The organism is Pseudomonas frederiksbergensis (assembly GCF_003732665.1).
Taxonomy (GTDB): Bacteria; Pseudomonadota; Gammaproteobacteria; order Pseudomonadales; family Pseudomonadaceae; genus Aquipseudomonas; species Aquipseudomonas frederiksbergensis_G.
Map to the genome: position 1 here is coordinate 562154 of NZ_MOBP01000001.1, position 42965 is coordinate 605118.

The 42965-nt window shown below is 60.3% G+C and carries 38 protein-coding genes (1 of these 38 cut by a window edge); 11 read left to right on the plus strand and 27 right to left on the minus strand.

Going from position 1 to position 42965, the window contains the following annotated elements; translation table 11 throughout:
- The 4 genes from BK665_RS02630 to BK665_RS02650 form a co-directional block, all read right to left on the minus strand.
- Nucleotides 1-38, minus strand: partial view of a glycoside hydrolase gene (locus BK665_RS02630; protein WP_123402715.1) — the beginning only. The gene continues 2209 nt to the left of window position 1, outside the view; the window shows 38 of its 2247 coding nt (coding positions 1-38); its start codon is at nt 36-38; its stop codon lies beyond the left edge, outside the window.
- Between the two features lie 231 nt (nt 39-269).
- A complete protein-coding gene (locus BK665_RS02640; protein ID WP_123402716.1) occupies nt 270-3323 on the minus strand; it encodes an efflux RND transporter permease subunit in 3054 nt (1017 codons plus the stop codon).
- Nucleotides 3320-4387, minus strand: a complete 1068-nt coding sequence (locus BK665_RS02645; protein ID WP_123402717.1) for an efflux RND transporter periplasmic adaptor subunit — start codon at nt 4385-4387, stop codon at nt 3320-3322. Before BK665_RS02645 ends, BK665_RS02640 begins: the two co-directional genes overlap by 4 nt.
- Complete coding sequence (locus BK665_RS02650) at nt 4384-5487, minus strand: efflux RND transporter periplasmic adaptor subunit (RefSeq protein ID WP_123402718.1); 1104 nt, start codon at nt 5485-5487, stop codon at nt 4384-4386. The genes BK665_RS02645 and BK665_RS02650 overlap by 4 nt, the downstream gene beginning before the upstream one ends.
- Nucleotides 5488-5730: 243 nt before the next feature.
- On the opposite strand from BK665_RS02650, the gene BK665_RS02655 reads away from it, so the two are divergent.
- Nucleotides 5731-6891, plus strand: coding sequence for an AAA family ATPase (locus BK665_RS02655; protein ID WP_123402719.1), 1161 nt, complete (start codon nt 5731-5733; stop codon nt 6889-6891).
- A gap of 118 nt (nt 6892-7009) precedes the next feature.
- Here BK665_RS02655 and BK665_RS02660 read toward each other — a convergent pair whose 3' ends face one another.
- The 12 genes from BK665_RS02660 to BK665_RS02720 form a co-directional block, all read right to left on the minus strand.
- A complete protein-coding gene (locus BK665_RS02660; RefSeq protein WP_123402720.1) occupies nt 7010-7891 on the minus strand; it encodes a transporter substrate-binding domain-containing protein in 882 nt (293 codons plus the stop codon).
- Complete coding sequence (locus BK665_RS02665) at nt 7888-8670, minus strand: amino acid ABC transporter ATP-binding protein (protein WP_123402721.1); 783 nt, start codon at nt 8668-8670, stop codon at nt 7888-7890. The genes BK665_RS02660 and BK665_RS02665 overlap by 4 nt, the downstream gene beginning before the upstream one ends.
- A complete protein-coding gene (locus tag BK665_RS02670) occupies nt 8667-9326 on the minus strand; it encodes an amino acid ABC transporter permease (RefSeq protein WP_123402722.1) in 660 nt (219 codons plus the stop codon). The genes BK665_RS02665 and BK665_RS02670 overlap by 4 nt, the downstream gene beginning before the upstream one ends.
- Entirely contained in the window at nt 9307-9972 is a 666-nt protein-coding gene (locus BK665_RS02675; RefSeq protein WP_123402723.1) for an amino acid ABC transporter permease, read from the minus strand. The genes BK665_RS02670 and BK665_RS02675 overlap by 20 nt, the downstream gene beginning before the upstream one ends.
- A 609-nt stretch (nt 9973-10581) precedes the next feature.
- The gene (locus BK665_RS02680) at nt 10582-11379 is read right to left on the minus strand and encodes a MetQ/NlpA family ABC transporter substrate-binding protein (protein ID WP_123402724.1); all 798 of its coding nucleotides are present in this window, start codon (nt 11377-11379) and stop codon (nt 10582-10584) included.
- A 192-nt stretch (nt 11380-11571) separates the two neighbouring features.
- Nucleotides 11572-12504, minus strand: a complete 933-nt coding sequence (locus BK665_RS02685) for a sigma 54-interacting transcriptional regulator (protein WP_123402725.1) — start codon at nt 12502-12504, stop codon at nt 11572-11574.
- A gap of 53 nt (nt 12505-12557) precedes the next feature.
- Nucleotides 12558-13139 carry an alpha/beta hydrolase gene (locus tag BK665_RS02690; protein ID WP_123402726.1) on the minus strand — a complete coding sequence of 194 codons (582 nt, stop codon included), beginning with the start codon at nt 13137-13139 and terminating at the stop codon, nt 12558-12560.
- 290 nt (nt 13140-13429) lie between these two features.
- Nucleotides 13430-13831: an ExbD/TolR family protein gene (locus tag BK665_RS02700; protein WP_003220570.1), complete on the minus strand. Its 402-nt coding sequence runs from the start codon at nt 13829-13831 to the stop codon at nt 13430-13432.
- Nucleotide 13832: 1 nt separating this feature from the next.
- On the minus strand, nt 13833-14558 hold the full coding sequence (locus BK665_RS02705) for a MotA/TolQ/ExbB proton channel family protein (protein ID WP_123402727.1): 726 nt from the start codon (nt 14556-14558) through the stop codon (nt 13833-13835).
- Between the two features lie 45 nt (nt 14559-14603).
- Entirely contained in the window at nt 14604-15419 is an 816-nt protein-coding gene (locus tag BK665_RS02710) for an energy transducer TonB (RefSeq protein WP_123402728.1), read from the minus strand.
- Nucleotides 15420-15790: 371 nt separating this feature from the next.
- A complete protein-coding gene (locus BK665_RS02715; protein ID WP_123402729.1) occupies nt 15791-16117 on the minus strand; it encodes a hypothetical protein in 327 nt (108 codons plus the stop codon).
- A gap of 211 nt (nt 16118-16328) precedes the next feature.
- Entirely contained in the window at nt 16329-18680 is a 2352-nt protein-coding gene (locus tag BK665_RS02720; RefSeq protein WP_123402730.1) for a TonB-dependent receptor, read from the minus strand.
- 165 nt (nt 18681-18845) lie between these two features.
- Here BK665_RS02720 and BK665_RS02725 point away from each other — a divergent pair, with 165 nt between their 5' ends.
- Nucleotides 18846-19790: a LysR family transcriptional regulator gene (locus tag BK665_RS02725; protein ID WP_123402731.1), complete on the plus strand. Its 945-nt coding sequence runs from the start codon at nt 18846-18848 to the stop codon at nt 19788-19790.
- Nucleotides 19791-19978: 188 nt separating this feature from the next.
- Complete coding sequence (locus BK665_RS02730) at nt 19979-21595, plus strand: alkaline phosphatase family protein (protein ID WP_123402732.1); 1617 nt, start codon at nt 19979-19981, stop codon at nt 21593-21595.
- 113 nt (nt 21596-21708) lie between these two features.
- On the opposite strand, the gene BK665_RS02740 is transcribed toward BK665_RS02730, so the two are convergent.
- The gene (locus tag BK665_RS02740) at nt 21709-22614 is read right to left on the minus strand and encodes a TauD/TfdA dioxygenase family protein (protein WP_123402734.1); all 906 of its coding nucleotides are present in this window, start codon (nt 22612-22614) and stop codon (nt 21709-21711) included.
- 183 nt (nt 22615-22797) lie between these two features.
- Here BK665_RS02740 and BK665_RS02745 point away from each other — a divergent pair, with 183 nt between their 5' ends.
- Complete coding sequence (locus BK665_RS02745) at nt 22798-23718, plus strand: LysR family transcriptional regulator (protein WP_123402735.1); 921 nt, start codon at nt 22798-22800, stop codon at nt 23716-23718.
- Nucleotides 23719-23823: 105 nt separating this feature from the next.
- Here BK665_RS02745 and BK665_RS02750 read toward each other — a convergent pair whose 3' ends face one another.
- On the minus strand, nt 23824-24837 hold the full coding sequence (locus BK665_RS02750; protein ID WP_123402736.1) for an ABC transporter substrate-binding protein: 1014 nt from the start codon (nt 24835-24837) through the stop codon (nt 23824-23826).
- Nucleotides 24838-25235: 398 nt separating this feature from the next.
- Between BK665_RS02750 and BK665_RS02755 the strand changes: the two genes are divergently transcribed.
- From BK665_RS02755 to BK665_RS02765, 3 genes are read left to right on the plus strand one after another with little or no spacing between them, the layout of a single operon-like run.
- A complete protein-coding gene (locus tag BK665_RS02755; protein ID WP_123402737.1) occupies nt 25236-26834 on the plus strand; it encodes an ABC transporter permease in 1599 nt (532 codons plus the stop codon).
- A complete protein-coding gene (locus BK665_RS02760; protein ID WP_123402738.1) occupies nt 26831-27646 on the plus strand; it encodes an ABC transporter ATP-binding protein in 816 nt (271 codons plus the stop codon). Before BK665_RS02755 ends, BK665_RS02760 begins: the two co-directional genes overlap by 4 nt.
- 14 nt (nt 27647-27660) lie before the next feature.
- On the plus strand, nt 27661-29271 hold the full coding sequence (locus tag BK665_RS02765) for an arylsulfatase (RefSeq protein ID WP_123402739.1): 1611 nt from the start codon (nt 27661-27663) through the stop codon (nt 29269-29271).
- Nucleotides 29272-29404: 133 nt separating this feature from the next.
- Here BK665_RS02765 and BK665_RS02770 read toward each other — a convergent pair whose 3' ends face one another.
- Complete coding sequence (locus BK665_RS02770; RefSeq protein ID WP_123402740.1) at nt 29405-30478, minus strand: fatty acid desaturase; 1074 nt, start codon at nt 30476-30478, stop codon at nt 29405-29407.
- Between the two features lie 100 nt (nt 30479-30578).
- Here BK665_RS02770 and BK665_RS02775 point away from each other — a divergent pair, with 100 nt between their 5' ends.
- On the plus strand, nt 30579-31583 hold the full coding sequence (locus BK665_RS02775; RefSeq protein WP_123402741.1) for an AraC family transcriptional regulator: 1005 nt from the start codon (nt 30579-30581) through the stop codon (nt 31581-31583).
- Between the two features lie 144 nt (nt 31584-31727).
- Here BK665_RS02775 and BK665_RS02780 read toward each other — a convergent pair whose 3' ends face one another.
- Together BK665_RS02780 and BK665_RS02785 are read right to left on the minus strand one after the other, a co-directional pair.
- Nucleotides 31728-32093, minus strand: coding sequence for a response regulator (locus BK665_RS02780; RefSeq protein WP_123402742.1), 366 nt, complete (start codon nt 32091-32093; stop codon nt 31728-31730).
- A gap of 192 nt (nt 32094-32285) precedes the next feature.
- Entirely contained in the window at nt 32286-32972 is a 687-nt protein-coding gene (locus tag BK665_RS02785; RefSeq protein ID WP_123402743.1) for a Crp/Fnr family transcriptional regulator, read from the minus strand.
- 84 nt (nt 32973-33056) lie between these two features.
- Between BK665_RS02785 and BK665_RS02790 the strand changes: the two genes are divergently transcribed.
- The gene (locus BK665_RS02790) at nt 33057-33575 is read left to right on the plus strand and encodes an Mpo1 family 2-hydroxy fatty acid dioxygenase (protein ID WP_123402744.1); all 519 of its coding nucleotides are present in this window, start codon (nt 33057-33059) and stop codon (nt 33573-33575) included.
- A gap of 108 nt (nt 33576-33683) precedes the next feature.
- Here the strand turns inward: BK665_RS02790 and BK665_RS02795 are convergent, their stop codons facing one another.
- The 6 genes from BK665_RS02795 to dibA form a co-directional block, all read right to left on the minus strand.
- Nucleotides 33684-34673, minus strand: a complete 990-nt coding sequence (locus tag BK665_RS02795) for a sulfate/molybdate ABC transporter ATP-binding protein (protein WP_123402745.1) — start codon at nt 34671-34673, stop codon at nt 33684-33686.
- A 3-nt stretch (nt 34674-34676) separates the two neighbouring features.
- The gene (gene cysW, locus BK665_RS02800) at nt 34677-35549 is read right to left on the minus strand and encodes a sulfate ABC transporter permease subunit CysW (RefSeq protein WP_054050211.1); all 873 of its coding nucleotides are present in this window, start codon (nt 35547-35549) and stop codon (nt 34677-34679) included.
- Between the two features lie 13 nt (nt 35550-35562).
- Entirely contained in the window at nt 35563-36381 is an 819-nt protein-coding gene (gene cysT, locus BK665_RS02805) for a sulfate ABC transporter permease subunit CysT (protein ID WP_123402746.1), read from the minus strand.
- Nucleotides 36382-36557: 176 nt separating this feature from the next.
- Entirely contained in the window at nt 36558-37571 is a 1014-nt protein-coding gene (locus BK665_RS02815; protein ID WP_123402747.1) for a sulfate ABC transporter substrate-binding protein, read from the minus strand.
- A 149-nt stretch (nt 37572-37720) separates the two neighbouring features.
- On the minus strand, nt 37721-37903 hold the full coding sequence (oscA, locus tag BK665_RS02820) for a sulfur starvation response protein OscA (protein WP_123402748.1): 183 nt from the start codon (nt 37901-37903) through the stop codon (nt 37721-37723).
- A 308-nt stretch (nt 37904-38211) separates the two neighbouring features.
- A complete protein-coding gene (dibA, locus tag BK665_RS02830) occupies nt 38212-40131 on the minus strand; it encodes a phosphodiesterase DibA (protein WP_123402749.1) in 1920 nt (639 codons plus the stop codon).
- 147 nt (nt 40132-40278) lie between these two features.
- Here dibA and desA point away from each other — a divergent pair, with 147 nt between their 5' ends.
- Nucleotides 40279-41463: a delta-9 fatty acid desaturase DesA gene (gene desA, locus BK665_RS02835; RefSeq protein WP_123402750.1), complete on the plus strand. Its 1185-nt coding sequence runs from the start codon at nt 40279-40281 to the stop codon at nt 41461-41463.
- Between the two features lie 333 nt (nt 41464-41796).
- On the plus strand, nt 41797-42786 hold the full coding sequence (locus BK665_RS02840; protein WP_123402751.1) for a GGDEF domain-containing protein: 990 nt from the start codon (nt 41797-41799) through the stop codon (nt 42784-42786).
- Nucleotides 42787-42965: the final 179 nt, after the last annotated feature.

The window sequence follows — 42965 nt, forward strand, 5'->3', positions numbered from 1 at the left end:
GTGCAGATCAGCAACAGATTGCGAAGATGAGGCGGCATTGGGGTGTCCCTTCTGCGTCAAGAGCAGGGAGGGTAAGCAACCGGGACACAAATGTCGGTCAGTAAAATGTTGGGAAATTGTAGAACGCCTTCGCGGGCAAGCCTCGCTCCTACAGTTAGCCGCATTTCCCTGTGGGAGCGGGCTTGCTCGCGAAGGCGTCGGGTCAGACAACAGCGATGCTGAATGTTGAACCGCTTTCGCGAGCTAGCCCGCTCCCCCAGGGTTTGTGCTTACTGCGCTTCTTTCTTCGGCTCGCGGATTTTGTACCAGGCGACGTACAGCGCCGGTAGAAACAGCAGCGTCAGCAAGGTCGCAATGATGATCCCGCCAATCATTGCGTAGGCCATCGGCCCCCAGAACACTTCCCGGGCAATCGGGATCATCCCCAGGCTCGCCGCCGCCGCCGTCAGCAGAATCGGCCGGCGACGATGTTCCGTCGCCTGCGCCACTGCATCCCACGGTTCAACGCCTTCCTTCTCCAACGACTCAATTTGCGTCACCAGAATCACCGAGTTGCGGATGATGATGCCGATCAGCGCCAGGATGCCGAGAATCGCCACGAAGCCCATCGGTGTGCCCGTCGGGATCAGCGCCAGCACCACACCAATCAGCCCGAGCGGCGCGACGCTGGCCACCAGGAACAGCTTCTGCACGCTGTGCAACTGGATCATCAGGAAGGTCGCCATCAAAAACAGCATCAGCGGCACAACCTTGGCAATCGGCCCTTGGGCCTTGCCGCTTTCCTCGACGGTGCCACCGGTGGCGACCTTGTAACCCACCGGCAAACCGGCGGCGAATTTGTCGATGGTCGGTTGCAGTTGTTTCACCAAATCGGTCGGTTGGATCTCGTCGCGCACCGCAGCCTTGATGGTGATCGTCGGTTTGCGGTCGCGGCGCCACACCAGCGGTTGCTCCAGTTCATAGCGAACGGTGGCGAAGGCCAGCAGCGGAATCGAGGTGCCGCCCGGCGTGACGATTTGCAGGTTCTGCAGGGTTTCCGGCGTACCACGCTCGGCGTCTTCGGCGCGGCCGACGACATTGATCAGGTAGATATCGTCGTCCACCTGGGTGATCGGCGAACCGACGACGATGCTGTTCATCAGGTTGGCCACGTCTTCCGACGACAGCCCCAATTGCCGCGCCTTGTCCTGGGCGATGTCGATGCGCAGGACTTTGCCCGGCTCGTTCCAGTCGTAAATGATCTCGCCGATGTGGGAGTTTTTATCCAGTTCAGTGGCCAGTTCGATCGCGTGTTTGCGCACCTGATCGATGTCTTTGCCGCTGACCCGGTACTGGATCGGCCGCCCCACCGGAGGCCCCATTTCCAGGGCCTGGACGTAGCTGCCGATGCCAACAAAATCTTTGCGCAGCCGTTCACGTAAACGCTGGCTCAGGGCCGTGCGCGATTCCAGGCCTTTGCTGACGATCACCAGTTGCGCGTAGTACGGGTTCTGCAATTGCTGGTCGAGAGGCAGGTAGAAACGGATCGCACCTTCGCCGATGTAAGTGCTCCAGCGCACGATGTCCGGGTCGTCCTTGAACGTCGCTTCGAGCTTGTCCACGGCTTTGCGCGTCTCGTCCATCGAGGCGTTTTGCGGCAGGTTGAGGTCGACGAGGATTTCCGGGCGGTCCGAGGACGGGAAGAACTGGTTCTGCACGAACTGCATGGAAAACACCGACGCCACGAACAAGCCGATGGTGATGCCAATCGCCCACCAACGGTTGCGCATGGCCCAGAACATGCCGCCATTGAACGCCCGACCGATGCGGCCCGGCTCAGCGGAGTGCGGCTTCACATTGGTGCTGAGGATGTGCACCGCGATCACCGGGGCGAACAGCACCGCGACCACCCATGACACCAGCATCGCCACGGCGATTACCGCGAACAGGGTGAAGGTGTACTCACCGGCGGAACTGGCGTTCAAGCCAATCGGCACAAACCCGGCTACTGTCACCAGCGTCCCCGTGAGCATCGGGAAAGCAGTCGAGGTGTAGGCGAACGTCGCGGCTTGTTCCTTGGTCTCGCCCATTTCCAGGCGCGTGACCATCATCTCCACGGTGATCATCGCGTCGTCCACCAACAGGCCGAGGGCGATGATCAGCGCGCCGAGGGAAATCCGCTGCATGGTGATGCCGCTGTATTCCATGAAGACGAAGACCATCGCCAGCACCAGGGGAATCGAGCACGCCACCACCAACCCGGCGCGCACGCCGAGGCTGATGAAGCTGACGATCAGCACGATCACCACCGCTTCGAACAACGCACTGGTGAAGCCGCCCACGGCTTTTTCCACCACGTCGGCTTGGTCAGAGACGTTGTGCACGCCCACGCCCACTGGCAGGTCGGCGGTCAGGTCGGTCATGCGCTGGTGCAGGGCCTTACCGAATTCCTGGATGTTGCCACCCTTCTTCATCGCAATCGCCAGGCCAATGGCCGGGTGACCGTTGAAACGGAATTGCGGGGTCGCCGGGTCGACGTAGCCACGGCTGATGTCGGCAATGTCGGCGAGACGATAGAAGCGGTCGTTGAGCCGCAAGTTGACGTCGGCCAGGTCTTTCTCGGAGGCAAACTGCCCGGAGGTGCGCACGGAAATCCGCTCCGGCCCGGCCTCGATCACACCCGCCGGGGTCACGGCGTTTTGCGATTGCAGGCTCTGCACCACTTGGCGCTGATCGATGCCCAACGCCGCGAGTTTGCGCGTGGAGAAGTTCAGGTACAGGACTTCATCCTGCTCGCCGACCATCTCGACCTTGCCCAACCCCGGTACATCGCGGATCGCCGCCCGAACCTGTTCCACGTAATCGCGCAACTGGCGCATCGACAAACCGTCGGCGGTGAAGGCGTACACCGAACCGAACACATCACCGAACTCGTCGTTGAACCCCGGCCCTTGCAGCCCCTTGGGGAAGTCGCCGCGAATGTCGTTGATCTTCTTGCGCACCTGATACCAGATTTCCGGGATGTCCTTGGCGCTGGTGGTGTCGCGCAGGTACACGAAGACCGTGGACTCACCGGGTCGGGTATAGCTTTTCACGTAGTCGAGGGAATCGAGTTCCTCGAGTTTTTTCTCGATGCGATCCGTGACCTGCTTGAGGGTTTCCTCTTGGGTCGCGCCGGGCCAGCGGGTCTGGATGACCATCGTCTTGATGGTGAACGAGGGATCTTCCTCGCGGCCCAGGTTCATGTACGAGAACACGCCCATCAGCAGCGCGACGAACATCAAATACCAGACGAACGACTGATGTTTGAGGGCCCATTCGGATAGGTTGAAACTCCCTTTCATTGTGGGCTGCCCTCGTCGACTTTGACTTTTTGCCCAGGCTTCAGGCTGTTCACACCGGCACTGACCACCCGCTCGCCGGACTTCACGCCATCGGCCAGCACCACCGTTGAATCGGTGCGGCTGATCAGGCTGACGTCCCGTGGGGAAACGGTTTGGTTTTGCGGGTCGATCACCCAGATTCGGGTTTTGCCATCGACTTCTTGCAACGCACTGACCGGTAATTCGAGGCGCGGTTTGATCGCCGAGCTGAGGGTGACGCTGATCGCCGTGCCGAGACGAAAGCCTGGCGGCGTATCCGCCAGGGTCAGGCGGGCGCGACGGGTACGGGTCGCGCTTTGGGCCTGGGGTTCGATTTCGCGGATGGTCGCGGTGCTGGTGATGCTCGGGTCCAGTTGCGCGGCGACTTGGAACACCACGTCCGTTGGCAGTTGATCGACCAGAGTGTCCGGCAGGTCGATCACCGCTTCCTTGATGTCCGGTTGCGCCAGGGTTACCACTTGTTGGCCGGCGGTGACCGTTTGCCCGGCCTCGGCATTCCACGCGGTGACCACGGCTTTGTGATCGGCCCGCAGTTGCACGTAGTTGAGTTGGTCCTTGGCTTGATCCACCGCAGCCTTGGCCTGGTCGAGGGAGGCCTGGGTGGTTTTCAGGTCGGTCTGGGCGATGTCCAGTTGCGCCTGGGCACCGACCCCGCGATCAAACAGTTCCTGCTGACGTCGGGCGCTGGCCTGGGCGTTGATGAATTGCGCCTGGACCCGCGCCAGGTCGCCTTCGGCGGAGCGCAACTGGTTCTGCTGATCGGTGGGGTCGAGGGTGGCGAGCAAGGCGCCCTTCTCCACTTCGTTGCCGACATCGACGTTACGACTGGCGATGCGGCCCGGCACGCGAAAGCCGATATTGCTTTCGTAGCGCGCCTGAATGCTGCCGGCGAAACGGCCGAGGCTTTCCTCGTTCAGCGCTTTGACTTCGATGGACAGCACCGGCCGTACCGGCTCCGGCGGTGGCTCTTCTTTCGAGCAGGCGACCAGCAGCAAACCGGTGGTCAACAGCATCAGGCGCTTCATTGGTCGGCTCCCGGTGCCAGATCCTTGTAAGTGTTCTCGGCGATTTCCACTTTCATTCCCGGGTGCAATAACTGGCCACCGGCGATGATGACTTTTTCACCACCCTCCAGGCCGCCGCTGATGATGACTTTGCCGGTCAGGTAACGACCGACGGTGACATTGTGCAGTTGCGCCTTGCCCTCGGCGTCCACCAGCCATACGGCCGGGTCGCTGAGGTTTTTGGTCAGGGCGGACCAGGGCAGTTCGACGGCGGATTTACCCGGGCTCTTGGCCGTTGCGCTGACCACAGAGCCGAGTTGCATACCGTCGGGCAAGCCGTTGAGGGTGACTTTGACTTGCACGGTGCCGGTTTGCGCGGACACCGCCGGGGTGATTTCCCGAACGGTGCCGGTGGTTTTGATTGCCGGGTTATCGAGCAGGCTGACCACCACCGATTTGTCCGAGGGCGGCGCGGCCAGCAGCGACTCGTAGACGTTGAACACGGCGTCGCGCTCACCGTCCCGGGCCAGGCTGAAGATCGGCACGGTGGCTTGCACGACTTGGCCGACTTCGGCCTGGCGCGCGGTGATGATGCCCGGCGCTTCGGAAATCAGCGAGGTGTAGCTCAGTTGTTCCCGGGCGTTGGCCAGTTGTGCCTGGGCGGCGGTCAGGGCGCTCTGGCTGCTGCGCAACGCAGCCTGGGCCGCATCGAATTCGCTTTGGCTGGTGTAGCCCTTGGGCAGGAGTTTTTGCTGGCGCACGAACGCGGCGGCGGTCTGCTTGACCCGGGCCTGTTCGGCGGTGACCTGGGCCTGAGCCGAATCGACGTTGGTCTGCAGGTCTTTCGGATCGAGCTTGGCCAGCACTTGCTTGGCGGATACCCGGTCACCGACATCAACCATGCGCTGGATGATCTTGCCGCCGACGCGGAACGACAACTCGGTCTGCACCCTGGCCTGGACGTCGCCGGTGAGGGTCACCGAAGCGGCGTAATCCGCGGGTTTCACCGCTTGCACGAAGACGCGCGGCAGGTCTTTCTCGACCGGTTTTTTATCGCCACAGCCGGCCAGCGTCGCAAGGAGGCTCAGGCCGATCATTATTTTCAATCCGGGACCCGCCATGCAGACTCCTTTGCGTTGTACGAACGTGCCAGTGACGATACGACTGTGAGCTTAGAACAGGGTTCCACGCCTGCATGGGTTTGCTGCAAACCCTGTGGGAGCGGGCTTGCTCGCGAAGAGGCCGCGTCAGTCGATAGAGATGTTGACTGACAGACCGCTTTCGCGAGCAAGCCCGCTCCCACAGGGGATCTCCATGGGGCCGACAATAAGGCAAACTGGCCGCCTATGCAGCAGGAAGCTCTTATGCTCAAAACCCTCGCGGTGGCCAATTACCGCTCGATCAATAAATTGGTAATCCCGCTGGGTCGGTTGAACCTGATTACCGGCCCCAATGGCAGCGGCAAGTCCAACCTCTACCGCGCCTTGCGCCTGTTGGCGGAAACCGCTCAGGGCGGGGTGGTCAATGCCCTGGCCCGTGAGGGCGGACTGGATTCGACGTTCTGGGCCGGGCCGGAAACCATCAGCCGACGCATGCGCAACGGTGAAGTGCCAATCGAGGCCACCGTGCGCCAGGGCGTCAAACGCCTGCGCTTGGGGTTTGTTGGTGAAGACTTCAGCTATTCGATTGCCCTTGGGCTGCCGGAAAAGACCCTGTCTTACTTTTCCCTCGACCCGGAAATCAAAAAGGAATGCATCTGGTCCGGCCCCGTCTACCGCCCCGCCAGCCTGCTGGTGGACCGCGAAGGCCCGATGATTCGCGCCCGTGAGGGGCGCAGTTGGGATGTGCTGGCGCAACACACGCCGAATTTCGACAGCCTGTTCGATCAGGTCGGCAGTTTTCGCACCTCCCCGGAAGTCATGCACTTGCGCGAATTCATCCGCCGCTGGCGCTTCTACGATCACTTTCGCAGCGACGCCGACGCACCGGTACGCCAACCGCAACTCGGTACACGCACGCCGGTGCTGCACCACGACGGTCGTGACCTGGCGGCGGCGTTGCAGACCATCCGCGAAATCGGCGATCCCGAGGCGTTGCAAGCAGCCATCAGCGATGCGTTTCCCGGCGCACGCTTGAACATCGCGCCGTTGCAGGGTGGACGGTTTGCGATTGAGTTTTATCAGGAAGGGTTGTTGCGGCCGTTGTCGGCGGCGGAATTGTCGGATGGCACGTTGCGTTATCTGCTGCTGGTCGCCGCACTGCTGACGCCCCGGCCGCCATCGCTGATGGTGCTGAACGAGCCGGAAACCAGCCTGCACCCGGACCTGTTGCCGGCGTTGGCGCGGCTGATCATCCGTGCGTCCGAACAGTGCCAGGTGTGGGTGGTGTCCCATGCCCGACGGTTGATCTCGGCGTTGCAGCAAGACCCGGAGTGCAATTGCATTGTGCTGGAGAAGACCCTGGGCCAGACCGGGATCGTCGGGCAACGGATGCTGGATGAGCCGGCGTGGAATTGGCCGGATTGAGCGGCGTCAGATAGACCGCTTTCGCGAGCAAGCCCGCTCCCACAGGGGATCACCTAACTCCTGTGGGAGCGGGCTTGCTCGCGAAGGCGCTCGAAAGATCACCGCATCGGTCAGAGCATCAACCCTGCCACTTCCCGCCCTCGACAATCACGCTCTCAGGCTTGGTGTCATCGCTCAGTTCTTTACGCACGTACTGGTCGTACAGCTTGAGCAGATACTTCTCTTCACCCAACTTCGCCAACTCGGTATTCACCCAGTCGCGCAGTTCGATGTTGCCCTTCTTCACCGCTGGCGCAATCGGTGCTTCGGCGCCCAAAGTCTGGGCCAGCACGCGGTAGCCAGGGTTTTGCTTGGCCCAGCTGAACAGCACCAGGTTGTCCTGGGCGTAAGCATCGCCACGACCATTGGCCAGGGCTTGCAGGGACTCGGAGTTTTTCTCGAACTTCAGCAGTTTCCAGTCCGGATGATTCTTGGTCAGCCAGATATCAGCGGTGGTGCCAGTGGTGACGATGGTGGTGCGGGTTGCCAGGTCATCGAGGTTTTTCACCGAGCTGCCTTGTGGCACCAGGGCCTGCACCGCAACCTTGAGGTTCGGGTTGGTGAATTCCACCGCTTCCTTGCGCTCCGGGGTGACGGTCATGTTGGCCAGGATCAGGTCAACCTTGTCGCTTTGCAGGAATGGAATCCGGCTGGCCGGCTCCACCGCGACGAATTCGACTTTGTTTTCATCGCCCAACAAATCCTTGGCAAATTGACGGCCGATGTCGGTATCAAAACCCACATAGCGCCCGGCCTCATCGACAAAACCGAACGGCGGCTTGTCGGTGAAGACGCCGACAATCAACTTGTCCCGGGCCTTGATTTTGTCCAGGTAGCTGCCCGGCGCGGCGCTTTCGCTGGCGACTTTTGGCTTGGGCGCTTCTTCGGATTTGTTGCAACCGGCCAGCAGTGCGAGGCCGAGCAGCGGCAGTAAAAAGAGTGAAGACTTGGCAGTTTTCATAGCAGTTCCAGTTCCTTTGTTTGAGTCTTTTTGGGCAGGGCTTCGACGTAGGAGAATTTCTCCAGGAACTGCTGCGCTCGTGCGGTTTGCGGGTTCGTAAAGAAAAGCTCGGGAGGGTTTTGTTCGAGGATGCGCCCGGCGTCCATGAACACGATGCGGTCAGCCACGGCGCGGGCGAAGGCCATTTCGTGGGTGACGATCAACAGGGTCATGCCTTCACGGGCCAGGCCCTGAATCACTTCCAGCACTTCCTTGACCATTTCCGGGTCGAGGGCGGCGGTGACTTCATCGAACAGCATCACTTTAGGGTTCATGCACAGCGAGCGGACGATGGCGATGCGTTGCTGCTGGCCGCCGGAGAGCTGGCGCGGGAAGGCGTCGCGCTTGTCCAGCAGACCGACGCGTTCGAGCAGCGCTTCGGCCTGGGCGCGGGCGTCGCGGCGATCACGCTTTTGCACTTTGACCGGACCGAGCAGCAAGTTATCGAGCACGTTCATGTGCGGAAACAAGTGGTAACTCTGGAACACCATGCCGATCTGCTGGCGCACGTCGCGCCAGTCGGTGCCCTTGTCCAGCAACTCGCGACCGTTGAAGGTCAGGCTGCCGCTGTGGGCCACTTCCAGGCCGTTGAGGCAGCGCAGCAAGGTGCTTTTGCCGCAGCCGCTGGGGCCGAGGATGACGATGACTTCACCCGATTTCACACTCAGGTCGATCTCGTTGAGCACTTGTTGCTCGCCGAAAAACTTGTTGAAACCCTTGAACTCGATCAATGCGCTCATGCTTGCGTCCAGCGCCGCTCCAGCACGCGCGAGGCGGCCGAGAGCGGGTAGCAGATGAAAAAGAAAAACAGGAACAGTGCGCCGTAAATCAGCACTGATTCGTAGGTGCGTTCGATGATCTGCTGGCCGACCTTGATCACGTCCACCACGCCGATCAGCACCGCCAGGGAACTGGTCTTGATGATTCGTGTGTAGACGTTGATGGTCGGCGGCGTCATGCGTTTCAACGCCTGGGGCAGCAGCACGTAGCCATAGAGTTGCGGGCCATCCAGACCAATCGACAGCCCCGCCTCACGCTGGCCGCGAGGCAATGAAAGCAACGCGCCACGCACCACTTCGCCCACCTCGCTGGCGCCCCACAGCGACAGCACCAGCACCGCGCACCAGAAGCTCGGAATGCTCAGGCCAAAGAAAATCGGCAGGCCGAAAAACAGTAGGTACAACCAGACCAGCACCGGAATCGCCCGGAACAGTTCCAGGTAAACCCGCAGGACCGCGTTCAGCCATTTCGAATTCAGCGTGCGCAACACGCCGTAGAGCACGCCGCCGACGGTGCTGATGGCGATGCTCAGGAAGGAAATCGACAGGGTTTGCGCAGCGCCCTTGCCCAATTGCGGCAACGACACCCACAACAACTCAAGACCCGAACTGGCCATGCTGGAGCCTCCTTTCCAGACGGCCGAGCAACAGCGACAGCGGCAAGAACAGCAGCACGCAAATCAGCGTCAGCACGGCGAGCATTTCGTAGGTTTTGTAGTAGAGCGCGATGTAGCTCTTGGTGGTGTAGAGAATCTCCGGCACCGCCACCGCCGAGACCACGGTGGTTTCCTTGAGCAGGAAAATGAAATTGGCGAACAGCGACGGCAGGCTGAGGATCCCGGCTTGGGGCAGGATCACGTAGCGCAGCAATTGGCCGTGGGACAAGCCGATGGAGCGGCCCGATTCCAGTTGCGCTTGTGGCACCGCATCCACCCCCGCCCGCAGCACTTCCGTGAGGTAGGCGCCGCCGAGGAAGGTCATGGTGATGATCGCCGCCGCAAACCCGGAAACGCTGATGCCCAGCGCCGGCAGGGCAAAGTAGACGAAGAACAGTTGGATCAGCAGCGGGGTGTTGCGCGCCAGTTCCACATACAACCCGACCAGGCGCTGCAGGTAAGGCGTGCGGAACACTAGGATCGTCGCGTTGATCAGCGCCACCAGCAGCGAGGTGCCGATGGCTATGAAACCAACCTGCAGCGTCACGCCCACGGCTTTGAGAAACGCCGGCAGGGTGCTGAGGATAAAAGCGTAATCGAAGGTCATTGAACATCCTGGACGTCGCTCGGTAAGCGACGGTGGTGCAGTCCATGGGCGGTGGATAACCACCCGGCAGGCACCGACTTTAAAGGTATAAAAAGAAGAATTTAAATACCGTTAAAGCATATTGATATCACGCAAAAAACTATCCCGTGGATTTGCGGCGGCAACGGAAGACGACTATTTTCCTTGGCGCTGTAGGAAGGATCTTTTTTTCCGGAAAACCCTCCAAGGACCCGCAGCTTTTGGCCACACTCCCGGCCAAACCATCACAAGGAAGAGAAAAGTGGCTGACGTAAAAGCACCGCAGCGGCTGGACCCGCAGGACATCGTGAAATTGCTGGTGGCGTTGCGCAGGGCGTTGAAGGCGCAGGCGGCCTAAATCCCCCGGTCCACCCAAATCCCTGTGGGAGCGGGCTTGCTCGCGAATGCGGTGTGTCAGTCGACATTGATGTTGCTGACACACAGCATTCGCGAGCAAGCCCGCTCCCACAGGAGGGTCGGCGGTGTGAGTACCCCCCCTTCTACAGGGGTTTCGTGCAGGCACGCAAAAACGCCGACGCTAGTGTTAGCCGTCGGCGTTGAAACCTTGAAGGGGTTTAAAGCTGCGTCAAATCAGAACGCCGGCAGTACCGCGCCGCTGTACTTCTTCTCGATGAACGCTTTGACTTCCGGGCTGGTCAGGGCTTTGGCCAGTTTCTGGATGGCGTCGCTGTTCTGGTTGTCCTTGCGGGCGACCAGGAAGTTCACGTAAGGCGAATCTGCACCTTCGATGATCAGCGCGTCTTTGGTCGGGTTCAGCTTGGCTTCCAGCGCGTAGTTGGTGTTGATCATGTCCAGGTCAACCTGGTCCAGTACACGCGGCAGCAGGGCCGATTCCAGTTCCTTGAACTTGAAGTTGTGCGGGTTCTTGGCGATGTCTTTCGGCGTAGAGACCGCGTTTTTCGGGTCTTTCAACTCGATCAGGCCAGCCTTCTGCAGCAGGATCAGGGCACGGCCGCTGTTGCTGCCTTCGTTCGGGATGGCGATGGTCGCGCCGTCTGGCAGTTCGGCCAGGGATTTGTATTTCTTCGAGTAGCCGCCAAACGGTTCAACGTGTACGCCGATCACGGTGACCAGATACTTATCCTTGTCGGCTTTGTATTTGCCTTCGTTGAAGCTGTTCAGGTACGGCAGGGTCTGGAAGTAGTTGGCATCCAGGCGCTTCTCGCCAACCTGCACGTTCGGCTGAACGTAGTCGGTGAAAACCTTGATTTCCAGATCCACGCCTTCTTTGGCGAGGGTTGGCTTGATCAGTTCCAGAATCTCGGCGTGTGGAATCGGGGTCGCCGCAACCACCAGTTTCTCGCCGGCCTGGGCCAGGCTTGCAGTCAGGGCAGCCGCCAGTGCGGTGAACAACAGAACCTTTTTCATGCAGTGTCCTTATCGAAAATCACGGTCGCCAGTGGCGACGGCTAATTAGTACGTGTGCCAGTGAAGTGCTATCGCTGGCGTGAAGCGGACAATACCGGGATTTTTTATTCCCGAACAATATCTTTTATTCACTTTGATATTCCATTTTGTTCATACAGCTCTGGCCCGCACATTAGCCAGCTCCCACAGGGGTTACAGCGTTTGGCTCAGGCTTTCGAGGAGGTCCTTCAGAGCCGAGCGTTCGGCAGCCGTGCCACTTTTGCTGACTTGCGCGATTTGTCGCTCGATTTGCAGCAACGAAGCAGGCACCTCCGGCAAATTCAAATGCTCCGGCAGGATCTCATCCCCGGTGCTGACCAGCAGCGCAAAGTGAATGACGTTCTCCAGCTCCCGGGTATTGCCCGGCCAGCTATGGGCCTCCAGCACCTGTTGCGCGGCTTCGCTGATCAGCGGCACTGGAAGGTCCAGGCGTTGGCTGTAGATGCCCAGGAAGTACTCAGCCAGAGACAGGATGTCCCCCACTCGCTCGCGCAGCGCCGGCAATTCGAGCTGACCTTCGCTGAGGTAGTGATAAAGCCGTTCATGGAATTTCCCGGCCGCCACCGCTTGGGCCAGGTCGATGCTGGTGGCGGCGACCAGGCGCACGTCCACCGGGCTCGGCTGGTGTGCGCCGACGCGGGTGACTTCGTGGTTTTCCAGCGCCGAGAGCAATTTGATCTGGATCGGCAACGGCAAGTCGCCAATCTCATCCAGGTACAGCGTTCCGCCATTCGCCGAGCCGAACCAACCGGCGCGACTGCTGGCCGAGCCGGTGTAGCTGCCAGCGGCATAACCGAACAATTCGGCATCGGCATAGGTCGGGCTGATCGCGCCGCAATTGACCGACACGAACAAGCCACCGCGATCACTGGCGCGGTGGATGTGCCGTGCGAGCAATTCCTTGCCGCTGCCGGTTTCACCACGAATCAATACTGAAATGGCGCGTGGCGCCAGTTGCTCCAATTCCTGGCGCAACTGCCGCGAGCGTGGATCGACGAACACCAGCGCTTTGGCACGGATGCTCAGGGGGCTTTTTTCGGCGTCGGGGAAGGTCAGCAGCGGCTGACCGAAGGCTTCAAAACTCATGGCAGACTCCCGCCCAAAACCGCCGGGAGACGGGGGCGTTGAAAAAATAGAAATCAGGCGCGGCGCAGGGCGTGATGCTCCATGCGGTTTTGCAGGCGATAGAGATAGGCAAAACCCTGCTCCCAACGCTGGTGACCGGATTTGACGTTGATATGCCCGGCACCTGCCAGGATGCCCGCCTCGGCGCCCCAGTTGCGCGCCAGTTCCAGCGCACGGGGTGCACTGACGGCGCTGTCGTTGTCGGAGCTGACGACCTGGCTCGGGAATGGCAGCAACGTGGTCGGAATCGGTGCGAAGTTACGCAGGGCCGGCGAGCAGGCCGGGCGTTCGACGTCGGCGGGCGCGACCAGCAAAGCCCCACGCACCTGACGCAAAAATTGCACGGGCGCCGTGGCGGCCCAATGGGCGACAGTGATGCAACCCAGGCTGTGGGCGATCAGAATCACCGGCGTGCTGTCGGCAGCAATCGCCTCGGCCAGCGCCGCGACCCAGTCTTCACGGCGCGGCGTCAGCCAATCGGCCTGCTCTACTCGCGCACTGTTTGGCAGGCTGTTCTGCCAATGTGTTTGCCAATGATCTTCTGGCGATCCTTGCCAGCCCGGCACAATCAGGTAGCGAATTGATTCGTTGCGCATGGGGGAGCTCTCCTGCTGCGTGTCTGTTCCTGATCGAGTATAGGGACGAGAGTTATATTCGTTAAGGAATAAGAAGCTATTTATTAAGACCTTAATTGAATATAGAGACGATCCCTTGTGGGAGCGGGCTTGCTCGCGAAAGCGGTGGATCAGACAACATTGATAGTGACTGACATACCGCATTCGCGAGCAAGCCCGCTCCCACAGGGTTTGGCGGGGTGGTATCTTTCGCGGAATAAAAAAAGGGCCGCACCCTGCCAAGGAGACGGCCCCGGAAAACTTGAAATCTGTTAACGCGCGGTAATCACCGACAACTTGGTAATCCCCGCCCGCTCGATCGACGCCATGGCCCGCGCCACTTCGCCGTAGTTCACCCCGTCATCGGCCTGCAATTGCACGCGCACTTCCGGGTCTTTGGCCTTCGCCGATTTCAGGTTGAACTCCAGCAAGTCCGGCTGGATTTCATCCTTGTTGATAAACAACTTGCCCGCGCCGTCGATGCTCACCACCAGCGGGTCTTTCTGCTCCACCGGGGCCACGGCCTCGGTCTTGGGCAGGTTGATCGGGATCGCGTTGGTCAGCAGCGGTGCGGTGACGATAAACACCACCAGCAGCACTAGCATCACATCCACCAGCGGCGTCACGTTGATCTCGCTCAGCACCTCATCGCTGTCTTGCGTGGAGAAGGCCATATCAGGACGCCTCCTTCACTTTCTGCGCGCCGCCCTGGGCGACTACTTTGTGCGAGGTCGGGTGAATCAACAGGCGGAACGAACTCTTCTGCGCCAGGCTGTAGAAGTCATGGGCGAAGTCATCCAGGTCCGCCGCCGTCAGTTTCAAACGACGCAAAAAGTAGTTGTAAACCAGCACCGCCGGCACCGCGACGGCGATACCCACACCGGTCGCAACCAGCGCTGCACCAATCGGCCCGGCGACTGTTTCGAGGCTCGCCGAACCCGCCGCGCTGATGCCTTTCAACGCTTCCATGATTCCCCACACCGTGCCGAACAAACCAATGAACGGCGAGGTGCTGCCGATACTCGCAACCACCGCCAGCCCGGTTTCCAGCGAACGACGCTCGCGGACGATCTGCTGACGCAAGGCACGCTCCAGACGATCCTGATGGTTGATCGCCTGGCTCAAATCATTCGTGGCCGGCGCCTCACCAACCTGGATCGCCGCATAACCGGCCTGGGCCACGCGGGCCGCAGCACCCGGTTGGGTCTCGCTCAACTCCGCCGCCGAATCAAGACTCGACGCCGCCCAGAACTGTTTATGAAACTTGCGATCCTGGGCTTTCAGGCGACCGAACTGCACGCCCTTGAGCAATGCCAAACCCCAGGTGGCAACGGAAAACACCACCAGCAGCCAAATCACCGCGCTTTCGATGGATTCAAGTGGAGAGGCCAGTAACGTCATGATGTATTCCCTCGTGTAAATTTTTTGCGCGAAATTGGTTTCGGTTTAATGAATCTTGAAATCGATGGGCACGCTGACCCAACCATCCTGGGCGACATCACCTTGCTTGGCCGGCACGAAACTCCAACGTTTCACCGCGTTGAGCGCGGCCTCGTCGAGCTGATCGCGACCACTGCTTTTCTGAATCTGGATCTCACCCGGCTTGCCGTTGGCGAGTACATGCACCCGCAACAACACCGTGCCTTCCCAACCGCGACGCTGGGCCAGGGACGGGTATTCCGGCGCCGGGTTCTTCAGGTACGCGGCGTTGGCCGAGGCCGGAGTCACCGGTGCAGGCGCTGGTGGCGCGGGCGGTGCTGGAGCGGCGACCGGCGCTGTCGGTTGTGGCGGCGCCGGTGGCTGTTCAACGGCTTTAGGTGCCGGCTTCGGTACAGGTTTGGCGACCGGTTTTGGTTTAGGAATCGGTTTGGGTGGTGGCGGCTTCACGGCCAGTTCGTCTTCCACCGGCGGCGGAGGCTCGACCACCTGTTGAACCGGTGGAGGTGGCGGCGGTGGCGGCTCGACCACGGGTGGCGCCGGGCGCGAGAACTCGATGGTCATCGGCGGAATTTCCGGCGGCACGATCGGCAGTTCTTTGATCGGTTGCTGGTTGACCCAATAGATCACCGCGCCATGCACCAGCAACGCCAGCACGCCGAGCAGGATCGCCTCGCGCCGGCTCAGGATGCCCTTGGGCGCCCGCTGCAAACGCAACTGACCCAACGGCACGCGATGCACCCGGCCGAGGTCGACCAACTCGCCACTCGGCGCCTGGCGCCAGAGCACCTCTTGTGCGCCGGCGGCGGTCTGGACATTGCCCATTGATTAACTCCCTGCGGTCTCTTTGCGATCTCTACAAAAAACGCGACACACCCGCACTGAATCCCCCGCGAGGCGTATCGACAGGCCAATCATTGGGCCAGACGCTTATCTCTTAAAGTAATCTTTGAAGTTATGGATAGATCCAGATCGAATATGAAAAGTAGTCAAATTCGTCAAAGCCACGCCGTACAAGGCTTACAGCGGAGCGTCGGGAAAACGATGCTTTTCAAGCATTGAAAGTATTCTCGGAAAGCATCGATTTATGAGGAAAGTAGTAGGCATTACAACTAACTACAGCGTATATCGCCCACAAACAAAAACAGGCTGATGCATGTTCAATGCATCAGCCTGTTGTTCGTTACAGCAATGTTTTATTGCTTGAGGAATTCACCCCCCAACGTCACGACATCACCATCGAAGTTAGTGCGCGAGCCCGCGGCCCGTAGTCGGGAATAATTGTGATCCGGCGAGAACAGTGTCCAGGCTTGATAACCGGTGCCGTCATTCAGCCCGGTGAGGGTGATGATGGTCGGTTGGCCGGTGCTGTTCTGGAAGTGATAGTGCCCATAAGCGACATCGTAGTTCACCCCGCCCTGGCTCAGCTTGCCGCTGAAGGTGCCATTCGAGTCATTACCATCGGTAATGACCAGTTTGGCGCCAGAGTTCGAGTTTACGTAAGTACCATTAATGCTCGACATGGTTCGACTTCCTTTATCTATTAAATAAGTGTCTTCCGATGAGAGCAAGTTTCCTCCTGGAAACTCACGAAACTGAGCATGGTTCGACAATCGTTTGTTGTCCACGGCAAAACACACTTATTGTTCGACAAAAATGCGATATCAACTATGCAGAGTCTTTATAAGTTATTCCGAAAAATTCAAACGTTACTTCCATGAAGACTAAGCCGGCTCAGAAGTCATAGCGACCGGTCAGCCCCAAAGTCCGAGGCGTGCCCAGCAAGCCTTCATAACCGCCGTTACCACCGGTCCACAGCGTCGTGTAGTAGGTTTTATCGAACGCGTTTTTCAGCCACAGCGATACATCCCACTGCCCCTGATTGAAGTCGCCGCGCAGGCCTGTGGATAAGTTGACCACGGCATAACTCGGGATCTGCCCGTAGTCGGAATCCTCCACCGTACCCACGGCTTTGGAGCGGAACGCGTAGCTGGCGGTGACGTACTCTTCGAAGCCGTTGCTCAGGTTCCATTTGTATTCGCCGTTGGCGTTGCCGATCCATTTCGAGGCGCCGACCACTTGGTGGCCGCTGAGGTCGCAAGAGGCCGGGGCGCCGGGCTGCAAACTGACTTCCGGCGGGCACGGTGCATCTTTATAGGAGAGGTAGCTGACGTCGTTGAAGGAGCCGTTGAGGTTGAGGGTCAGGCCGCGCAACGGGATGATCGTGCTTTCGACTTCCACGCCGCGAGAGCGCACGGAGCCGGCGTTGGTCAGGTATTGCACGCGGTTGACGTCGTCGTAGGCGTTGGTCTGGTAGGCGTTGACCTGGGTCCAGAACAGGTTGGCGTTAAGTTGCAGGCGCTTGTCCCACAGGGTGCTTTTGAAACCGAGTTCGGCGTTGTTGGCGCGCTCGGTGCCGATCAGCAACGAGTCAGCGCCTGCGGTGGGTGCGGAACCGACCACGAGGTTTACGCCGCCGGATTTTTCGCCGTGGGACAGGGTCGCGTACCCGAGCAAGTCATCGGTGAAGCGGTAGCTCAGGTTCAGCAAGCCTGAAGGGCTGGAGCTGTACTGATTCAAATCCCCGGAGTCATAAGCCCCGGCGCGACCGCGTCTGGCGGTGGCCGCCGCGCCCGTCACCGCCGCGCCGCCGAGTGGCGCATCTCGCGTCACCCATGCGTTTTTCTCTTCATAGGTGCCACGCACCCCGGCGGTGAAGTCCAGCCGTGGAGTGAGGTGCCAAGTGCCTTGGGCGAACAGCGCAAAACTGTTGGTTTCGATATGGCCGTTGCCGACGCTATCGACGTTGGCCAGCGCACCACGGGGCGTGCCGTTCCAGATGTCCGCTTGCGGGCCGTAATAGGCGAAGGATTTGTTGTCCAGGTCCGAGCCGAAGTAGTAGGCGCCGAGCACGTAATCGAAGAATTCCCCCTTGGGCGACGCCAGACGAAACTCTTGCGAGTACTGCTTATCTTCCACCGAGACCCCGGCGTTGTAGCTCGCCGGCACGTTCAGGCCATCGTCGTTGCGCGGGGTGAAATTCCACCAGCGATAGGCGCTGATCGAGGTCAGGGTGAAGTCGCTCGGCAAGGTCCAGTTGGCCTCCACCGACGTACCGCCCTGATGCACGGTGACGTGTTGATCGTTGTCGAGGTTGACCTTGCGGTGGGAGCCATTGACCAGCGTCGCCCCCGCCGCAGCGGCCCGAGATTCGTAGAGATTGACGCCATTGATGGTCGGCCCGGTGTTGTACAGCACACGGGTGCCGGCGCTGGAATCCTCTTCGTTGTAATCACCGATCCAGCGCAGGTTGAACGACTCGTTGGGCTTGAACAACAACTGCCCACGCAAGCCCTCGCGAGAACCGCCGTTCAACTCATGGCCGTTGAACTCGTTCTTGATGTCACCATCGCTGCGGCTGCGATACGCGGAAAAACGCCCGGCGAGTTCGTCGTTCAACGGCCCGGAAATCGTGCCCTTGGTCTGGAAGTAACCGTCCTCGCCCACCGAGGTTTCGATGCTGCGCTCCGGGGTAAACGACGGCGCGCGGGTGTTGATGTTGATCACCCCGGCGGTGGTGTTTTTGCCGAACAACGTGCCTTGCGGACCGCGCAGGACTTCGAGCTGTTCGATGTCCATCAAGTCGAACACCGCCATGCCCGGCCGCCCGAGGTAAACGTTGTCGATGTAGAGCCCGACGCTGCCTTCCAAACCGTCACTGGCCGGATTGTTACCGAGGCCACGAATCGACACGCTGGACTGACGTGCATGCATGTAGGCGACGTTGACGCTGGGCACCAGTTGCTGCAAATCCTGGATGCGATAGACCCGCTGGGTTTCCAGGGCCTGGCCGCTGACCACGCTCATCGGCGTCGGCACGTCTTGCGAACTTTCTTCGCGACGGCGGGTGGTGACGGTCACGGTTTCCAGTTGCGAACTGTCAGCGGTGGTTTTGCCAGCGGGCGCCGCTTCCGGCGTCGTGCTGTCAGCCGCATAAGCCTGGGCACTCCCCGCCAGCAACAGGGCCAGGGGCAGGCGTTTGAGCCGTCGGGGCGAGAGGGGCGAGGCAAGGTTCAACGGACTCATGGGGCGGCTCCTGGTCAAAAAAAACGCAGTGACATTCAACAATGCATATTCTTTTAAGTTATTTTTTTATGTTTTTACAAAGATTTACTGCATAAGAGATTGCCTTTATAAGGAATCCACCTGATGCATATCCAATGCATTCGCCCGATATTTTTTATGTGAAAAATGCATATCGATTTGCGCCAACTCCGCCACTTCATCGCCCTCGCCGACCAGCGCAGCTTTGTCGCGGGCGCCTTGGCGGTGAACCTCTCGCAATCGGCCTTCAGCCGCAGCATCCAGGCCCTGGAACACAGCGTCGGTTGTCAGTTGGTGGATCGCGGACGCAAGGACCTGGCGCCGACCAAACAGGGCCAGGTGTTGCTCGAACATGCGCGACGGTTGGTCAGCGGCGCGCAGCAGATGGCCAACGAGATCAGCCAGTTCAACGGTCTGGAGGCTGGCGAGTTGCGCTTCGGCTGTGGCCCGGCGCCCGCGGCGGGGTTGATCCCGCGAGCCATCGGCAGTTTTATCGGGCGCTATCCGAAAGCGCGAGTGCAGTTCCAGGTGGACGATTGGCAGAGCCTGAGCAAGCGCCTGCTGAGCGAGGAGTTCGAATTCTTCGTCGCCGACACCCGCTATTTCGAAGCCGACCCGGACTACCTGACTCAACGCCTGCGCCCGCGCAAATGGCATTTCTGCTGTCGTGCCGGGCATCCATTAGCGGGGCGCGAAAGCGTCACTGCTGCAGAGTTGATGAGCTACCCGATGGCGGTCAGCATTCGCCCGCCGAACCTGCGCAAAGTCATCGTCGACTTGAGCGGCCGCCCGGATTTCACGCCGAATGTGGAATGTGAAAACAGCTACAGCCTGCTGAGCGTGGTGATGCGTTCGGATGCCATCGGGATTGTCGGCGCTTATTCAGATGCGCTGCATTTGGCTAAGGGTGAGTTGGTGTGTTTGAAGATTGATGGGTTGGCGGATGATCTTGAAGAGCTGTACACGCGGTACGGGATCGTCAGCCGCGCCGGGTATCGCTTGTCGCCGTTGGCCGAGGCGATGATTGCGCAGATCAAGGAGATTGATCAGCGGGATGAGGAGGTGTGTTCGCTCGACAATTTGGCCGTTTGATCGGACGCCTTCGCGAGCAAGCCCGCTCCCACATTGGAATGCATTCTCCTGTGGAAGCGGGCTTGCCCGCGAAGAGGCCAGATCAAACACCGATGCACCCACTGCATAAACCCCATTCCCCAAATGCACTTGCCTCAACCCCGCCCCACCAGCGAAAACCCTCGCCTGTCTTTTGATCGGTGAACCCCATGCCCAACACCCCAAACCCTGTGCGCAATGTGCTGTACATCATGTGCGATCAACTACGCCGCGATTACCTGTCGTGCTACGGCCACCCGCATTTGCACACGCCGAATATCGATCGCCTGGCCGCCGCCGGTGTACGTTTCAGCCGCGCCTACACCCAAGGCACAATCTGCGGGCCGTCGCGGATGTCGGCCTACACCGGGCGCTATGTCAGCAGCCACCAAGTGGCGTGGAACGCCGTGCCGTTACCCCTGGAAGAACTGACCATCGGCGACTATCTGCGCCCCCATGGCATCCGCACCGCGCTGGTGGGCAAGACCCACGCCACACCCAATCTGGATGCCTTGCAACGGCTGGCGATCAATCCCTCCAGCGAACAAGCCGAAGTGCTGAACGAAGTCGGTTTCGAAGCCTTTTTCCGCCACGACGGCATCTTCCCCGACGACCCGATTTTCGACGACAAACGCGAGTCCGCGCCCTACACCCATTACTTGCGCGAGCACGGTTTCGAGGGTCGCAACCCTTGGCACGACTGGGCCAATGCCGCCCAAGGTGCCAATGGCGAAATCCTCAGCGGCTGGAAAATGCGCAACGCCCATCTCCCCGCACGCGTCCCCGAGCAGCATTCCGAAACCGCCTACACCACCGACCGCGCCATCGACTTCATCGCCGAGCAAGGCGCGCAGCCGTGGTGCCTGCACCTGTCGTACATCAAGCCCCACTGGCCCTACATCGCCTCGGCGCCGTACCACGCGCTGTATGGCGCCGAGCAGGTGATTGAACCGGTGCGCGCAGCGGCTGGGGAGGCGAGCGATCACCCGGTGTACAACGCGTTTCGCCAGCATGAAGAAAGCCTGAATTTTTCCCAGGACGAGGTGCGCTTGAACGTGGTGCCGACCTACATGGGGCTGATCAAACAGGTCGATGATCAGCTCGGGCGGTTGTTCGATTTTCTGCAGAGCAATGGTCGCTGGGACGACACGCTGATTGTGTTCACCAGCGATCACGGTGATTTCCTGGGTGACCATTACCTGGGGGAAAAAGAGTTTTTGCTGGAGCCGGCGGTGGGGATTCCGTTGATCGTGCGCGACCCGCGTGTAGCGGCGGATATCACCCGGGGGTCGGTGGATGATCGGCTGGTGGAAACCATTGATGCGTTGCCCACATTCCTTGAAGCCCTGGGTTTGCCGAGCGCTGAACATCGGCTCGAAGGACGCTCACTTATTCCGCTATTGCACGAAGTGGAGACCGACTGGCGCCGCTATGCGATCAGCGAATACGACTACGCCTTCCAGGCCCCGGCGCGGGAGCGTCTGGCGCAGCCGATCGACCGTTGCCGCATGACCATGGTGCGCAGCGAGCGCTGGAAGTATCTGGCGTATGACGGGTTTCGGCCGCAGCTGTTTGATCTGCTGAACGATCCGCAGGAGTTGCGCGATCTGGGCGCGGACCCGGCGTTTGCCGCCGTTCGCGAAGAGCATGCGGGGTATCTGTTTGAGTGGGTGCGCGGGTTGAAACGGCGCACCACCATCAGTCATCAAGAGATTGATTTGCGCGGGCAGCGGTTTCGTTATGGCGAGCCGGAAGCCGAGAAACTGGTCCAAATCGGCGTGTGGTAACCCAATCAAATTGTGGGAGCGGGCTTGCTCGCGAAGGCGGAGTGTCAGTCGGTAAAAATGTTGACTGACACACCGCTTTCGCGAGCAAGCCCGCTCCCACAGGGGACCGTGTTTTACGCGCCTTTAATGGTTTGGCTGCGCTGCCCCGCCACTCCAACCGGCACCTCCCCCTTCAACGTCACTCGCCGCACGATCCGGTCCTGCGTCCCATAGTCATCCACCGCGTAATGCTGGGTGGATCGGTTATCCCAGATCGCCACATCACCGGCCTTCCAGCGCCAGCGCACGGTGTTTTCCAAACGCGTGACGTGGCTTTGCAGCAGCCCGAACAAGTGCGCTGAATCCGCTTGGGAGTAACCCTTGATGCGTTTCACGAAATGCCCCAGCAACAAGCTCTTCTCGCCGCTGATCGGGTGCACGCGCACTACCGGGTGCTCGGTTTCGTAGACGGTTGAGGTGAAGATCTTGCGGTAGCGCTCCAGCTTCTCCGCCGACACGTCGGGCTTGGCGCCGGCGTAGTCGTATTCGTTGCTGTGCACGGCGGTGAGTTTGTCCGCCAATTCCCGCAGTTCCGGCGCCAGTTCGTTGTAGGCGGTGGCGGTGTTGGCCCAGAAGGTGTCGCCGCCGAATGCCGGGGCCACTACCGAGCGCAGGATCGAGGCTTTCGGGTAGGCGTCGACGAAGGTCACGTCGGTGTGCCAGGAGTTGGCGCGTTGGCCTTCAGCGCCGTCCAGTTCCAGCAGGTAACGGGTGCCGTCGCGCACCGGCACGGTCGGGTGCGCCACCGGTTCGCCGAGCAAGTGGGCGAAGGCTTCCTGGCTCTGATCGTCGAGCTGGGTCTGCTCGCGGAAGAACACGACTTTGTACTGCACCAGCGCCTGCTGGATGGCTTCGACGGTGCCGGCGTCCAGCTCACCGGAAAGTTGCACGCCACGGATCTCGGCGCCGATCCGACCGGCCACCGGATGGATTTCAAGCGCGTGAACAGCGGGTTTTACAGCTAAAGCGGCATTGCTCATGGGTAGACCCTCGATCGGACTGCTGACGGTTGAACGGCAACTAAGCATTGCTCTATCTATATTCAATTTAGGTCTAATAGATATTCACATGCTTCGTTGACGGAATAAGAGCTTGCATTTAAAACCTCAAGCAACCTTCGTCGCAAATGCCTTCGAGCTATTTTTAGGATGCCGCAAAAGCATATGGATCTTCGCCAGTTGCGCTACTTCATCGCCCTCAACGAACACCGCAGTTTTGTCCGTGCGGCTGACGCCATGGGCATCACTCAACCGGCGTTCAGCCGCAGTATCCAAGGGCTGGAGCAAGAGTTCGGCTGTGTTCTGGTGGACCGTGGCAACAAGGATTTGCGCCCGACACCTGAAGGCCAGGTGGTGCTGCAACATGCCCTGACCCTGGTGCAAGGCGCGGCGCTGCTCAGCGCCGAGGTGACGCAGATGACCAAGCTCGACGCCGGTGAACTGCGCTTCGGTTGCGGCCCCGCGCCGGCGGTGAAACTGGTGCCGGATGCGGTGGCGCAGTTCATCAATGCTCACCCGAAAGTGCGCACCTGTTTTCAGGTGGATAACTGGGAAAAACTCAGCCGCGCCCTGAGCCGCGAAGAGATCGAATTCTTCATCGCCGACATCCGCCATTTCGAAGCCGACCCGAACTTCCAGACCCAGGCGTTGACCCCCAAGCGCGGGGTGTTTTTCTGCCGGCCGGGGCATCCGTTGCTGGTCAAGGACAGCCTGTCGACCAACGACATGTTCGACTATCCACTGGCGACCACATTGATCCCGCCGGGCATTCGCAAATTGCTGGCGAACCTCAGTGGGCGGATGGATTTTTCACCGACCATTGAGACCGAGCACTTCCCGGCGCTGGTGAAGATTGTGTTGCAGTCGAATGCGATTGGCATCGGCACCGAAGAGGCGTTTGTCGAGGACATTGCCCAGGGTTCGCTGGTGCTGCTGCACTGGCGTAATTTGCCGCAGAACGTCGAGAGCATGAATGCGCGGTGCGGGATTGTCAGCCGCACCGGGTTCCGGTTGTCGCCAGCGGCGCGGGCGATGATTGAGACGTTGGTGGCGGTGGATAAACAAGAGATTAGCGTCGCGGTTTAGGGCCTCTTTGCGAGCAAGCCCGCTCCCACATGGGTTCTGTGAACGACGCAGAAACAATGTGGGAGCGGGCTTGCTCGCAAAGAGGCCCGCACAGACGCTAGAGATTCAGAGCTTGGCAGCAGCCAACTCCGGCACCACCCAATCCTTCACCTTGAACGGCTTGCGAATCAGCTTCTGCTGCGAGGCCAGATCCACCGCATCCTGCAATTTCCCCAGGAACACCGGGTCCAGGGTCGACGGGAATACTTCGCTCAATTTCTGATCCTGCAAATCCTGCTGCAGAATCACCGGCGGGTAACTCGCCAGCCCTGACACCAACTGAATGTACGCATCCTTGTTGCTGTCCTGAGTCAGCCAGTCCACTGCTTGCTGTTGCGCCTTCAGCAGTTTCGCCACGACGTCGGGATGTTCGTCGACAAACTTGCCGGTGCCCACCAACACAGCCTGCACACTGCCCGCCCCTCCCAAATCCTTGGTATTCAACGGCAACTCGGCCAGGCCCTTGGCTTGCAATGCGGTCAGCCCGGAGCTGCCCCAGGACGCATCGATCTGCTTGGCCGCCAACGCTGCGACCGCGCCGTTGAAGTCCAGATTGATCACCTTCACATCCTTCTCGCTCAAACCCTGGCTGGCCAGCGCCGCATCGAACGACAACTGCGTAGCGGTGCCACGGAAGATCGCCACCCGTTTGCCTTTGAGGTCTTGCAGCGTCTTGATCCCCGAGCCGGGCACCACGCCCAGATACTGTTTCACCCCGCGTGCGGAGGCGCTGAGCAGCCGCGTGTCCAAACCGTTGGACTTGCCAATGATCGCCGCAAGGTCACCCAGATAGGCGAGGTCCACCTGACCGTTGGCGAACGCTTCGTTGATCACCGGACCGGCGCCCTTGAAGAAACTCCACTGAATCTTGACGCCCTGATCGGCGAAGGCTTTTTCGTAGATCTGCTGGTCGCGCAATACATCCGCGATGCCGCCGCCACTGTGTTGGGTGCCGGCGCTAAGGTCGGGCACGGCGATCCTGATTTCCTTGAGTTCGTCGGCGTTGGCGGTGAACGCCAGCAACCCCGCCAGGGCCGGAACGGCGAACAGACTGATGACACGTTTGAAGGGACGATTCATGGGTGTGGCTCCTGGTGGCGACGGCGTTGAGGAGCAGAACGTAGGCTGAATCGGGGTCAGCACTTAAATACTATAAATTCACATTTTTATAGCTTTTGGATCTATGCCAGTTAACGCGGGGGTCTTGGGCGGGTATGCATAAACAGCATCGAAAATATTCTTCGAATGCATTGGATGCGTGTGGCCTGGAGGCCTTAAATGGCTTGGCTTATCTCTCAATAGTATTGATTAAGTTTTTTATAGATCGATTTTGCATACACCTAAAACCTGTGGGAGCAGGCTTGCTCGCGAAGACGGAGTGTCAGCCACCATCAATGTTGGATGTGTTGACGCTTTCGCGAGCAAGCCCGCTCCCACAAGGGCAGGCCAGTTTTGCAACCCGACAACGGAGGTCATCCATGGCCCGTGTTTCCCTTCTCAGCCTGCCGCTGGCCGCCCCGCCGCTCAACGGTCGGCGCCTGTGGCCCAGCCTGAGCCAACGCCTGTTGCCTTGGCTGTTGCCGATCAGCCTGTTCGCCCTGTGGTGGCTGGCCAGCCGCAATCACTGGATGAGCGAGCAGATCCTGCCAGCGCCCTCATTGGTGTGGAACAGCGCGGTCGAACTGTCCCAGGGCGAATTGTGGAGCCATCTGTGGATCAGCCTGCAACGCCTGTTCTGGGGCTTGCTCGCCGGGGTCAGCGCCGGTGCCGTGCTGGGCGCGGCGCTGGGTTTCAGTCGGCGTCTGGAACGTTTGGTGTTCCCGACGTTCGCCGGGTTGGCGCAAGTGCCGACCCTGGCCTGGATTCCGTTGTTCATGGTGTTTTTCGGCATCGGCGAAGTGTTGAAACTGGTGGTGCTGGTCAAGGCCATCGTGGTGCCGGTGACCCTGCACACGCTGGTCGGCGTGCGGGATGCACAACCCAAACTGCGTGAAGCCGCCGCCGTGCTGCGCCTGCCCACCCGCTTGTTGATCCGCCGCCTCATCTTGCCCGCCGCGCTCCCTGCGTTCATGGCCGGCGTGCGGCTGGCATTGGCCGCCGGTTGGACCTCGTTGCTGGCGGTCGAGCTGTTGGCGTCCAGCGAAGGCATCGGTTACCTGATGGTTTGGGCGCGGCAGTTGTTCATGCTCGACATCGTTTTCGTGGTCATCGTGGTGATCGGTTTTATCGGTGTGGCCATGGATCGCGGCATCGGTCTGCTGGACAAAAAACTGGTGCACTGGCCGCATCCGGCCACCGCCGAAATTCGTCGCGGGCCGCGTTATGCCGGTTGGCAGCGAGTGCAGCCGTGGTTGTTGCCGCTGGCGCTGCTGGTGTTGTGGCAAGTGACCACGGATCAGCAGTGGATCGACGGGAATATTCTGGTCAGCCCGTTGGCCGTGTTGGCAACCACTTGGCACGGCTTGCTCGATGGCACGCTGCTCGGCGGCATGGCCCTGAGCCTGGGCCGCACCCTCGGCGGTCTGCTGCTGGGCGGCGGCCTCGGGTTTGCGCTGGGCTTGCTGCTGGGACTGTCGCGCACCAGTGAGCGGGTGCTCGGCCCGACCCTCGCCGCCATCCGCCAGATCGCGATTTTCGCCTGGGTGCCATTGCTAACCGCGTGGTTCGGCCTGGGGGAGTTGGCCAAGTGGGTGTTCGTCGCCCTCGCCGCGTTTTTCCCGCTGTTCATCGCCACCCAACGCAGCGTCGCCAACCTCTCGCCGCAACTCAATGAAGCGGCGCAAGTGCTGCGCCTGAATCTCGGCCAGCGCCTGCGTCGCTTGGTCTTGCCCGGTGCCGCGCCGGGGATTTTCGCCGGCCTGCGCCTGAGCCTGATCTACGCCTGGCTCGGCACCATCGGCGCCGAATATTTCATGCCGTCCAACGGCGGCATCGGCAGCCAGATGATCGGCGCGCAACAACTGCTGCGCATGGACCTGATCATGGCCGGCATGCTCCTGGTGGGCCTGACCGGCGCCCTGCTCAACCTTATCGGCCAACGCCTGGAAATCCGCGCGACCCGCTGGAGACACGCATGAACGCACCGATTGTCAGCTTCAACCACGTGGGCAAATCCTTCGATGTCGACGGCTTTGAACTGGAGGCCATTCGCGAATTCAACCTGGAAATCGCCGAGGGCGAATTCGTCGCGATTGTCGGCTCCAGCGGTTGTGGAAAATCCACTTTATTGCGGCTGTTGGTGGGGCTCGACACACAGTTTCGCGGGCAGATTACCGTGGACGGTAAAGCGGTCAGCGGCATCGGTGGCGAGCGTGGGATCGTGTTTCAGGAACATCGATTGTTCCCGTGGCTGACAGTGGCCGACAACATCGGCCTGGGCTTGGTCAACGAGCCTTTAAGCACCGAGCAAAAGCAAAAACGCGTAGAGGATTTCATCGAGTTGGTCGGCCTCAAAGACTTCACCCGCGCCTATCCGCACCAGCTCTCCGGGGGCATGGCGCAACGGGTGGCGATCGCTCGCGGCTTGGTGGCCAGCCCACGGATTCTACTGCTGGACGAACCCTTCGGCGCCCTCGACGCCCTGACTCGCCAACAGATGCAGGACGAGCTTCTGGCGATTCGCAGTCGCGCAAAAATCACCACGATCCTCGTGACTCATGACGTCGAGGAAGCGATCTTCCTCGCCGACCGCGTGGTGGTCATGGAGCCCCGTCCCGGCCGCATCAAGCAAGTGGTCGACATCGCCTTGCCCCACCCGCGCCAGCGCAGCAGTTTCGACTTCCACCAATTGCGCGAGGAGCTGCTGCACGAGCTCACCAGCGACGACCACTACCAACCGACCGTGCCGGTGCAGATCCGCGACCTGCCGCTGTCCTTCATTGCCTGCTGAACAGGAGATTTTTGATGCCGCAACGTCCCAATTTTCTGGTGATCCTGGCCGATGACCTGGGCTTCTCCGACATCGGCGCGTTCGGTGGTGAAATCGCCACGCCGAACCTCGATGCCCTGGCCAACAACGGCCTGCGCCTGACCGATTTCCACACGGCACCCACCTGCTCGCCGACACGTTCGATGCTGCTCACCGGCACCGACCACCACATCGCCGGCATCGGCACCATGGCCGAGGCGTTGACCCCGGACCTGATCGGCAAACCGGGTTACGAAGGTCATCTCAACGACCGCGTGGTGGCGTTGCCGGAACTGCTGCGCGAGGCCGGTTACCAGACGTTGATGAGCGGCAAATGGCACCTGGGCCTGACTGCTGAACTGGCGCCGCATGCGCGGGGTTTCGAGCGCTCGTTTTCGCTGCTGCCCGGCGCCGCCAACCACTACGGTTTTGAACCGACTTACGATGAACAGACGCCGGGGCTGCTGAAATCCACCCCGGCGCTGTACATCGAAGACGACAGGTTCGTGGATGAACTGCCGAAGGATTTTTATTCCTCCGACGCCTTCGGCGACAAGCTGTTGCAGTACCTGAAGGAGCGGGATCAGACCCGACCGTTCTTCGCCTACCTGCCGTTTTCCGCGCCGCACTGGCCGTTGCAGGCGCCGGCCGATGTGGTTGAGAAATACCGTGGCCGCTATGACGCCGGCCCGGAAGTGCTGCGACTTGAGCGTCTGGAAAAACTCAAATCCCTGGGGCTGATCGACGCCGATGTCGAACCGCATCCGCTGATCCAGCTCAACGCACAATGGGACGCCTTGAGCGACGAACAACGGCAGGTTTCCGCACGGGCCATGGAGGTTTATGCGGCGATGGTCGAGCGCATGGACTGGAACATCGGGCGCGTCGTCGATTACCTGCGCAAACAGGGGCAACTGGACAACACGTTTATCCTGTTCATGTCCGATAACGGCGCCGAAGGGGCGCTGCTGGAAGCCTTCCCGAAATTCGGCCCGGAGCTGCTGACGTATCTGAATCAGCATTACGACAACAGCCTGGACAACATCGGCCGCGCCAACTCATACGTCTGGTACGGACCGAGCTGGGCCCAGGTCGCGACCGCGCCGTCGCGGCTGTTCAAGGCGTTCACCACCGAGGGCGGGATTCGCGTGCCGGCGCTGGTGCACTACCCGCAACTCTCGCTCAAGGGCCAGATCAGCCATGGGTTTGGCACGGTGATGGACATCACGCCGACCATTCTCGACCTGGCCGGTGTGCGCCATCCGGGCAAGCGTTGGCGTGGCAAGGACGTGGCGGAACTGCGCGGCAAATCGTGGCTGGGGTTTCTGTCCGGCGAAACGGCGCAGGTGCATGACGAACACACCGTCACCGGGTGGGAATTGTTCGGGCGACGGGCGATTCGGCAGGGGCAGTGGAAAGCGGTGTACATCCCCGGGCCGGTGGGGCCGGCGACCTGGCAGCTTTATGACCTGGGGAGTGATCCGGGGGAGATTCATGATTTGGCGCTGTTGCAGCCGGACAAACTTACGACGCTGATCGAGCATTGGCAGCGGTATGTGGATGAAACCGGGGTGATCTTGAGTGAGTCGCCGTTTCAGCCGGATTGATGTTGCCTGAGCCGACGCTTTCGCGGGCAAGCCCGCTCCCACAGGGGATCTCGGTTGCTCACAATCATTGTGGTCACCGAAGATCCAGTGTGGGAGCGGGCTTGCTCGCGAAGGGGCCATCAGCCACAGCCCATCAAGCCCTGACTGTCCGCACCTGTTCCCCCACCACTTCTTCCTTGCGCACAAACCGATTCGCCCGCGCAAACGTCCCGAAATCATTGAACCTCACGCCCATCTCGCGCATGACCTTATGCGCCACCGGCACGGTCATCTGGCGGATGTAAAACGGTTCCTTCACCACAAAATGATGAATCCCGTGGCTGCTGCCGAAGTTGAAGCAGAACGCCTGCATCGGCCACATCCACCAAGGGTTCAGCACCTGGGTTTGCTGGATCACATTGCCCAATTCCACATCACCGTAGTAATGCATGTTCGAGCTGACAAAGTGCAGGCAGAAAGTGCGCAACACGTTCGGCCCGATGATCACCACCGCCGCGATGTCGATCACCTGCATCACCGACAACGTGGTCGCCGACCATTCAATCGGCGTGCCCATCAGGTACGCGATGCCATTGGCGGCATGGAAGCCGAGAAACACGTACCACGCGCCCCAATGCACCAACGCCAGCGGTGCGTAAACCTTCAAGGTGCGTTTGATGATGCTGACTTTGTGCGCCCAGGTCTTGGCCCGCAGCATGCGGATGAATGCCGACATCACGTTGTCACCGACCATCATCAACCGCGCGATGCCCCAGGGCTCGCCGTTGGTGATCGCCCGTTCTTCCATGTCGGTTTCGGTGCCGGAGACTTTGTGATGGTTGAGGTGCAGATGCCGACGAATCCACGGATTGATGGTGCTCGGCCGCGCCAGCCAGACCAGGCCCATCATCAGGGTGTGCGGCACCCGCTGTTTGCGGAAGTACATGCTGTGGATCAGGTCGTGTTCCAGTTCGTGGGTCAACGAGGCAAAAAATGCGTTGAGCAACAGGCACACCCACCAGGCCATGTGCCCGGTGATGTAGAGCGCCGCCGAACCGATCATCCCGGCCAGGGCAAAGGCCAGAATGCCGGCGCCCAAGGCGTCCTGATGGTTGAGAATCGGGTAGTGTTTTCGCAATTCGACGCCCCGGGCCAGCACCACTTCGCGAATATGTGCTGATCGCTGGGCTGCATTCAGTCGCTGGGGACTTGCAGAAGTACGGTCCATGCTTCCATCCTCTGGTTATTGATGGTCACATCCTGCCTTGTGATGCCCCACAAGACGGTAGCCGTGAACGCCAACCTGTTGACCGGAAGCGCCAATCAGCATGACTGAACCGACCTCCCTCGCCAGCTGGACCCGCGCCCTGCGCAAGCAACTCGATGCGTTGGGCCTGGACAGCACCGCCCTGTGCGAACAGGCGGGGCTTGACCCGCAGTTGATGGACGACCCTAACGCCCGTTATCCGTTGTCCAACACCACGCGCCTGTGGGAAATCGCCGTGCAGGTCAGCGGCGACCCGGCGATTGGCTTGCGGGTGTCGCGCTTTGTCAGCCCCACCACCTTCCACGCCCTCGGATATGCGCTGGTGGCCAGCGGCAGTCTGCGGGAGGTGTTCGAGCGCATCGTGCGTTATCACCAAGTGGTCAGCGATGCCCTGGAACTGGAACTGACCCGCAGCGACGACCGCTACCGTTTTCGCCTGAAAGTCCCGCCCGGCAACCCGGCCCCGGCCTTCGAAGCCATCGACGCCTTTGCCGCGATCTACGTGCGCACATGCCGCAATCGCCTGGGCCGCGACTACGCACCGCTGGCGGTGTACCTGCGCCGCCCCGAACCTGCCGACCCGCACCAATGGCACAAAGTGTTTCGCTCACCGGTGCACTTTTCCGCCGACGAAGACCGACTGGAATTCGCCCTGGTGGACTTCGAAAGCCACCTGGACGACGCCAACCTGGAACTGGCCGAACACAACGAAACCGTACTCAAACGCACCCTCGCCCAGCTCAAACCCCTGACCTGGGAGCGCAAAGTGCGCGACGCCATCGAGGAACAACTGCCCGAAGGCGAACCCAGCGCCGAACACATCGCCAAGACCCTGCACCTGAGCCTGCGCAGCCTGCAACGGCACCTGGCGGACGAGGGTTGCCGCTTCGACACCCTGCTCAACGAAAGCCGCGAAAACCTCGCGCTGCTGCACCTGCGCGATCCGCAGTGTTCGTTGAGTGAAATCAGTTATCTGCTGGGTTTTGCGGATACCAGCAGTTTTAGCCGGGCGTTCAAACGCTGGACGGGGATGACACCGGGGCAGTTTCGGGATGGGTTGCGGTGACGGGTTTGGGAGGTGTGTTGTCTGGACTGGCCTCTTCGCGGGCAAGCCTTGCTCCTACAGGTCATGCGCCAGTCGTGAAGATAGCGTTGACCTGTAGGAGCGAGGCTTGCCCGCGAAGGCGATAGCCCGGACGGCGCAAAAACCTCAGCGCCCCCGATCCCGCCGCAACAACTTGCGCACCCGCGCCACCAGTTCATTTACGGAAAATGGCTTGAGCAGGTAATCATCCTCATGCAACTCCAACCCGCGCAGGCGATCTTCGATGCCGTCCTTGGTGGTGAGGAACAGCACCGGGGTTTCGCCGAGTTTGCGGATTTGTTGCTGTAGCTGCCAGCCGTTGAGGCCCGGGAGCATGACGTCGAGGATGATCAGGTCGTACTCGCCGGATTCGATGAAGCGCCGGCCGTCCATGCCGTTGAGCGCCACATCCACCGAATAGCTCGCCTCGTTCAGGCCGTTGGCCAGGAGTTTGGCGGTTTCGGGTTCGTCTTCCACTAACAGGACACGCATGGCACACCTCGATTAATCAGGGGTACAGGCTAGGCGTGTTCGGGTCGGTTGCCCACCACAAACTTTCAGCACACGCCATTCCTTGTGGGAGCGGGCTTGCTCGCGAAGGCGTCGTGTCAGCCAACATCCATGTCGATTGACACACCGCCTTCGCGAGCAAGCCCGCTCCCACAAGGGGTTCAGTGGTTGCGGTTAGATTGTGGCCAACGCTCGGAGCCGTTCGGCATCAAGGATTTCGATTTCGCCGTAGCCCAACCCGATAATCCCCTGCCCCTGCAGCTCCTTGAGCATCTGGTTGGTGGTCTGGCGCGACAGGGACAGCATCGACGCCAGTTGCTCCTGGGGCAGTTGCAGCACCCGGCGCGGCGGGTCGATTTCGCCATAACCTTCGGCGATCATCAGCAGGCGATGGGCCAGGCGAGCCGGGGCGGGCATCAGGCTGAGCTGTTCGAGATTGATGAAGGTCAGGCGCAGTTTTTGGCTCATCAGCAGGGCCAGTTGCCGCCAGTACAGTGGTTGGTCGTCGAGCAGCTTCAGCAGCGCGGTTTGCGGGATGTGCAGCAAGGTGCATTGGCCTGCGCCAAACGCATCGTGGGTGCGGGGCTGGCCATCGAACAGGCAGATTTCGCCGAACCAGTGCGGCGGCTCCACCAGGCTCAGCAACGCCTCTTTACCCTGCTCGCTCACCGCGCCGATGCGCACCGTGCCTTCGAGCACCGCGTACAAACCGCACGGCGGATCGCCGCGTTTGAACAGCCGTTGCCCCGGCGTCAAGCGCCGCACGCGGGCCGCTGCCAGCAGACTATCCTGTAAAGAAACGGGTAAATGACTGAACCACTGCCCACTCATCAGGCGCGAACGCCAAACCTGCATGTCCATGAAGACTCCTGGAAATTGTCGCCTGGCTGACAGAGCGAACGCCGGACCCGGGGCATGATCAGTCACCCTACAGGAGGAATAACAATGAAAAGCCTCGTTGACCATCTCAGTCAATACGCCGCCTACCACCGTGACCCGCGCAACATTGCCAGCCACTTTATCGGCATTCCGCTGATTGTGGTGGCGGTGGCGGTTTTGCTGTCGCGGCCGCAGTGGGCCGGCGGCTGGGTTTCACCGGCGGTGCTGGTGGCGCTGGCGTCGGCGTGGTTTTACCTGCGCCTGGAGCTGCGCCTCGGGGTACTGATGACGGTGTTGCTGGGCCTGTGCATTTGGGCAGGGCAAATACTCGCGCAGCAAAGCACCATGATCTGGCTCAGCAGCGGTGTGGCGATGTTTGTGATTGGCTGGGCGATTCAGTTTGTCGGCCATCATTACGAGGGGCGTAAGCCAGCGTTTGTCGATGATGTGACGGGGTTGATTGTCGGGCCGTTGTTTGTGGTGGTGGAGTTGGCGTTTTTGCTGGGGTTGCGGCGGGACCTCAAGGAGCAGATTGAGGCGCGAGTGGGGGGTGTGCGGGTCAATTCGAAGGGTGCTGCTGTTTAGATCGCTTTCGCGAGCAAGCCCGCTCCCACAGGGTATTGGGTTGGCCACAAATTTTGTGCTCAACACCGGTCCCCTGTAGGAGCGAGGCTTGCCCGCGAAGCTTTTGCCTTAGATGTTGGCGACTTTCTGCCAAACCTTGGGTTTGAAGAACAACGTCTCACCCTTGGCCAACCCAACCAGGCTGTCGTGATCCTTCACCACTTCGGCCTCAATCAATTCGCTCTGCCCTTCCACCTTCAATGTCACCCGAGTCGTAGCACCCAACGGCCGGATATCCCGCACTTCAGCCGCGTGGTGATCCTCCAGCTCATGCCGCGACAGCGACACTTCATGGGGACGGAACAGCACATGTTTGTCGTCACCCAGGTGCAAACGGTTCGAATCGCCCAAGAAGTGATAAACGAAATCACTGGCCGGGTTTTCGTAGACGTCGCCCGGTGAACCGATCTGCTCGATCACACCCTTGTTCATCACCACGATCCGATCCGCCACTTCCATCGCCTCTTCCTGGTCGTGGGTCACGAACACGGAGGTCAGGTTGATGTCTTCGTGCAACCGCGCCAGCCAACGACGCAGTTCCTTGCGAACCTTGGCATCCAGTGCACCGAAGGGTTCGTCGAGCAGCAGTACTTTCGGTTCCACCGCCAAGGCGCGGGCCAAGGCAATTCGCTGGCGCTGGCCGCCGGACAGTTGCTCCGGGTAGCGATCCGACAACCAATCCAGTTGCACCATGTTCAGCAGTTCGTGGACTTTGACCGCGATCTGGCTTTCGCTCGGGCGCTGGTTTTTCGGTTTCATGCGCAGGCCGAACGCGACGTTGTCGAACACCGTCATGTGGCGGAACAAGGCGTAGTGCTGGAACACGAAACCGACGTTGCGATCGCGCACATCGTGGCCGGACACGTCTTCGCCGTGGAACACGATGCTGCCTTTATCCGGGGTTTCCAGGCCGGCGATGATCCGCAGCAGCGTGGTCTTGCCGCAGCCAGACGGGCCGAGCAGCGCCACAAGTTCGCCGCTCTGGATGTCCAGGCTGATGTCGTTCAGGGCCTTGAACGCGTTGAAATTCTTGCTGACGTTACGCACTTCGATCGACATGAATTATTCCTCCGCGGCGCTGGCGCGCAGGCGGTTAATACGGTTTTCGCTCCACTGCTTCAGCAGCAGGATGAAGAGCGCCATGATCAGCAACAGGCTCGCCACGGCGAACGCGGCCACGTGGTTGTATTCGTTGTAGAGGATCTCGACGTGCAGCGGCAAGGTGTTGGTCACCCCGCGAATGTGCCCGGAAACCACCGACACCGCACCGAACTCACCCATCGCCCGCGCGGTACACAGCACCACGCCGTAGATCAGGCCCCATTTGATATTGGGAACGGTGACGTGCCAGAACATCTGCCAGCCATTGGCGCCGAGCAGCCGCGCGGCCTCCTCTTCCTGGGTGCCTTGTTCCTGCATCAGCGGGATCAGCTCACGGGCCACGAACGGGACGGTGACGAAAATCGTCGCCAGCACGATGCCCGGCAAGGCGAAGACGATCTGGATGTCGTGATCCTGCAGCCACGGCCCGAACAGGCCCTGGGCGCCGAACATCAGCACATAGACCAGACCGGCAATCACCGGCGACACCGAGAACGGCAAGTCGATCAAGGTCACCAGCATGCTCTTGCCACGGAACGAGTACTTGCTGACGCACCACGCCGCGCTGACGCCGAACACCACGTTCAGCGGCACCGAAATCAGCACGGCAATCACCGTGAGTTTCAGCGCCGATAAGGCGTCCGGTTCAAAGATCGCGGTGAAGAACGCGCCCAGGCCGTTTTTCAAGCCTTGTGACACCACGATGAACAGCGGCAACAGCAGAAACAGAGTGAAGACCAGCCAGCACAGGCCGATCAGGATGCGCCGCGACGTAGCACTGCCACGGCGGGCGGCGTTGGCCGAAGAGGCGGCCGCAATAGACGATTGGGACATGGTTCGCGCCTCCTTATGGGGTTTCGATGCGCCGCTGCAGCAAGTTGATCAGCAGCAACAGGACGAAGGAAACCACCAGCATCAACACGCCAATGGAAGTGGCGCCGGTGTAATCGTATTGGTCGAGCTTGACCATGATCAGCAGCGGCAGGATTTCGGTTTTCATCGGCATGTTACCGGCGATGAAAATCACCGAGCCGTACTCGCCGACGCCCCGGGCAAAGGCCAGGGCAAAACCGGTCAGCCAGGCCGGCAACAGCGCGGGCACCAGGATGTAGCGGAACACCTGCAGCGGCTTGGCACCGAGGCAGGCCGCGGCTTCTTCGACTTCACGGGGAATGTCGGCCAATACCGGCTGCACCGTGCGCACCACGAACGGCAGCGTGACGAAGGTCAGCGCCAGGGTGATGCCGAGGGGGGTGTAGGCGATCTTGAAGCCCATGTCCGCAGCGAACTGCCCGACCAGGCCAGTCGGCGTGTACAGCGCAGTGAGCGCAATACCGGCCACGGCGGTGGGCAGGGCGAACGGCAGGTCGATCATCGCGTCAATGATCTTGCGCCCCGGGAAGGTGTAGCGCACCAGCACCCAGGCCAGCAGCGTGCCGATGATGCCGTTGATGATCGCGGCATACAGCGCGGTGCCGAAGCTCAACTTCAACGCCGCCAGCACCCGAGGCGCGGTGACGATGGCGTAGAACTGATCCCAGGTGAGCTGGGCGGCATGTACGAACATGGCCGCCAGTGGAATGAGCACAATCAGGCTGAGGTACACCAAGGTGTAGCCCAGCGTCAGCCCGAAGCCGGGTATGACGGGGGAGATACGACGCGACATAAAAGTCCTTGGTTGAAAATTTCGATCCGCTAAACGCATTCATGTGGGAGCGGGCTTGCTCGCGAAGAGGGCGTGTCAGTCGATAAAAATGTTGACTGATACTCCGCTTTCGCGAGCAAGCCCGCTCCCACATGTCATGCGCCTGAGCTTGAGGCTCGTGTGTGGCTCAAATCAAGTTACTGCGCCTGGTAAATCTGGTCGAACACGCCACCGTCATTGAAGAATTTCGGTTGGGCAGTTTTCCAGCCGCCGAAGTCTTTGTCGATGGTCACCAGGTCCAGGGTCGGGAATTGCTTGGAATACTTCGCCGCTACGTCCTTGTCACGTGGACGGTAGAAGTTTTTCGCGGCGATTTCCTGGCCGGCCGGGCTGTACAGGTGCTCGAGGTAGGCTTTGGCGATCTGCTCGTTGCCTTTCTTCTCGGCGTTCTTGTCGACCACGGCCACCGGTGGCTCGGCGAGGATCGACAGCGAAGGCACGACGATTTCGAACTTGTCCGCGCCGCCGTCTTCTTTCAACGCCAGGAACGCTTCGTTTTCCCAGGCCAGCAACACGTCGCCCTGACCGTTGTTGACGAAGGTGATGGTCGAACCGCGAGCACCGGTGTCCAGCACGGGTACGTGTTTGAACAGGGTCTGGATGTATTCTTTGGCCTTGGCCTCGTCACCGCCGTTGGCTTTCAGGCCATAGGCCCACGCCGCGAGGAAGTTCCAGCGAGCGCCGCCGGAGGTTTTCGGGTTCGGCGTAATGACCGAGACGTCGTTCTTGACCAGGTCGCCCCAGTCCTTGATGCCTTTAGGGTTGCCCTTGCGCACCAGGAACACGATGGTCGAGGTGTAAGGCGTGCTCGCATCCGGCAGGCGTGTCTGCCAGTCAGCCGGCAGGGTCTTGCCGAGTTTGGCGATTTCGTCGATGTCACCGGCCAGGGCCAGGGTCACGACGTCGGCGCGCAGGCCGTCGATCACCGCACGACCCTGCTTGCCCGAACCACCGTGGGACTGCTGGATTTTCACGGTGTCGCCAGCGTGGTCTTTCTTCCAGAAATTGATGAATTCGGCGTTGTAGTCCTGATACAGCTCGCGAGTCGGGTCGTACGACACGTTGAGCAGCTCGTAATCCTTGGCAACCGCGGAGCCTGCAAAAAGGGCGCTGGCCAGCGCGGCCAAAGCGAAATGACGAATCGACGACATGGTGAAAGCTCCTGGAATTCTGTTGGTGTTGGCTTTTCTTATGGGTTTCTGGGATCGCGGTTGCCGGTTTAAAGATCGCCGCCTTCGAAGGCTCCTACATCAATCCCCCGTAGGAGCTGCCGAAGGCTGCGATCTTTTGATTTTTTGCTTCAGCTCGGTTTATTAGCCGGGTTCTGCAAGCGGAATTTCTCTTTGCGTTCAATCTGGACCACCTGGGCGTTGTGCACAGTGATCTCCACCGCGCCGAAACGCAGGTCGCGCAGGGCGCTCTGGATCTCACGCAAAATGGTTGCTTCGTCCTGGCTGTCAACGCTACGTAGGGATGCGCTCATGGTGCTGCTCCTTCGACTGAGAGGTTGCCTGGCAGTGGCGGCACTGCTTGCGGCGTGAGGGCAATAGTAGATAGGCGCGGATATTCTTAAAAAGACTATTTAAGAATGTTTATATAACCAGAAAGTATTATTTGATGGGACAAGGGGTTGCGGGGGTTTTCACATTTTTGAAAGCCCCACAAAACCCTGTGGCGAGGGGGCTTGCCCCCGTTCGGCTGCGAAGCAGTCGTAAATTCTGCTAGCGCGGTGTATCAGACATTTTGGGGCGGCTTCGCCACCCGACGGGGGCAAGCCCCCTCGCCACAAAATCAACCAATCACGGGAGCCCGTGCCCAATCCAGTTGCTCTGCCGGCACCGGCCGCCCAAACCAGTAGCCCTGCCCCAGATCGCACTCGTGTTCGAGCAGGAACCCCGCCTGTTCCACTTGCTCGATCCCTTCGGCGTGCACCTGCATCCCCATGCTTTTGGCCAACGCGATGATCACCCGCACAATCGCGCCGTCATCCTCGTCCCACGGCAAACCGGCGACGAATCCCTGGTCGATCTTGAGCTTCTGCACCGGCAAGCGCTTGAGCCGCAGCAGTGACGAATACCCGGTGCCAAAGTCATCGATGGCCAGCCGCACGCCCAATTCACGCAAGCGATGCATTTGTTCCAGCGCCACTTCCGGATCGTCCATCACCGCGCTTTCGGTAACTTCCAATTCCAGATACGCCGGGTCCAGGCCGGTTTCGTGCAGCACCTGCGCCACCTGCTGATACAACTCACGGCGGGCGAACAAGCGGGAAGACACATTCACCGCGACAAACGACAGCACCACGCCGGCCTGCTGCCACTGGCACATTTGCCGACAGGCCTGCTGCATGACCCAGGCATCGATCTCGGAAATCAGCCCGGTACGTTCGGCCACGGGGATGAATTCCGCCGGTGATATCAACCCGCGCAGGGGATGCTCCCAGCGCACCAAGGCTTCGACGCCGATAAGGCGACTGGTTTTCAGGTCGTGGACCGGTTGGTAGTAAACCCGCAATTCCTGCATCTCCAGAGCGCGGCGCAGTTCGAAGGCGATCTCGACCCGCTGTTGGGCATGGGCCGTCAGCTCTTCGGTGTACAGCGCGTAGCCATCGCGGCCGGCGCTCTTGGCTTTGAACAACGCCGAGTCAGCGTTGCGCAGCAGTTGCTCGGCGCTCAAAGCGTCGCTGGGGAACAGGCTGATACCGATGCTGGCATTGATGAACAACTGATGGCCGTCGATCTCGAACGGCTCTTTGAGGCCATCGATGATCCGTTGCGCCAGGGCCGCGGCCTGCACCAGTTGCGGACAGTTCTCGGCGAGGACGGCGAATTCGTCGCCACCCAGGCGCGCCAGGGTGACGCCCGGCGCGAACAGGCCTTTGAAACGTCCGGCAACAGCCTTGAGCAGTTGATCGCCGATGTTGTGCCCGAGGCTGTCGTTGATCATCTTGAAGTGATCCAGATCGATCATCAGCAACGCGCAGCCGCGCTTGTGCAGTTGCGCCGAAGTCAGCGCCTGCTCGACGCGGTCGGTGAACAGCAGGCGATTGGGCAGATCAGTCAGCGGGTCGTGGTGGGCCAAGTGCGTGAGTTCATGCTCGGAGTTTTTGATCGCGCTGATGTCCGAAAACACCGCCACGTAATGGCTAAGCTGGCCCAGATCGTCATGGATGATGCGGATGGTTTGCCATTGCGGATAGATTTCGCCGCTTTTGCGCCGGTTCCAGATTTCTCCGCTCCACTCGCCGACGCTGCCGAGCATGGCGAACATTGCCTTATAGAAGGCTGGCGGGTGGTGACCGGACTTGAACAGGCTCGGTTGCTGACCGATGACTTCATCACGCTGGTAACCGGTGATTTCCATAAACGCCCGGTTCACATGCACGATCAGGCCTTTGCTGTCGGTGACCAGAACCCCTTCGCGAGTGCAATCGAACACGGCGGCGGCCTGGCGCAGGCGCTCCCGGTCTTCACTGCGCTCGCGCAATTTGGCGCCGATGCCCAGGCAGCGGAACAATCGGGCGCGGGCGAGGAAGATCAACCCGGCGCTGAGCAGCACCCAGGCGTAACCGTTGATCAGTTGCCATCGCAGCAATTCGTGGGAGCTATCGAAGAAACTGTTCAATAAATAACCACTGAACTGGAGCCAGACTACTGAAAGCACCAGGTAAAGCAGCGCTGCACGCAAGGCATCGCGGTATGTGGCTGTCATCAGGCCGTCCATGTCCCTACAAAAGGGTTGGAATTATAGGTTAAAGAAACATCCAGCCACTCTTATCTGAAAGGGCGACTGGTTTTATCTGTGGGCTTAGTGATAATGCAACGGCTGTTTTTTTATTTATCGAGGGCCCTATAGCCTATGTGGTACGAAGGTTTTCTCGGCTTGTCGCCCTGGTCACTGGTGGCAGTCACCCTGCTGATGACCCACGTCACGATTGTTGGCGTCACGGTTTATCTGCACCGCTATTCAGCCCATCGCTCTTTGGAGCTCAATGCTGGCCTGAAACATTTCTTCCGCTTCTGGCTGTGGCTGACCACGGCGCAGAACACCCGCGAGTGGACCGCCATCCACCGCAAGCATCACGCCAAATGCGAAACCGTTGATGACCCGCACAGCCCGGTCATCAAGGGTCTTTCCACCGTTCTGCGCAAGGGCGCCGAGTTGTACCGCGAAGAAGCGGAAAACCCGGAAACCCTGCGCATCTACGGCAAGAACTGCCCCGAAGACTGGATCGAACGCAACCTCTACAGCCGTTTCCCGCTGTTGGGCGTGGCGATCATGGGCGTCATCGACCTGCTGCTGTTCGGCACCATCGGCATCACCATCTGGGCCATCCAGATGATGTGGATCCCGGTCTGGGCTGCCGGCGTGGTCAATGGCCTGGGCCATGCCATCGGCTACCGCAACTTCGAATGCCGCGATGCGGCGACCAATCTGGTGCCCTGGGGCATCCTGATCGGCGGCGAAGAACTGCATAACAACCATCACACCTACCCTAACTCGGCAAAACTGTCGGTGAAGAAGTGGGAATTCGACCTCGGTTGGGCCTGGATACAAGTCTTCTGCTTCTTCCGCCTGGCCAAGGTCCAGCGGGTTGCGCCGATCGCCCACCGGGTCGAAGGCAAGGGCAGCCTGGACATGGACACCGCCATGGCCATCCTCAACAACCGCTTCCAGATCATGGCCCAGTACCGCAAATTGGTCATCGCGCCACTGGTCAAGCAGGAGCTGGAGAAGGTCGATCACTCGGTCCGTCACCAATTCCACCGCGCCAAGCGTCTGCTCTCCCGGGAAACCAGCCTGCTGGATGACAAACACCATATCCGCATCCAGAACATGCTCGAGCACAGCCAGGCGCTGAAGGTAATTTACGAGAAACGCCTGGCCTTGCAGCAGATCTGGGTCAAGACCAGCTCAAATGGTCACGACATGCTTGCCGCCATCAAGGATTGGGTACACGAAGCCGAAGCAAGCGGGATTCAATCCCTGCGCGACTTCGCCGACCAGCTCAAAACCTACTCCCTGCGCCCTGCCGCCGTCTGACCCTCTGCCGAGGGGTGCCCTGTGGCGAGGGAGCTCGCTCCCGCTCGGCTGCGCAGCAGACGCAAAACCTGACGACGCGTTCTTTCACTGAAAAAACGCGTCGCCAGTACCGCCCGGCGGGAGCCACCTCCCTCACCACCCAAGCCGGGAACTAAGCTCCAAATCCCCTATCTCAAAGACACTTCGCCATCCAGGCGGGCCGAGACCTGTTATCAATTATTTCCCACCAAAGCGTGACAGCGCCTGCTGTGGCACAAGAAATAATCGATAAGGGGCCCACGTAGTGGCCGCTTTCGACACTCGAGCGGCGCACGCCCTTTGAGATCTGTGCCGATGGTCACCAAAAACCTACAAGACTCATCCCACCCGCAGTGGCCCGAGGCCGCGCAAACCCTGATGGCGTTGATGCATGCCCAAGGTGAAGTCGCACGCCTGAGCGAACGCGAACAACTGTTCAGCTCGCTGCTGGTGAGCGTCAACGCCGTGCTTTGGGCCTTCAACTGGGAAACCCGTCAGGTCCTCTACGTCAGCCCCGCCTATGAACGGATTTTCGGCCGTTCCGCCGGCCTGCTACTGGCCGACTACAACCAGTGGCGCGACAGCATTTACCCCGACGATCTGGACTACGCCGAACGCAGCCTGGCCGAAGTGCTGGACAAAGGAGCCGTCGAAGATCGCGAGTACCGCATCATCGCGGCCGACGGTGAAGTGCGCTGGCTCAGCGACAAGTGCTTTATCAACCGTCAGGCCGAACCGGGGCAACCGGTGATCATTGTCGGCATTGCCGAGGACATCACCGAAAAGAAGCAGATGGAAACCGAGCTGCAACGCCTGGCGACCACCGACGTCTTGACCCAAAGCAGCAATCGCCGGCACTTCTTCGAATGCGCCCACCGCGAATTTGAACAGGCGAAGTTACAAGGCGCGCCACTGGCGTTCCTACTGCTGGACATCGATGACTTCAAAGTGGTCAACGACACCTACGGCCACCAGGGCGGCGACACCGTGCTGCAACGCATCGCCGAAAGCGGTCGGGCGGCGCTGCGCCGGGGGGATCTTTTCGGGCGAATTGGTGGGGAAGAATTTGCCGCGGTGTTCCCGGGCTGCGCGCCGGACATGGCCATGCAAGTGGCCGAGCGCCTGCAACGGGAGATTCAGCGTCTGAGCTTCAGCCACGACGACCAGACCTTCGGCATCACCGTCAGCCAAGGGCTGACCAGCCTCACTCCCGAGGACGAAAGCCTCGACAGCCTGTTTGCCCGTGCGGATGCGGCGATGTACGAAGCCAAGCGCCAGGGCAAAAATCGAATCATCTCCGCCTGACGGCCCAACACAAATCTAATGTGGGAGCGGGCTTGCTCGCGAAGGCGTCGTGTCAGTCGACATTGATGTTGCCTGACACGACGCCTTCGCGAGCAAGCCCGCTCCCACAGGGTATTAGTGTGTTGGCTACTTTTTGCGCAGTCGCATCAATTCCGGCAAGCCGATCTTGAGCAACCGCG

Coding starts and splice junctions, on each gene's coding strand:
- BK665_RS02640 (WP_123402716.1), bottom strand. CDS start 3,323: ATGAAAGGGAGTTTCAACCTATCCGAATGGGCCCTCAAACATCAGTCG.
- BK665_RS02645 (WP_123402717.1), bottom strand. CDS start 4,387: ATGAAGCGCCTGATGCTGTTGACCACCGGTTTGCTGCTGGTCGCCTGC.
- BK665_RS02650 (WP_123402718.1), bottom strand. CDS start 5,487: ATGGCGGGTCCCGGATTGAAAATAATGATCGGCCTGAGCCTCCTTGCG.
- BK665_RS02655 (WP_123402719.1), top strand. CDS start 5,731: ATGCTCAAAACCCTCGCGGTGGCCAATTACCGCTCGATCAATAAATTG.
- BK665_RS02660 (WP_123402720.1), bottom strand. CDS start 7,891: ATGAAAACTGCCAAGTCTTCACTCTTTTTACTGCCGCTGCTCGGCCTC.
- BK665_RS02665 (WP_123402721.1), bottom strand. CDS start 8,670: ATGAGCGCATTGATCGAGTTCAAGGGTTTCAACAAGTTTTTCGGCGAG.
- BK665_RS02670 (WP_123402722.1), bottom strand. CDS start 9,326: ATGGCCAGTTCGGGTCTTGAGTTGTTGTGGGTGTCGTTGCCGCAATTG.
- BK665_RS02675 (WP_123402723.1), bottom strand. CDS start 9,972: ATGACCTTCGATTACGCTTTTATCCTCAGCACCCTGCCGGCGTTTCTC.
- BK665_RS02680 (WP_123402724.1), bottom strand. CDS start 11,379: ATGAAAAAGGTTCTGTTGTTCACCGCACTGGCGGCTGCCCTGACTGCA.
- BK665_RS02685 (WP_123402725.1), bottom strand. CDS start 12,504: ATGAGTTTTGAAGCCTTCGGTCAGCCGCTGCTGACCTTCCCCGACGCC.
- BK665_RS02690 (WP_123402726.1), bottom strand. CDS start 13,139: ATGCGCAACGAATCAATTCGCTACCTGATTGTGCCGGGCTGGCAAGGA.
- BK665_RS02700 (WP_003220570.1), bottom strand. CDS start 13,831: ATGGCCTTCTCCACGCAAGACAGCGATGAGGTGCTGAGCGAGATCAAC.
- BK665_RS02705 (WP_123402727.1), bottom strand. CDS start 14,558: ATGACGTTACTGGCCTCTCCACTTGAATCCATCGAAAGCGCGGTGATT.
- BK665_RS02710 (WP_123402728.1), bottom strand. CDS start 15,419: ATGGGCAATGTCCAGACCGCCGCCGGCGCACAAGAGGTGCTCTGGCGC.
- BK665_RS02715 (WP_123402729.1), bottom strand. CDS start 16,117: ATGTCGAGCATTAATGGTACTTACGTAAACTCGAACTCTGGCGCCAAA.
- BK665_RS02720 (WP_123402730.1), bottom strand. CDS start 18,680: ATGAGTCCGTTGAACCTTGCCTCGCCCCTCTCGCCCCGACGGCTCAAA.
- BK665_RS02725 (WP_123402731.1), top strand. CDS start 18,846: ATGCATATCGATTTGCGCCAACTCCGCCACTTCATCGCCCTCGCCGAC.
- BK665_RS02730 (WP_123402732.1), top strand. CDS start 19,979: ATGCCCAACACCCCAAACCCTGTGCGCAATGTGCTGTACATCATGTGC.
- BK665_RS02740 (WP_123402734.1), bottom strand. CDS start 22,614: ATGAGCAATGCCGCTTTAGCTGTAAAACCCGCTGTTCACGCGCTTGAA.
- BK665_RS02745 (WP_123402735.1), top strand. CDS start 22,798: ATGGATCTTCGCCAGTTGCGCTACTTCATCGCCCTCAACGAACACCGC.
- BK665_RS02750 (WP_123402736.1), bottom strand. CDS start 24,837: ATGAATCGTCCCTTCAAACGTGTCATCAGTCTGTTCGCCGTTCCGGCC.
- BK665_RS02755 (WP_123402737.1), top strand. CDS start 25,236: ATGGCCCGTGTTTCCCTTCTCAGCCTGCCGCTGGCCGCCCCGCCGCTC.
- BK665_RS02760 (WP_123402738.1), top strand. CDS start 26,831: ATGAACGCACCGATTGTCAGCTTCAACCACGTGGGCAAATCCTTCGAT.
- BK665_RS02765 (WP_123402739.1), top strand. CDS start 27,661: ATGCCGCAACGTCCCAATTTTCTGGTGATCCTGGCCGATGACCTGGGC.
- BK665_RS02770 (WP_123402740.1), bottom strand. CDS start 30,478: ATGGACCGTACTTCTGCAAGTCCCCAGCGACTGAATGCAGCCCAGCGA.
- BK665_RS02775 (WP_123402741.1), top strand. CDS start 30,579: ATGACTGAACCGACCTCCCTCGCCAGCTGGACCCGCGCCCTGCGCAAG.
- BK665_RS02780 (WP_123402742.1), bottom strand. CDS start 32,093: ATGCGTGTCCTGTTAGTGGAAGACGAACCCGAAACCGCCAAACTCCTG.
- BK665_RS02785 (WP_123402743.1), bottom strand. CDS start 32,972: ATGGACATGCAGGTTTGGCGTTCGCGCCTGATGAGTGGGCAGTGGTTC.
- BK665_RS02790 (WP_123402744.1), top strand. CDS start 33,057: ATGAAAAGCCTCGTTGACCATCTCAGTCAATACGCCGCCTACCACCGT.
- BK665_RS02795 (WP_123402745.1), bottom strand. CDS start 34,673: ATGTCGATCGAAGTGCGTAACGTCAGCAAGAATTTCAACGCGTTCAAG.
- cysW (WP_054050211.1), bottom strand. CDS start 35,549: ATGTCCCAATCGTCTATTGCGGCCGCCTCTTCGGCCAACGCCGCCCGC.
- cysT (WP_123402746.1), bottom strand. CDS start 36,381: ATGTCGCGTCGTATCTCCCCCGTCATACCCGGCTTCGGGCTGACGCTG.
- BK665_RS02815 (WP_123402747.1), bottom strand. CDS start 37,571: ATGTCGTCGATTCGTCATTTCGCTTTGGCCGCGCTGGCCAGCGCCCTT.
- oscA (WP_123402748.1), bottom strand. CDS start 37,903: ATGAGCGCATCCCTACGTAGCGTTGACAGCCAGGACGAAGCAACCATT.
- dibA (WP_123402749.1), bottom strand. CDS start 40,131: ATGACAGCCACATACCGCGATGCCTTGCGTGCAGCGCTGCTTTACCTG.
- desA (WP_123402750.1), top strand. CDS start 40,279: ATGTGGTACGAAGGTTTTCTCGGCTTGTCGCCCTGGTCACTGGTGGCA.
- BK665_RS02840 (WP_123402751.1), top strand. CDS start 41,797: ATGGTCACCAAAAACCTACAAGACTCATCCCACCCGCAGTGGCCCGAG.